Below are 57,179 nucleotides of genomic sequence, written 5' to 3' on the forward strand. Positions count from 1 at the left end.
TTTCTGTCCCCATCGTCTAGAGGCCTAGGACATCACCCTTTCACGGTGAGTACAGGGGTTCGAATCCCCTTGGGGACGCCAGACCGGCTGAATCAGCCAACAAAAAAGCCGCCTGGTAACAGTGCGGCTTTTTTGTTATGGGCCGCCATGTCACGTTTTTCTCTTCTCCTTTGAATATGCCATTAGCTACCGATCGCGCGCCATCCCTGGCCATTTTCTGCAAAGTCGTCGACAACTACGGCGATATCGGCATTTGCTGGCGCCTCGCGCGGCAGTTGAGCGGCGAGCACGGCGTGGCCGTCGCCCTGTGGGTCGACGATCTTGTCAGCTTTCAGCGCATTTGCCCCGCGATCGACGTGGCAGCCGAAGCGCAGCAGGTGTCCGGCGTCACGATACGCCACTGGCGCGGCCAGGATGGCGTGTTTGCGCCTGCCGATATCGCCGATATCGTCATCGAGTTCTTTGCCTGCGACATTCCGCCCGGCTATATCGCCGCCATGGCGCAGTGTTCGCCGCAGCCCGTGTGGCTGAACCTGGAAGGCTTGACGGCGGAAGAGTGGGTCGAGGGTTGCCATGCGCTGACGTCGCCGCGCCACGGCATGATCAAGCATTTCTTCTTCCCCGGCTTCACGGATAAAACGGGTGGCTTGCTGCGCGAAGCGGCGCTCGACGAGCGGCGGCTGGCGTTCCAGTCCGATGCCGCCGCCATGGCGGCATTCCTCGGGCAATTCGGCGTGACGGCGGCGGACATGCGCGCCTTGAAAGTGTCGCTGTTCTGCTATCCATCGGCTCCCGTCGCCGAGCTGTTTGCTGCCTGGCAGGCGGGCAGCGAGCCCATCACGTGCCTGGTGCCGGAAGGCGTCGCGTTCGATGCCGTTCAGGCGTTTATCGGCGACGATGCGGCGGTGCCCGGTGCGACGCGCACGCGCGGCGCGCTTACCGTGCGCGTGCTGCCTTTCGTGCCGCAGGACGATTACGACCGCCTGTTGTGGGCTTGCGACGTGAACCTGGTGCGCGGCGAGGACTCGTTCGTGCGCGCGCAATGGGCGGGCCAGCCCTTTCTCTGGCATATCTATTTGCAGGATGAAAACTTGCATCACGTGAAATTGCGCGCCTTCCTGCAACGCTATGCGGCGGATGCGGACGGCCCCATCGACAGCCTGGTGCAGGCGGCGCTGGCCTGGAATGGCGCCAGCGCGGACGCCTTGCCGTGGGCGCAGCTGTGGCCCGCATTGCAGGCCGATCTGCCGCGCATCCGGGCGCGCGCGCACGACTGGCAGCGGCAGATGCAGGCTAATGGCGATCTGGCAAGTAACCTGCTGGCGTTCGCTGGCGCGACGAGATAGGCGCTTGCCCAAAATTAAGGTAAAATGCCCGGTTATTTCTAACGTATTTTTAACCGATCAAACGCAAGCTTGCGGCGCTGATGGCGCACAGGCGGCAGATGGTCTTCATGCAACCCACTTTTTACGTACATTCCTATGAAACCCGCAAAAGAAATTCGTGTTGGCAATATCATCATGGTCGACAGCAAGCCAATGATCGTGTTGCGTTCTGATGTCAACGGTTCGAGCCGCACGGGCTTCACCTACAAATGGAAGATGAAAAATCTTCTGACGAACACCCCGATGGAAAACGTGTTCCGCGGCGACGACAAGTTCGACGTTGTTGTTCTGGATAAAAAGCCAGTGACGTATTCGTACTTCGCCGACCCGCTGTTCGTGTTCATGGACACCGAGTACAACCAGTACGAAATCGAAGAAGAAAACCTGGGCGAAGCGCTGAACTACCTGAAAGATGGCATGGAATGCGAAGCCATTTTCTACGACGGCAAAGCGATCTCCGTTGAACTGCCGACGACCATCGCCCGTCAAGTGGTGTACTCGGAGCCAGCGGTCAAGGGCAACACCTCGGGCAACGTCCTGAAAGAAGCCAAGATCGAAAACGCCATCGACGCGCACCGCCACACCGTGCAAGTGCCGCTGTTCGTGGCACAGGACGACGTCATCGAAATCGACACCCGCACCAACGAATACAAGCGTGTCGTACGCAACTGATTTGCTTCAGTGCCGGACCGCCAAGAAACGCTGCCTTCGGGCAGCGTTTTTTTTTGCTTGGAAAATAATTCCTTATCACAACTATTAGCTTGCAAGGACTGCTATGCTACGGCTAGCACATTATTGCGTTAGAAACATTGAGGTTTCCTGGAGATACGATGCAGCGCAGTCAGATGTTACGCAGTGGCGCGTCCCGGAGCGTGTCGCGCCCCGTACTGGCCCGTGCCACGGCGCCGGCCAGCCCCATGGCCCATCTGCTCGACGCCGGCGTCTTGCCGCAACAGCAGATGATGCAGGCAGGCAAACTCAGTTCCCATGCGCTGACGTCGCAATACCTGGCCCGCATCCGCTCCCTGTGCAGCATTGGCGCGCGCGCCTATCCCGGTATTGAAATCAACCCCGACGCCTTGAAAATTGCCCTGGAAATGGACCGCGAGCGGCAAGTGCGCAAGGTGCGCGGCCCCTTGCACGGCATCCCCATCGTCTTGCGCGACAATATCGCCACGGGCGACCGCATGAAGACGCGCACGCAGGCACCCCTGGCCATGCATGCCAGCTGCGATTCCTTCGTGGCGGCCCGCTTGCGCGCGGCCGGCGCCGTCATCATCGGCAAAAGCAATCTGCGCCAGTGGGCCGCCGTCAGCGTGCCGCATGCCAGTGCCAGCTGGGCCGGACTCACCATCCTGGCCGTTGACAGCGCGGCGGACGGCGCCATCGTCGCGCCGGCTTCAAACTGCGGCCTGGTCGCCATCAAGCCCACGGGCAGGGCCGCTGGCGGGCAGGGCGGCGAACCAGCCATTGCCGGACCGATGGCGCCCAGCGTGCGCGAGGCGGCCTGGCTGTTCGCGGCCTTGAGCGGCGAGCGCCTGGCCGATGGCGTGGTGTTGGACGCCGCCGGCTTGCACGGGCGCCACATCGGCGTGGCGCGCAGCCTGTTCGGCCTGTGTGCCGGCACCGATGCCGTGATTGGGCAGGCGCTGCTGGTGTTGCGCGAACAGGGCGCCGAACTGGTCGAGCTGCCGTGCGCCACCGGGCCTGGCGGCATCGACGCGCTGCTGCGCCTGCATGGACTCGATGCGCTGGTGGGCCCGACCTGCCACGGCGTAGCACAGCCGCAGTCCGACTTGCCGCATATCACGGTACCTGCCGGCGTGGTCGGGGGCTTGCCGGTTGGCTTGTCCTTCATCGGCCCTGCCCACGGCGACATGCCGCTCATCGCGATGGCGTATGCCTACGAGCAGGCGACTTTGCACCGGCGCACGCCCGCACTGCCATCGAGCATCACCCTGGCGCTGGGCCGACCATGACGATTCCTTTGTTTTCTATCGATAAACTATGCTTGCAACCTTGCTGCTGAGTGCGGCCGTGGCCGCCACCCCGACTCCTTTCGATGCCGAACAGCTGTCCGGCAGCTGGTCCGACAGCGTCAATACGAATAGTGTGTGCGAAGAAGCGCGCCACTTCACGCGCATGCAGCTGTCCGACGATCACCAGCGGCTGGCGATCTTCAACGACCGTACGTGGAAAAGCAAGCTGGGCGAAACCAACCGCTTTGCCGCGACGGTCGTGGCGGAAACGGAGCGCAGCCTGACGTTACGCTATGACAATGAAACCCGCCTCAATGCCGCCGGCAAGCTGGTGGAATGGCAATTGATCATCGTCGCGCCCGGCGTGTACCGCTGGCGCGAGACGGGCTGGCCGGAAGGCAAGGTCAACGGCGTGGTCGGCATCCGCTGTTCTCCCTGAGGCGCGCGCACAAGCATGCCATTCTGCTATGCTGCCCGCATTACACGATGCTTTTAGGAGATTGCATGTCCGTACGTTTGCTCTTGCCCCTGTTCCTGGGCGCCGCCGTGGCGCTGGCCGCCACGCCGGCGCAAGCGCGTACGCCCAAACTGTCGCTGATCGAGCAGGCGCAAAGTTGCGACGGCGGCGCTACCTGTCCGTATTTTCCCGACGTCTACAAGGCGGACTACGCCTTTCGCAAGGCTTTTAATGTCGGCTTGAAAAAGGCGGGCCTGAAGCGGCAGCGCTGGGTGCCCGATGGCGTGGCCAGCCCGCTCAAGCCGGTCGAGATCGACGGCAAGGCGCGCCTGCTGAGCAGCGTCTGCGAACCGCACAATTGCGGCCACCGCTATTCGATTTTGTACGACCCGGCCGCGCGCAGCATGACGGGCGTGTACATGGGCAGCGATGGCAAGGGCGGCGTGCGCACCGTCTACTTCGGCGAGCCCAGCATCGCGGAAGCCGAACTGCTGTACAAGAACTGATGCACGCGCCACTGCACATTTCCAGCGAGCGCGACGCACTGGACGTGCCCATGATCCACCGCTACCTGAGCGAGCAGTCGTACTGGAAGCGTGGCGTGGCGCTGGAAACCGTGCGCAAGGGGATCGCCAACGCCCTGTGTTTCGGCGGCTATGTGGATGGACAGCAAGTGGCATTCGCCAGGGTCATTACCGACTACACGGATTTTGCCTACCTGCGCGACGTGTTCGTTCTGCCTGCCTTCCAGGGCAGGGGATATGGCAAGCAGATGGTGGCCGCCGTGCTCGATGATGCGCGCTTGCGCGATGTCGCCTGGATGCTGGGCACCGACGATGCGCACGGCTTATATGCAAGCTTTGGGTTTGCGCCGCTGGAGGCGCCGCAAAAGTACATGCGCCGCCCGCGTCAGGAGGATTATCAAAAAAATAGTTAATTCCGCGATAACCATTAATATTGTTGCATGAGATTAATATTGCCTTGATAATGACAATATGTCATTATGCGCGCTCTGCTGCAGTTGCGCAGCCGTACTTTGCTGGTGTTTTGCCTTGCCATCGCCATACGGCGAGGGCGAGCTCAATGAGCGGTCTGACTGGTCGTCCCCTGGGTACGTTTTTTTGACAATGTAAAGGAATACATCATGAAACAATATGGCGCCGAATTTCTCGGCACGTTCTGGCTGGTACTGGGCGGTTGCGGCAGCGCCGTGCTGGCCGCCGCTTTTCCCGGCCTTGGCATCGGCTTTGTCGGCGTGGCGCTGGCGTTTGGCCTGACGGTGCTGACCATGGCTTACGCCATCGGGCACATCTCGGGTTGCCACCTGAATCCCGCCGTCTCGATCGGCCTGTGGGCCGGCGGCCGTTTCCCTGCCAACCAGTTGCTGCCATATATCATCGCGCAAGTGCTGGGCGCCATCGTGGCCGGCGGCGTGCTGTACGTGATCGCCAGCGGCCAGGCCGGTTTCGATGTCAGCAAGGGCTTTGCCTCGAACGGCTTCGGCGCCCATTCGCCGGGCGGCTATTCGATGCTGTCGGCGCTGGTCATTGAAATCGTGCTGACGATGTTCTTCCTGATCGTCATCCTGGGCGCCACCGACAAGCGCGCCCCGGCCGGCTTCGCCCCGCTGCCGATCGGCCTCGCGCTGACCCTGATCCATTTGATCAGCATCCCCGTCACCAACACTTCCGTCAACCCGGCCCGCAGCACGGGCGTGGCCCTGTACGTGGGCGACTGGGCGACGAGCCAGCTGTGGCTGTTCTGGCTGGCACCGATCATCGGCGCCTTGCTGGGTGCGCTGGCCTACCGCCTGATCGCCGGCGAGAAGGAATAAGCGTAGGTCGGCTTGGCCCGCAGGGCGCAAGCCGACATTGCTGGCAGACGATTTGACGAAAGCAGCCTGCGGGCTGCTTTTTTCGTTTACTCCGCAGCGCGCCACTCGCTCAGGTAGTGCTGCGGTGTGCGGCCCAGGATGCGGCGGAACATGGCGCTGAAGGCGCTGGGGCTGGCGTAGCCCAGCGCATAGGCGATGGCCGCCACGCCTTCGCCCCGGTCCAGGCGGCAGAAGGCCTCGGCCAGGTGCACTTGCTGCAGCCATTGGCGGTAGTGCAGACCGGTTTCCTTGGGAAATAAACGGATCAGGGTACGCGCGCTGGCGCCCGCATCCTGCGCCCAGTCCTCGATGCTGCGCCTGCTGCCGGGCGCGTCCATGATGGCCGAGCACACGGCCACCAGGCGGCGGTCGCGGGGCCACGGTATGGCGAGGGGCACGGTATCGGCCGCCGCCAGTTCCGACAGGATCAGGTGCGCCAGCCAGTCGCCGCGCCCCGCCAGCGCATATTCGACCGGTTCGGCCAGCAAGGCCAGGATCAGCTCGCGCAGCAGCCGGCTCACTTCCAGCACCTTGCAATCGTCGCCATATTGGGCCGCCACTTGCGCATCGATGTACACGGTGCGCATGCTCAGTTCGCTCAAGATGTGGACTTCATGCACGATGCCCACGGGGATCAGCAGGGCGCGCCGTGGCGGCAACATCCACACGCCATGCTCGGTGGACACGCGCATCACGCCTTCCGTCGCATACAGCAGTTGCGCCCGCACATGGCTGTGCGGGGCCGTATATTCGCCCGCCGCATATTGCCGGGACATGGCCGTCACGGGGCGCGGCACATGCTGGTAGTCGTGCGAGCTGGTGCTGCGGCTGAACGGCACGCCATCGGGATGGGTCTGGACGAGTGCTTGGGTGTACATGCTGGGGTTCACTTGGTTGTCACTTGGGCGACGATTATTGGAAGTTATCAGTTCAGTGACCATACTATACTGGCTTCTTTGCCGGGCCGCCCGCCGTGCCCGATTATTGCGGATGACACATGCACACAACTACAACTGCCCCAGCATTGGCCAAGTCCGTGCCGGCGGCTCCCTCGCTTCATAGTTCCCAACAACAATCCGGTCTGGCCATGCACATCCTGGGCGCCGTCGCCTTCGTGCATTTGCTCAATGACTTGATCCAGGCATTATTGCCGTCGATTTATCCGATGCTGAAAGCCGAGTTTTCACTCAGTTTTACCCAGGTCGGCCTCATTACCCTGACGTTCCAGTGCACGGCCTCGTTGCTGCAGCCCTGGATCGGCTTGTACACGGACCGCCGTCCGCTGCCATTCCTGCTGCCCGTCGGCATGTGCTTTACCCTGGCCGGCGTGCTGATGCTGTCCGTCGTCTCGACCTTCCCGACCCTGCTGATCGCCGCTGGCCTGATCGGCGTCGGCTCGTCGACCTTCCACCCGGAAGCGTCGCGCGTGGCGCGCATGGCGTCGGGCGGGCGCTATGGCTTTGCCCAGTCGCTGTTCCAGGTGGGCGGCAACGTCGGTTCCGCCCTGGGTCCGTTGCTGGCGGCCGCCGTCATCGTGAACCGCGGCCACGGCAATGTCGCCTGGTTCGGCCTGCTGGCCGTGCTGGCCATCGGCGTGCTGTACAAGGTCAGCCACTGGTACAGCGGCCACCTGGCCAGCTTCAAGCCGAAGACGGGCGGCCTTGGACCGAACCTGTCGCGCAACAAGGTAATGGGCGCGCTGGGCGTGCTGGCTCTGCTGGTGTTCTCGAAATACATCTACATGGCCAGCCTGTCGAGCTACTACACGTTCTACCTGATCGACAAGTTCCACCTGTCGCTCGGCGATGCCCAGTTGTACCTGTTCCTGTTCCTCGCCGCCGTGGCGGCCGGCACCTTCATGGGCGGCCCCATCGGCGACCGCATCGGCCGCAAGCGCGTGATCTGGATTTCCATCCTGGGCGCCGCGCCCTTTACCCTGCTGCTGCCCTACGTCGACCTGTTCTGGACGGCCGTGCTGACGGTGATCATCGGCTTCGTGATTTCATCCGCGTTTTCCGCCATCGTCGTCTTCGCGCAGGAACTGGTGCCGGGCAAGGTGGGCATGATCGCGGGGATATTCTTTGGCCTGATGTTCGGCGTGTCGGGCATCGCGGCCGCCGCCATGGGCCATCTGGCTGACGTGGCGGGCATCGCCTATGTGTACAAAATCTGCTCCTACCTGCCGCTGCTGGGCATATTGACGGTGCTGCTGCCGCATATCGAGCAGGCGAAAAAGTAAGCTGGCGTCGCGGGTGGGCTTGACGGCCCGCCCGCGCGCATGCGATATTGTCTCCATGATCTCCTCCATCCTCCATCCAGTCCTTGCACGCCGCGCCGCTGCTGCGCTGTGTCCGTGTACCTGGCTTCGCGAGGATGCGGCCCGGCGCCGTTAAACTTTTCATTCCTCATTCCGATGGCCACAGCGTTGAAAAACCTGTGGCCATTTTCTTTTTCCGCAACGCGCATGAAAGTCCCGCATGACACTACATTTGTACGACACGTATAGCCGCAGCCTGCGGCCCTTCGAAACCATCGCCCCGGGGCAGGCGGGCCTGTACGCCTGCGGTCCCACCGTCTACGATTACGCGCATATCGGCAACCTGCGCACCTATCTGTTCGTCGACGGCTTGCGCCGCGCGCTCGAATTCAACGGCTTGCAGGTGCGCCACGTGATGAACATCACGGACGTCGGCCATCTGACGTCGGATGCGGACAGCGGCGACGACAAGATCGCGGCGCGCAGCGCCCGCAGCGGCAAGTCGGCCTGGGATATCACCACTGAATTTACCCGCGCGTTCGAGGGCGATCTGCGCCAGCTCAATATCCTGCCGCCCACCGTCTGGTGCCGCGCCACGGACCACATCGCGGAGCAGATCGCCTTCATCCTCGACCTGGAAGCGAAGGGCTATACCTACCGCACGGATGACGGCATCTATTTCGACACGACGCGCCAGGACAGTTATGGCAAACTGGCGCGCCTGAACCGCGACGGCCTGCAGGCGGGCAAAAGGGTGGACCTGGGCGAGAAGCGCGACATCTGCGACTTCGCGCTGTGGAAGTTCAGCGGCGTGCCGGGACAGCGGCAAATGGAGTGGGACAGCCCGTGGGGCCTGGGTTTCCCCGGCTGGCACATCGAATGCTCGGCCATGGCGGAAAAGCACCTGGGGACATATTTCGACATCCATTGCGGCGGGGAAGACCACGTGGCCGTCCACCACAGCAACGAGATTGCGCAAACGGAAGCGCGCCATGGCACGCGCTTGGCCAACTTCTGGCTGCACGGCGCCTTCCTGAAAACACAGGATGCGAAGATGTCGAAATCGTCGGGCGATTTTTTACGCTTGCACAGCCTGGTGGAGCAGGGCGTCGATCCGCTGGCCTACCGCTACCTGTGCCTGGGCGCCCACTACCGCAGCAGCCTCAATTTCACGGAGGAAGCGCTGCGTGCCGCCGCCAGCGGTTTGGCGCGCCTGCGCGTCGCCGTGCATGGCCTCGGCGACGCGCAGGGTGAGGCCGATTCCGTGTGGCTGGCGCGCTTTGCGGCGCAGGTCAACGATGACCTGAACTATCCGCGCGCGCTGGCCGTGGCCTGGGAGCTGCTGAAAAGCGGGCTGCCGGACGCCGTCAAAAAGGCCACCATGGTCCGTTTCGATGCGGCCCTGGGGCTCGATCTGCTGGCCTGGCGGCCGGTGCAGGTGGAAGTGCCGCAGCCGGTGCAGGCGTGGATGGCGGAACGGGCCATCGCCCGCGCGCAGCGCCAGTGGGCCGAGGCGGACCGCCTGCGCGCACTGGCGCGTGCGGCCGGCTATGACATCGACGATACGCCGCAGGGGCAACAGGCGCGGCCTTTGTGAAGATGTCCGGCATAATGGCCGCCTGATTAAACTGGAGATGCCGTGAAGCGCCGTTTGCTGCTACTGAGTTGTTGCCTTGCCTTTTCTGCCGCGCAGGCGGCCAGCGAGTGTCCGGGCTTTCCCGCGCTGGCCACCTCCGGCGAGACGCTGCTGGCGCAAGTGCGCGCGCTGCCGCCCGTCGGCATCGACCGCGAACGGCAGGCGTGCGCGCCGGCGACCGTCATCGATTTCGCCTACAGCGGCGGGGTGCTGTGCAGTTTTGGCGCGGGCAAGGAAGCCGTGGAGGCGGCGACATCCGCCGTCACGCGCCTGGCCGAAGGCGGTGAACTGGTCGAATACCTGTATCTGTTCCCGTATGCGCCGGCCACGCATGCGCGATTGCTGGCGCTGCTGGCCGCGCGTTTCACGCCAGTGGACAAGGTAGCCTGGCCCGCCTTCCTGCAAGCCGCCAGGCCGGGCAAGGAAACCACGGCGCTGTTCACGCATGGTGGCTTTTATATTTCGCTAGGCAAGCCCACCGAAGGCGATCCTGCCGCATGGTATTCGAATGTGATCTTTGAAAAGAGGGACAAGCCCGCGCTGGGTGTGCGCAAGGTTTGCCGGGAAGGGCGCGATGGCTGAAGCGGATGCCTTTCCGGCGGCACTGGCCGGCACGGTGGCGCAGCTGTTGCCTGCGCTGGCAGATGGCCAGTTGCATGCGCCCGTTTGGTCATTTTCGGTATGCCAGGAAGGGGAAGCCTTGCGCATCCCCTCGCGCACATATTATGACAGCGAGCAGCTGCTGGCCTGTGCCCGGCTGCCCGGCGACGCAGGCGTGATCGCCCTGTGCCTGGGCGCGCGCCACCATGACGGCCATGTGCGCGAAGCGTGTGCAAGGCGGCTGCTGCTGCAGGAGCGGGCGTGGACGGTGCCGTTCGTTGTGCACCTGTGCGGCGAATACGTGCTGGAGATTGTCGAGGCAATTGGCGCGGCGCTGCCGGCCTGGAATACGCAGGCGCTGGCGCGCTACCTGCGGGAGAACCCCGCGTATGTGGACACGCTGGAGCGGCGCAGCATCAGCTACTGGAGCTGCTACTATCGCCGGCGTTACCCCGTGTGGGAGGACTATCCGGGACGCAGGACCATGGCGGCCCTGCGTGTCTTGCAGCAGCTTACGCCTCGATAAAGCGCATCTTGAAGCTGCGGCCCTTGATGTTGCCGAAGTCGCGGCCCAGGGAGTTACCGGCGTTGAGGCGCTTGAAGGCCGCTTCGGCCACCTTGCGGTCCAGCGCCACGTAGGTCATGAACTCGAACACGTTGATCTTGCCCACCTGCTCCTTGGTGAGGCCGGCGTCGCCCGTCAGCGCGCCCAGCAAGTCGCCCGGGCGCAGCTTGTCCTTCTTGCCGCCCATGATGCACAGGGTGACCATCGGCGCCGGCAGCGCCTCCATGCCGTCATCTTCCGCCAGTTCCTTCAGGTCGTGCCATTCGGCGGCGCTGTTCTGGTATTGCTCGATCAGCTTGACCCATTTTTTCTCGTTCGGCGCGCACAGCGACAGGGCCAGGCCCTTCTTGCTGCCGCGGCCCGTGCGGCCGATGCGGTGGATGTGCACTTCCGTGTCCTTCGACACATCGACGTTGATCACGGCGCCCAGGTCGGAAATATCGAGGCCGCGCGCGGCGACGTCGGTGGCCACCAGCACGGAGCAGCTGCGGTTGGCGAACAGCACGAGGATTTCATCGCGCTCGCGCTGTTCCAGCTCGCCGTACAGGGCCAGCGCGGAAAAGCCTTGCTGGCGCAGTTCGTCGGCCAGTTCGCGGCAATGCACCTTGGTGTTGCAGAAGGCCAGCGTGGATTCCGGCTTGAAGTGTTTCAACAGCTTGCCGACGGCGCCATTGCGCTCGTCAAAGCCGATCTCATAGAAGCGCTGCTCGATCTTGTCGTTGTCGTGCTGCGCCTCGACCGTTACTTCCAGCGGATTGACGAGGAAGGACGCCGTGGCGCGGCGGATGTCTTCCGGATACGTGGCCGAGAACAGCAAGGTCTGGCGGCGCACGGGGCAGGCGCTGACGATGCCGGCGATTTCTTCATAAAAACCCATGTCCGTCATGCGGTCCGCTTCATCGAGCACCAGGGTTTGCACGTGATTCAAATTGATGGTGCCGCGGCCCAGGTGGTCGCGCAAACGGCCCGGCGTGCCGACGACGATGTGGGCACCGTGTTCCAGCGAGGCGATTTGCGGGCGCATGGGCGCGCCGCCCGTCAGGGTCAGGATCTTGATGTTGCCGGCCGCGCGGGCCAGGCGGCGCAGCTCATTGGCCACCTGGTCTGCCAGTTCGCGCGTGGGACACAGCACCAGGCCCTGCACGGCAAACCAGGCCGGATTGAGCTTGTGCAGGATGCCGATGCCGAAGGCGGCCGTCTTGCCGCTGCCCGTTTTCGCCTGGGCGATCAGGTCGCGGCCATCGAGCACCGCCGGCAGGCTTTGCGCCTGGATGGTGGTCATCTCGTGGTAGCCGAGCGAGTCCAGGTTGGCCAAAAAGGCTGGCGTCAGCGGCAGGCTGGAAAAAGAAGTGGTAGTGGCAGTGGTGGTGTTCATAGGGGCGGGAACCGGTAAAAAGCGGGTGGATGGGCACAGTCTACAGGCTTACGCCCTTGTGCGGATGGTTGTGGAAGCCGGCGGCAAACGGCCGCCGGCACGGGGTTAATTATCGGGCGCCCAGATGGGCAAGCCGGTCAGATCGAGGCCGGCGTCGCGCGTCCAGACGGGCAGGCCCGTGGCGTCGGTCGGCTCCAGCAACTCAAGCTGCACCTGCTTCAGCGCCACCTTGCGCGCGCGCGTGCGGCGTTGCGGTTCCGGCGCCGGCTCTGGCGCCTCGTGCGCTGGCGGCGGGCCGAAACCGGGCAAGTCGATGGTGGCGTTGTCTTTTTTATCTCTCATTTCTGAACCTCTGGTCCCTGGCCGCGAAAACATGGCGCCGGGGAGCGGGCAAAAAGCTGTCCGCGATGTGAATACTCTGTACGCTTCGTCCACAAAACAAAAGCCCGGCTACTGGAGTCGGGCTCATTGTTGGAACAACCGTCAGGAATACCTGTCCTGCGGATTTAAGTGCGGCACGCAGTGTATCACAGGCGTGCCGCATTGTGGGTGGCTTAGCGGAAGCTCAGAGCGCCCGTCAGGTCGCCCGGCGGCAGCGCGCCGCGCGACGCAAAGGCGTCGTTGCGCACTTTCAGGCCTTCGAGCAGGGGCAGGTCGTGCAGGCGCGTGATCAGGCGCAGGATCGACGTCGTGTCATAAAAACTGTGGTCGACGGCGCCTTTCTTCGCGTACGGCGAGACGACGATGGCGGGAATGCGCGTGCCCGGGCCCCAGCGGTCGCCTTTCGGCGGCGCCACGTGGTCCCACCAGCCGCCGTTTTCGTCAAACGTGATCACGACGATCATGTCCTTCCACTGCGGCGATTCCTTCAAGTGCTGGATGACGTTGGCCACGTGCTGGTCGCCCGATTCGATGTCCGAATAGCCGGCGTGCAGGTTCAGATTGCCCTGCGGCTTGTAGAAGGTCACGGCCGGCAGCTTGCCCGCCACGGCGGCGGCGAGGAATTTGTTCGAGATCGGGCTGTCGCCCGTGCCGCCGTCGCGCAGGTGTTCGGCGCGCGCGGCCGTGCCAGGGGCGAACTGCTTGAAATAGTTCAGCGGCTGGTGGTGGAACTGGAAGTTCGGCTTGCTGCCGCCGCCCTTGTGGTCGAGCGCCGCTTGCCAGCCGCCGCCATACCACGCCCAGCTGACGCCCTTGCGCGACAGCAGGTCGCCGATGGTGTCATAGGTTTGCGGCGGCAGGGTGTTCGCGTCCGCCGGATCGGCATGCAGCGGGTCGCCGTCGAAGGCGGGGCGGATATAGCTCGGTTGATATGGCGGCGCCATGGTGTTGACGGCATAGCCGTCCGGCGTGATGGCGCCGTCGTTCACGTATTTGGGCTTGCCGTCGAGCGCCGAGGCGGGGCAGTCGGGCGAAATCGCCAGGCGCACGCCTTGCGGGCCGTCGGACAGCACGGCGATCTTTTTCTTTGCCGCCGTATCAGGCGCGTTGAAGTATTCGTTGGCGCGGCCCGTCACGAGGAACTGGTGGTTCATGTAGGAGCCGCCGAAGGCTGCCATGAAGAAGTTGTCGCACAGGGTGTACTGCTCGGCGATCTGCCACAGGTTCAGGTTTTTCGACGTTTCGCCGTAATGGCCCATCACCAGGCCGCCACTGTCGGCCCACGCGGCAAAGCCGTCGTTCTTGCCGCCGTTGATCTGCATCTGGTTGTTATAGAAGCGGTGCACGAGGTCGCGCGTGATGATGCTCTCGGGCAGGGGCTTGCCGGCCGCGTCGCTCAGTTTGTAGGGAGCGTTGGGCAGGCCGGAAATCTGGTCTTCCTTGATCAGGTAATCGGTGCCGCCGATATTTTGCTGGTTCGGCACGAGGCCGCCCCAGATCTTCGGCAGGGTGGCCAGCGGCTTGCCGTCGCGGTCCAGCTGCTGCGCCTGTTCCGCCGTGACGGCGGACAGGGGCGCGCTGGTGCCGGGGAAGTTGGCGAACAGGTTGTTGAAGCTGCGGTTTTCCAGGTAGATCACGACCACGTTCTTGACGTGCGCCTTGAGTTTCGCGTCGAGCGAACCCTTGGCGATGGTTTTTTTGGCGGGCGCGGCGTCGGCCAGCGCCGGCAGGCTGGCGGCCAGGCCGACTGCGGAAGCAGCCTGGAAAATGCGCCGGCGCGAGGGATTGGCGGGTTGGTCGGCCGGATCGGCTGGCAGGGCGGGGGCGAGGTCCTTCACACATTCTCCTTGGGTGTCTCTATGGGCACGGGCGTTGGCGGCAATGGCCGGCAACGCCCGTGAAGCGGGAAAATTGTATCACCGGCCCTGCGCCGGTGCGAAATACTAGAACTGGTAACGCACGCTCAGCGCCACCTTGCGCGCCGGACCATACATGCCCGAGTACCACCAGTCCGACACGGAAGCCGTGTACTGCTTGTCGAACAGGTTGGCCACGTTGACGGTGGCCGACAGCTTGTCGTTGACGTCGTAGCGCGCCATCAGGCTGGCCACCGAGTACGCCTTCTGTTCCCAGTGCAGGGTACTGTTGATCTGCCACGCCTCGATATCGGAATACACGCGGCTTTGCCAGTTCATGCCGCCGCCCACCGTCAGGCGATTGAGCTCGCCGGGCAGGCGGTAAGTGGTCCACAGCTTGACGAGATGGCGCGGGAAGGTGGTCTGGATCGCCTTGCCGGTATTGTTTTCCGTCTGGCTGTACGACCACGAGGCCGAGATGTTCCAGCTTGGCGTGATGGCGCCCGTCGCTTCCAGGTCGATGCCCTTGGTATCGGCGCCCTTGATGGTGCGGAACGCCGGATCGTTGGAGCCGGGCAGGGTATAGCCGGGATCCGATTCGGCCAGGTTTTTCTGGCGGATCAGATACAGCGCGGCGGACGTGTTCAGGCGGCCGTCGAACCAGCCGCTCTTGATGCCCGCTTCAAAGGTCTTGCCCTCGCGCGGCGCCAGCAGCTTGCCGTAGCGGTCTTGCGAGGCTTGCGGCTGGTAGATGGTGGAGTAGCTGGCGTAGGCGCTGTGCGTGCCATCGATGTCGAACACGAGGCCGCCGTACGGCGTGAAGACGTTGCTGTCCGATGCCGGGGACGCGCTATAAAATGGCACGGTGGGCGCGTCCGAGATGTAGTTTTCGCTGTAGCGCAGCACCTTTGCGCCGGCGATCAGTTTCAGGCGTTCGGACAGCGTAAAGCGGCTGGCCGCGTAGGCGCTGGCCTGGCGGCGCGTACTGTCGTAGGTGACGAAGGTGTCGCCAAACACGGGCGTTGCCGTGCGATTCCAGCGGTACAGGTTGACGGGCTGGCCCTGGATGTTCTTGTCGAAGCGGCCATCCGTCGTACTTTGAAATTCGTTGTAGTCCATGCCCAGCACCAGTTCGTGCTGGCGGCCGAATGCGCTGAACGGGCTGCGTACGTTGACGTCCACGCTGTTGACCTGCAACTGGTAATCGCGGTAGTCGGCGCTCATGCGCAGGCCATCTCCCGTGGCTTGGTCGGGAAAGGCGCTACTCACGTTCATGAACACGGAGCGCTCTTCCTGCGAGGACTGCACGCGGTTGGCCGAGATTTTCAGCTTCCAGTCGTTCGTCAGCGCGTGTTCCACGGTGACGAAGAGGTCGGTCGAATTGCTGCCGAAGCGGTTCGACTTGGCGGCCGGGCTGAAAGAGCGTGGCAGGTCCGTCATTGCGCCATTGCTGTAGAACAGGGGGAAGCCCAGGTAGGACAAGGATCCGTTCGAGCGCTTGCGCTGGTGCGTGACGCCGGCCGTCAGCTTCGTGTCGCGTGACAGGTCCGCCTCGACCACGCCATACACGACTTTTTTATCGTGGCTGTAGTTGTCGATGATGCTGTCGCCTTCCTCGTGCAGCGCGACGAGGCGGCCGCGCACGCTGCCTGCCTCGTTGAGCGGGCCGGCAATGTCGGCCATGCCGCGCCGTTCGTTACGGGAGGCCAGCTCGCCCTCGACGGACGCCTGAAACTGCGCCGTCGGTTTCTTGCGCACCATGTTGATGGCGCCCGAGGCGTCGCCCGCACCCGTCATCAGGCCCGAGGCGCCGCGTAGCACTTCGATGCGGTCGTACAGCGCCATGTCGGCCAGGCTTTGCGACGGTATCGCATTGAGGCCCAGGTTTTTCGAATGCGTGCTGACGCCATCGAGCTGGTAATTGGTGATCGCATAGCCGCGCGACGTAAAGCCGGAGCGCTCGCTGCCCAGCGAGAACAGGGTGATGCCCGGCGCTTGCGCCATCACTTGCGCGATGGTGTTCAAGCCCTGGTCCTGCATGCGCTGCTGCGTGATGACGCTGACCGACTGCGGCGTTTCCCTGACCGACAGGCCCAGCGGCGTTGCCGTGGCGATCGGCAGCGTGGAGACATACGCGCCCGAGCCTTCCGTCGCATCCTGCTGCGCCTTGACCGACACTTCCGGCATCATCGCCAGTGCTTCAGCAACCGCCGCCGCATCGGCCGGGCGCAGCACATAGCTGCCGTTGGCGCTGCGTTCGGCCTTCAGGCCCGTGCCGCGCAGTACGCCGTTCAGGGCGGCCAGCACCTCGTGGCGGCCGCTCAAGCCGGCCGACGTCTTGCCGCGCGTCTGTTCCGGCGTGAAGCTGAGGATGACGCGCGCCTGGCTGGCGACCTGGCGCAGCGCGGCCGACAGGTCGCCGGCCGGCACCTGGAAGTCGAGAGTGGCCGCGGCGGCGGCCGTGCTTTCCTGCGCCAGGGCTGGCGCCTGGACGTTCAGCAGCAGGGCCGAACCGAGGAAGACGAGCTGAATGGCATACGCCATGGGTTTGATGCGCGGCTTGGAATGAATGGCGGGAGACATGGTTACCTTGTGTTGTAGTCGTCAAAAGAACTTTCCGTACACAGGTCACGCGAGAATCGAAAGTGGGTACTTTTTTTTGCGCCGGCGTCAAAATATATTTTCAGCGCGGCTGGCGCGCCTCGACCTGTACCCAGTAGCGCGTGCGCAGGCGCACGTCCACGGGAAGGGAATCGGGCAGCGACAGCAGCACGGCGTCCAGGTCGGCCAGCGGGAAGACGCCGGAGATGCGCAGGCCGGCGACGGCATCGTCGCAGCCCAGCAAGCCGTGGCGGTAGCGGCTCAGCTCATGCAGGAAGTCGCGCAGCGGCATGGCGTCGGCCAGCAGCAAGCCCTGGCGCCAGGCCCAGACGTCGGGCGAGACGGCGTGCGCGGGCAGGGTGCCCTGTGCCGTCATGCCGCCGCCCTGGCCCGCGCGTATCACGGGGTTGGCGTCGCCATGGCGCGGCGTCAGCCGGACGGCGCCTTCCTCGACGGCGACCAGGGTGCTGCCATCGGCCTGGCGCACCGAGTAGCGCGTGCCCAGCGCCTGCGCCTGGCCTTGCGCCGTTTCGACGAGGAAAGGGCGGTAGGGCATGCCCGTTTCGCGGGCGGTGGCGATGAACACTTCGCCCCGCACCAGCTGCAACAGGCGCTGCGTGCCCGTGTAGCGGATGTTGACGGCGCTGCCGCTGTTCAGGTGCAGACGGCTGCCGTCGGGCAGGGTCAGCTCGCGGCGTTCGCCCACGCCGGTGGACAGGTCGGCCAGCGCGGCGCGGGCCATGTCGGGCGCGTATTCCGAGCGCGCGCCGAACCAGCCCGTGAGGCCGATGGCCGATACCCACGCCAGCAACTGCAGGCTGCGGCGGCGCGAGATGGTCGAGGCAGGGCGGGAGCGCTGTGTCAACGCCGTGCGGCTGGCCTGCGCATCGAGTTCGCGCAAGCCGCCGCTGGCGCTTTCGATGTGTTGCCATGCCCGCTCATGGTCGGGGTGCGCCTGGCGCCACTGCTGCCAGGCTGTTGTTTCCGCCGCCGTCGTTTCGCCGCTCATCAGGGTGGCCAGCCATTCGGCTGCCTGCATGGCGATGGCCAGGTCGATGGGCTGGCCCTGTGCGTAGACGGTGGTGCCGCGCATGTCAGGATGCGGCAAAATCGGGCACGGCAAAAAAACACAGCAGATTGGCCTTGCTCAGGTATTTTTTGACGGAATGCGTGGTGGTGCCCAGTTCGGCGGCGATCTCGGCGTAGGTCATGCCGTCCAGGTGGGCCAGCAGGAAGGCGGCCCTGGCCTTGGCGGACAGCTGGTCCAGCGCGCGGTCGACCAGCTGCAGCGATTCGAGCAGGATGGACATCGCTTCCGGCGACGGTGTGCTCGCCTGCGGCTGGTGCAGCAGGGCGTCGAGGTAGGCCCGTTCCAGCTCTTCGCGCCGGCAGTGGTTGGCCAGCAGGCGCTTGGCGATGGTGGCCAGGAAAGGGCGCGGCTGCGCGATCCCGGCACTGCTGCGCGCAACGAAGATCTTGATGAAGGTATCCTGCGCCAGGTCGCCGGCCAGCCCCGCATCGTGCAGGCGGCGCTTCAGCCAGTGCAGCAGCCACGAGTGGTGCTGGGCATACAGGGCCTGGAAATCGGATGGCGGGGAAGGGGCGGACAGCATGGCAGGTGGAATGCAGCTTAATCTAAATGAGAATTGTTCTCATTATAGCGCAGCGGCGCACGCCAGGCAATCAGGAAAACGTGGCGTTGCTGAAATGCGACTGCCCGCCCGGGCCGCGCGGCGCCGGATTTGCGCTGCCGCACGGCAGATGTAAAAGTTTCCTTGGCGCAAGCTTTCATGTGAGAAAATGCGGGCTGTCGATGTGGCGCGGAGCGGAGCGAAAAATGATGTGGATGGTTGGAGGTGCCCTGGTTCTCCTGGTCGCCCGATTTGTATGGCTGGCCTATTTTCACCGGGTCAACGCGATGTCGCGCCAGGCGGAATTGATGAACTGGCTCGACATCGGCCGGGTGTCGAACGCCGATGGCGGCAAGGATATTTTGCTGGCGAGAAACGAGCGCGGCGCCCGGATCGACTGGCGCACGGGCGAAGTCTGGCTGATGAACCCGAAGGTGGCCGAGCCGTTTGCCGATTTCCTCGCCGTCGAGCGCTGGCTGACCTTGCGCGACATGGCGCCTGTCGCCAAGCCGCCCGCAGCCGCGCCTGCGCCCGTGGAGCCGGAAGCGGAAGCGGCGCCTGAGCCCGGCCCCGTGCGCGATACCTTGCCGGCCTTCCAGCAAAAAGTCGATGCCTGCCTGGCCAAGGCCGAAGGCGGCCAGGAACTGCTGGAAACCAAACAGGCATTCGAGGCGGGCAGCGAGCCCTATCTCGAGGCGTCGACGGAACTGAGCAAGACGGCGCTGGAGCTTGAAGTGTCGCCGGCCATGGTGGCCACGTTTCATATCAGCGCCTTTGCCGCCCTGGCCGAAACGGCGGGCGCCGACAAGCTGGAAAGAGTAGCGGCCAGCCTGCACGCGGCGGCCAGGCAGATCAGGGCCAGCGTCGCCGTGTAAAAAGTGCCAGACCCGCAATGAAAAAACCGCTGATGCCCTTGCAGGTATCAGCGGTTTTTATGTATTGGTTGCGGGGACAGGATTTGAACCTGTGACCTTCGGGTTATGAGCCCGACGAGCTGCCAGACTGCTCCACCCCGCAGGCGAATTATAACCGAGTTTGTTGCATTGCGAAAGAGCGCATTGCAGGGGAGGGCAATGCGCTTGCACGAGGGGAGTGGACATACTGCGGCACAATGGAAAAAGCCGCCGATCCCTTTGCAGGAATCAGCGGCTTTTATAGATTGGTTGCGGGGACAGGATTTGAACCTGTGACCTTCGGGTTATGAGCCCGACGAGCTGCCAGACTGCTCCACCCCGCAGGCGAATTATAGCGGGGTTTGCTGCAATGCGCAATGGCCGGGTTTCAGACCCCCGATTACGCCGCCGCCAGGCGCCACAGCGAGGTGACTTCCTTCGAGCGGGCCGCATGCAGGCTGTCCGTGGCGTCCTGTGCGCGCGGGTGCGTCGGTTTCACGTCCAGGCGGTCGACGACCTTCAAGCCCGCTTGCGCTATCCACTCGAGCAATTGCGCGCGCGGGCGCAGGCCCAGGTGCTCGGCCAGGTCCGACAGAATCAGCCAGCCTTCGCCGGCTGGCTCCAGGTGGTCGGCCAGGCCGGCGAGGAAACCGCGCAGCATGCGGCTGTCCGGATCGTAGACGGCGTATTCGATCGGCGAGCTGGGGCGGGCCGGCAGCCAGGGCGGATTGCACACGACGAGCGGCGCGCGGCCGGTGGGGAACAGGTCGGCCTGCACCACCTCGACCTTGTCGATCACATCGAGGCGGGCCAGGTTTTCGCGCGCGCAGGACAGGGCACGCGGGTCCTGGTCGGTGGCGACGATGCGCTGCACGCCGCGTTGCGCCAGCACGGCGGCCAGCACGCCCGTGCCGGTGCCGATGTCGAAGGCCAGGCTGGCGCGCGCGGGCAGCGGCGCTTCCGCCACCAGGCCCACGTATTCGCCGCGGATCGGCGCGAACACGCCGTAATGCGGATGGATGCGCTGGCCCAGGGCCGGCAGTTCCACGCCCGTGCGGCGCCATTCGTGCGCGCCGATCAGGCCCAGCAGTTCGCGCAAGGAGGCGATAAACGGTTCTTCGCCGCGGCCATACGCTTCATTGCACGCCAGTTTCACGTCCGGCGCGCGGCGCAGCGGGATCGTGTAGTCGGCGTCGAAAGGCAGCAGCAGCATGGCCAGGGTGCGGGCGCGTTGCGACTGGGCCTGGCGGTGCAAATGGAAGGCTTCCGTGGCGGACGGTTCCGGCTTGGCCAGCTTGGCGGCCTTGGCCTTTTTGCTCGGTTTGTCGTTCTTGTGGTCGGCGCGCCGCGCCAGCGCCTGCAGCAGCTGGCGCGCGTTCTGGAAGTCGCCGCGCCACAGCATGGCCGTGCCTTCGCAGGCCAGGCGGTAAGCCTGGTCGGCCGTCGTGCGGTCATCGGCGATGACGACGCGCTTGGGCGGCGGCATGCCGCTTTCCGAGCGCCAGCGGGCCGCGTGTTCGGCGCCGTTTTCGCTCCAGTGGATCTGCGGATGAACGGTAGGTGAAGAGGTGTCGGACATGGGTTTCAATCGATAGAAGGGGGCGCGCGGCATGGTCGCCTGCGCAGGCCGTCTTCCATTATACGTTGCTGGCCGTGCCGTCTGTGCTGCCGGCGCTGTCCGTGCCATAGGCGAGCTCCAGCGCGCGGGCGCGCGCCTGCTCTTCCGGCGTGGCTGCCACGGTTTTCTTGCCGGTGTCGGCCACCGCGTCCGGCTGCACCAGCTTGAGCAAGCGCAGGCTCAGGCTGCCCGCCAGGTCGCCATCGTTGCCGCTGGCGCTGGTGCCGTCGGACAGGCCCTGATAGAGATTGCTTTGCAATTGCTGGCCCAGCAGCTTGAACAGATCGTGCAGATTGCCGCCGAAATGCGTGTCGGGCAACTGTTTGGAGGGCAGGGCGCCGTCATCGGATGCCGGGGCCTGCGGCGTTGCGCCCTGGGTTTGCTCGAGCATGCCCGCGCTGATGTTCGATTGATATTGCACTTCCACTTCGAAGTCGAAGGTCTGGCCGTCGGCCGTCGTGATCTTGCCCTTGCCGATGAAATGCGCGTTTTCATCGAGGCTGAAGGCGGCCGCGCGGCTGCTGCCATTGGCGCCCGCAACGCTGGTGCTGCCGCTGCTGAAGCTGGACCCGGCCTGCAGGTCGACGGAATCGAAGGAGATCTTGGCGCCATCGCCGAACATCTGGCGCGTCATGGTGGACAAAAAATCCTGCGCCACGTCGACGGTGGCGTTGCCCAGCGCATCGGTGCGTTGCGACAGTCCCTTTGCCGACAGGTCCAGGCCATTTTTCGACAGGGCCACCACGTCTTGCGCCGTGCGCTGCATCAGCGGCGAAGCCGCCAGCCCCGTGGCGCCGCTGCCCGTGCGGGACGGCTGCTGGCCAGCCAGCGTATTCGAGGCGGGTTGACGGCTGGCGAGGGCGGGAAGCTGGGACATGGTCGGTTCAAATGGGGAAGATATGCGAATTAACGGCAGTATCTCCCCATTCTTTAACCATCAGTGGTGGTGCGACCAGCTACCGTCCGCCGATTCCAGGTAGGACTTGACGGCATCGGCCTGGCCCGTGGCGTGACGCTTGAGTTCGCCGCATGCGCAAATGCCCTGATACGGCTGGATATGCGAGCAGGCGGAGACTTTTTGCAGGTAGACCTGCATGGATTTGTGACATTTGACGCACTTGAAGGTGAGGCTGCGGGCGGCTTTCATGGGGTTCCTTGAACTGTTGCGGGGCGCAGGCGGTCGCTGCGCGAAGGCGGCGATTTTAACGCACTCCGGCCATCGTTACACGTTGTTGCAACTGCGCCACGCTGAAGTCAACTGAATCCGGTCTATCACGTTGAGACACTACGGAGGCCATCTGGCATCCATTGAAGAGGTAGCACCATGGACAAGCAAGACAAGGAACAGCGCCAGCAACCTGGCAAGGAATTGGTCAGGAAGTGGCTGAAAGCGGAGCTGGAACAGCGCCGGCCCCCGCCCGACCCCGATCAGATCCGCCGCGAACTGGGCTGGGATATGCTCAGGCTGTGCCGGGAGCCGGCCAGCCGCTAGCGACCTAACGTACCGTCACCACGCTCTTGCCGCCGGAGCCGGGCTGCACGAGGATGCGGGTGGCGATGCGCTCCGTCATTTCCTGTACGTGCGAGATGACGCCCACCTTGCGGCCCATCGCTTGCAAGCCGTCGAGCGCATCCATGGCCACGCGCAGGGTTTCCGTGTCCAGGCTGCCGAAGCCTTCGTCGATGAACAGCGATTCCACGCGCACGCGGTTCGAGGACAGCGAGGCCAGGCCGAGCGCCAGCGCCAGCGAGACGAGGAACGATTCGCCGCCCGACAGCGAGTGCACGGAGCGCAGCTCGCCGCCCATGTCCTGGTCGCGCACCATCAGGCCCAGCGAGGGATTGTTCGGGTTGTCGATGCGTTCCAATTGGTAGCGGCGCGCCAGGTGCTGCAAATGCGCGTTGGCATAGCCGAGCAGCACTTCCAGGGTGAATTGCTGCGCGTAATTGCGGAATTTCTTGCCGTCGGCCGAGCCGATCAATTCATTCAGGCTGGCCCAGCGCCGCTCGATGACGGCTTGCGCCTCGATCTGCGCCAGCATCGCTTGCGCGCTGTGGCGCCTGGCGTCGTCCTGCGCGATGGCCAGGCGCAAGCGCGTCGCTTCCTCGTTGGCGGCCTGGCGTTCCAGCAGCAGGGCGTCCAGCGCCGCCTGCAGCGCGGCCACGTCCATTTCCAGCGCCTCGGGCGGCTGCTGTACGTGCGCGGCCAGCTGCCGCCTGCGTTCGGCCAGCACGGAAACGGCCGCCGTGTGGCGGTCGGCGATCACTTGCAGGGCGTCGCGTTCGGCGCGCATGGCGTCCGGCGCGATGGCCAGGCGCGCGCGCAGCTCGTCCGGCGTGGCGGGCGCGTGGGCGGGGTGTAGCTGCTGGAACTGGCGCAGCCAGTCGTGCAGGGCGGCCGTGGCGCCGTGTTCCTGTTCCCGCAAGGCGGCCAGGCGCTGCGCCAGCTGCGCGCACGCTTCGTCGACGCGCGCGCGCTCCTGGCTGGCCGACTGCGCCGCCGTCTGCTGCCGCGCCAGCAGCTCCCTCGTTGCCGTGATGGCGCCCGCCAGCGCGCGCTCGACTTCGGCCACGCCCTGGCCTTGCCATAGCGCGTTGCGCTGCGCCTGCAGTGCCGTCAACTGTTTGTCGGCGGCGGCAAAGGCGGCGTGGGCTTGCAGCGCCGCTTGCTGCGCCTTGCCGGCGGCCAGCAGCGCCGCTTCCAGTTGCGCGGCCAGGGTGGCCAGCGCGTGGCCGCGGTCGTCCTGGTCCGCCTGCTGTTTCAGCCATTGCCGGCTTTCCGATTCACGCGCGGCGCGGAAGTCGGCCGGGCCGGCGCGCCAGCTGTCTTTCCACCCTTCGGCGCCATCGGCGTCGGCAAATGCGCCATCGAGCTGCGCCAGCAGGGTATCGAGCGCGGCGCGCGCCAACTCGCCCTTGTCGGCATTGCCCGCTTGCTGCGCCTGCAGCTGGGCCAGCCGCGCTTGCGCATCGGCGACGGCGCCGGTGCAGCGCGCGTGGTCGCTGGACGCCAGTTCGTGCGCTGCCTGCGCCTGCTCGCGCCGCGCACCGGCCTGGCGCAGCGCCGTTTCCTGTTGCGCCAGCGCCTGCAAGCCGGCCGCATTGGCCGCCAGCTGCCGCGCGAACCAGTCCGCGCGCGCGTCTTCCGGTGGCAGCTGCAAGGTCTCCGCATGCGGCTGCCACTGTGCGTTCAAGCTGTCGATGACGGATGGCAGGGCCGCCAGTTCGGCATCCGTTTGCGCCTGTTCGCGCGCCGTCGCGGCCAGTGCCGCCTTGTGCGTGGCGAGCCGCTCCAGATTGCCGCGCGCTTGCGTGCGGCAAGCCAGCACGTCATCCTGCAAGCTGGCCAGCATCGCCTGCAAGGCGTGGTCGGCGTGGCTGTACGGGTGTTCCAGCGCGCCGCAGACGGGGCACGGGAGGTCGTCCTGCAAGTTGGCCCGCAGCTGCTCCACGCTGGCCGCGCATGCCGCTTCGGCACCTTTCAACGATTTTTCGGCCTGCGCCAGGCGCGCTTCCAGCAACGCTGTTTGCGCCGCTTCCGCCGCCAATGCCGTGCTTTCCGTTTGCGCGGCCTGCTCCAGCTGGGCCGCCTTCGCTTGCCAGTGCGCCAGCGCCTGCTGCTGGCGTGCCAGTTCGCTCCAGGTTTTTTCCGCGCTGCTCAAGATGCGCGCGTGCGCCTCCAGCTGGCCGCGCTGTTCCTGCAGCCCCTGGCCATCGATGGCTTGCATGGCCGCCAGCGCCTCGCGCCGTTCGGCATCGCGCAGCGCCAGCGCGGCAGCGGCCCCGGCCAGCGCCGCTTGCGCCGCCTGCGTTGTGTCAAGGGCCTGACTTACCTGCCGTGCCGATGCGGCGATGCTGGCGTCGGCCGCATCGGCTTGCGCGGCCGCTTGCCCGGCCTGGGCAAACAATTGATCCCACAATTGCCACGATTGCGCCAGCGCCTGCCACTGCTGGTGCGCTGCCAGCCACTGGCGGCCCGCTTCCTGTTCCGCCTGCGCGGCGTGTTGGCGCTGCTGCAGCGCCAGCAGCGCGGCGCGCGCCGCCTCGTTGGCCTGGTCGGCACCTTGCGCCGCTTGCCTTGCCTGCTCATGCGCGGGCAAGTGGGCTGCGATGCCGGCGTCGAGCGCCTTGGCCTGGTCGAGCAGGGGCGCCGCGTCGTGCTGCGCCGCTTCCTTCGCCAGCAAGTCCGCTGCGGCCAGCTGCGCGGCCTGCGCCAGTTGCGCTTCGCTGGCCACGGCCTGCGCCGCCTGCGCGCGCGATGCTTCCAAGGCCGCGCCCGTGCTGGCGATGTCGTTCGCCAGACGCGCCACGTCGTCGACGAGGGGCCGCGCCGGCTGCAGCAATTCCCACTGCGCCAGCGCCGCGCGGCGCTCTTCGGCGGCGGCCCGTTCGGCATCCGCGCTGTCCAAAGCTTGCTGCGCTGCCGTCACCTGGGTTTGCAGCTTGTGCGTCTCCTGATGCCAGCGCTGCTGCAGTTCCAGCACGGCCTTGCGCACGTCGATGTGTTGCAGGGCCGCTTCGGCCGCTACACCCAGCGCTGCCGTCTCGGCCCGTTCTTCCGGCGACAGGGGACGCTGGTCGGCCAGTTTTTCGCCCAGGCGTTCGAGGATTTGTTTTTCCTTTTTCGCCCGCTCGAAGGCGCGCATGGAAATGTCCGTATAGATGCTGCTGCCGGTCAGGGTTTCCAGCAATTCGCCCCGTTCATTGTCTTCCGTCTTGAGGAAGGTGGAAAACTCGTTTTGCGCCAGCAGTACGGCGCGCGTAAACTGGTCGAACGACAGGCCGATGCGCTTTTCGATCTCTTCCTTGACTTCCGTCTTGGTGCCGCCGATGGGCTGCAGCGCGGGCAGCTGGTGCAAGCTCATGGCGGTCGCCTGCAGCGCGCCTTCCGCCTTGGTGCGCGAGCGGCGCACGCTCCAGCGCGCGCGGTAGCTTGCGCCGTCGTTGCCGACAAAGTCCACTTGCGCGTAACCGTCCGGCGTGCCGCGGCGCAGCAGGGTGCGCGTATCCTGGGCGCTGACGGTTTCCTTGCCCACGTCGGGCAGCGCGCTACCCCGTCCCAGCACTTTCAGCAAACGGGGCGTGGCGTCGTACAGGGCCAGGCACAGGGCGTCGAGCAGGGTGCTCTTGCCCGCGCCCGTGGGGCCGCTGATGGCGAACAGGCCGGAAGACGCCAGCGGCTCCTGCTGGAAGTCGACTTCAAATTCGCCGGCCAGCGAAGCCAGGTTCTTGCCGCTGATGTTCAGTATTTTCATGGTTCTTCAGTTGCGTTCACGCGCCGGGCAGCAGCAGTTCGGCCAGGGCCGACAGTTGTTCGGGTGGTGCTTCCTTGCCGTATTTTTGCAGGTACAGGCGGCGGAAGATGTCATCGGGCTGCAGCTGGCCTAGCTGGTCGAGCGTCAGGTTCTCGGGCGCGCTGCCGCGCGCGGCGCTCGACGTTTCTATCTTCGCCAGACGCACGGGCTTGCCGTCGAGCGCCGCTTCGATGCGCGTGCGCAGGCCAGGTTCCGGCGCGTCGAGGCGCACGCGCACTTCCAGGAAGGGTTGCGCTTCCGCTGGCGCATCGGGCACGTCGAGAGCGGCCAGCTGCGCCAGCACTTCGTGGATGGGCGCCGGCGTGGCGGGCACGCGCAGCAGGGGCACGGCGCGCGGCACTTCGATGGCGCGCACGGACTGCAGCGCCTCGCCGTCGATGTCGAGGCACAGCACCTGGTGGCGGTAGTGTACTTCCGCGAACGACAGGGGAATCGGGCTGCCGCAGTAGCGGATGCGTTCCTGGCCACCCACGGCCTGCGCCTTGTGCAGATGGCCCAGTGCCGCATAGGCGATGGCGGCATCGAAAATCCCCGACGGCAGCATCTCCGTGCCGCCGATGACGATGCGGCGCTCGGAATCGTTCGACATTTCGCCGCCCACCATGTGGCAGTGGCCCATGGCAAGGATGGCTTGCCCGGGCTGGCGGCGCGCCAGCGCCAGGTCCGCCAGCTGGCGGTACAGCAGGGCGATGCCGCCCAGGTAGGCGTCCTGCGTGTCGCCGGCCGGCAGTTTCGGCACGTCGCCGGGACGCAGAAAGGGCACGGCCAGGCACCATGCCTGCACTTGCCCGTCGCTGCCGGCGAGCGGCAGCAGCAGGCGTTCCAGGTCGATATTGCCTGCCTCGTCGCGCAGCAGATGGCCGATCACGTGCGTGCCGTGCGCGGCCAGCAGGGGGCCGGGCGCTTCGAGGCGTCCGGCCGAATCGTGGTTGCCGGCGACGACGACCAGTTGCAGCGCAGGCAGGCGCGCGCGCGCCTGCTGCAGGAACACGTACAACTGCTTTTGCGAGGCGGCCGACGGGTTGGCGTTGTCGAACACGTCGCCGGCGACGAGCAGCACGTCGGCCTGTTCGGCCACGAGCGTGTCGAGCAGCCAGTCGAGGAAGCGCTGGTGCTCGTAGCCCCTTTCAAAATTGTGCAGGGTCTGGCCCAGATGCCAGTCGGAAGTGTGCAGCAGGCGCATGGTGTGGCAACGGTAGGGAGGACAGGCGCCAATATAGCAGGAATGACGGCATGCGCCAGGGGCTAAATCAAGCCGTCAATGCGCCAGCTCTGTATGTATTGCGCCCATCCTGCTTGGCCTTGTACAGCAGCACGTCGGCCCGCTGCAGCAGTGCGGCGGGCGAGATGTCTTCGTCGCGGTAGAAGGCCAGGCCGATGCTGGCGGAAATGCGCACGGTGATGCCGTCGAGTTCGAACGGCTGCCGCATGGCGGTGACGATTTTTTCCGCCAGCACGGCCGCGTCGTCTGGCCGGGTGATCTGTTCCATGATGATGGTGAATTCGTCGCCGCCCAGGCGGGCGATGATGTCGGTGGCGCGCATGGTGTGCGTCAGGCGCTGGGCGAAGGCGCGCAGCAGGGCGTCGCCCGTGCCGTGGCCGTGCGTGTCGTTGACGGGCTTGAAGCGGTCGATATCCATGTACATGACGGCCATCAGGTGCTGCTGCTGGCGGCTCGCGTGCATGGCGTCGCTGAGTTTTTGCTGGAAACCGGCGCGGTTCGACAGGCCCGTGAGCGCATCGACCTGGGCCAGCTTCAGCAGGCGCTGTTTCTCGCGCTTTTGCACGGTGATATCCTGGCGCATCACGTGAAAGCCCACCACCTGCAGCTTGTCTTCGCCGATCTGCGGGATGTAGATCACTTCCATGCAGCGCTCGATGCCTTCCTTGTCGTCCTCTTCCTCGAAGCTGAGGGTTTCGCCGGCCAGCACTCTTTCGATATACGGCGCCACCGTGCGGTAGCGCGCCTCGCCCACTGTCTCGCGCACGCGCTTGCCCAGTGCATGGCGGCCCGTCAGGCCGAATTCGCGTTCATAGGCGATGTTCAGGAAGCGGTAGACCTGGTCGGCGTCGATGTAGGCGATCATGGCCGGCAAGGTGTCGGCGATGGTGCGCAGGCGCGCTTCGCTTTCCAGCAGCGCCACTTCCGATTCGCGCAAGGTGGTGATGTCGTCCAGGGTCCCCACGTAGCCTTCGATCTTGCCGTCGATGAGGATGGGGGCAATTTTGACGGAGACCCATACCAGCCTGCCGTCGCGCTGCAGGTAGCGCAGGGTGGACTGGAACGGCGCATGGCTGCGCGTGAGCTGTTCCAGCGCCACGTGCATCAGCGGATAGTCGTCCGGGTGCAGGGCGCTGGTCCAGCCGGCGCCCAGGGCGGCCGCGCGCGGCAGGCCCGTGATCGATTCGAAGGTGCGGTTGACGTAGGTGCAGCGGCGCTGGCGGTCCAGGCGCACCAGTCCCAGTGGCGAGGCATCGTTGACGGCGGCCAGCTCGGCCTGTTTCTGGCGCAGTTCCAGCTCCTGCTGGCGGCGCTGCGAGATATCCTCGGCGATGCACAGGATATGTTCGATCTGCTGGCGTTCGTCGAACACGGGCACGGAGACGGCGCGCAGGTAGCGCAGGCTGCCGTCCGCCAGGCGCAGCGGCTTTTCCGTATGGTCGATGACGCCATGCTCGGCCAGGATGGCGCGGTCGTCCTCGGCGTCGTGCAGGCCGAAGTCGGGCGGGAAGGCCTGGCAATCGGTCTTGCCGATGACGTCGGCGGCCAGGTGGCCGGTGATGTCCTCGGCCGCCTTGTTCCACACTTCCATCTGGCCGAAGTTTTCCGGGCGCGCGCTTTTCACGTAGACGAGCACGGGCAGATGGTCGATCAGCGACTGCAGGAAGCTGCGGTTGTCCTGCAGCGCCAGTTCGTCGTGCTTGCGCGCGCTGATGTCGCGCGAGGTGACGGCCACGCCGTCGGTGATCGGCACCACCTGGTGGCGCAGCCAGCGCGTGGCGCCCGAGGCCAGGGTCAGCTCGAATTCATCTTCCAGCGGCTGGCGCGTTTCCATCACCAGCACGAAGCGCTGGAAGAAACGCTCGCCGCGCAGCAGCGGCATGTGCTGCAGCACGCGCTGGCCCAGCAGTTCGGAGCGCGGCTTGCCCAGCATGTCGGCGGCCCGCTCGTTGATGTCGGCGAAAATGAAGTCTTCCACCGGTTTGCCCGGGGCGGGGCGCCAGGCTTTCAGCAGCAGCACCGAGTCGAGGCTGCCGTGGTGCGCCGCGCGCAGCAGCGCCTGCGTTTCCGTCGCCTGGCGGATGCTGCGGCGCAGGCGCGCGCTCTGGCGCATCAGCAGGGTCGTAAAGCCGGCAATGAGCACGCTGGCGGCGAGCAGCGCGCCCACATACAACAGGCGGCGGTGTTCGAAGCGGGCCAGGGCGGCGGCGCGGCTCACGCCCACCACCGCCAGCAGCGGATAGCGCGGCAGCTCGCGGTAGCTGTAGATGCGCGGCGTCGCGTCGACGGGCGGCTCGATCAGCAGTTCCTCGGCGGCGTGCTGCGGCGGACCCGGCATGCGGAAGTCGATGCGGTCGCTGAGGATCAGTTGCTCGCCGATGCGCCCCGCCGTCAGGCCGCTGTCGCGCGCCACCAGCATCAGCGCGCCCTGTTCATCGAGGTTCAGGCGGTCGTAGTCGTCGACAAAATACGTGGGGTCGACGTGGATGACGATGGCGCCGGCGAAGCGGCCGCGCGCATCGTTCAGGCGGCGCGCCAGGCGGATGGTCCAGCGCTTGCCCTCCGCGTCGAGCATCGGCGTATCGACCAGGACCGTGTCGGACGCATTGGCGGCCAGCGACTTGAAAAATGCCTGCGTGGCCAGGTTTTCCGGCAGATAGGCATGGGCGCTGTCGATGACGTTGCCCTGCGCGTCGACGAGGGCGATCGGCAGCTCCAGCTTCGATGGCAGCACGCTGTCGAGCAAGCCCTGGCGGCGCGTGAATTCATTGAGGCGCAGGCTGCCGCCCGTTTCCTCGTATTTGAGCTTGAACAGCTGCGTGGCGTGGTCCGTCTGGCGCAGGGTGAAACCGGTATGGTCGGCCAGGGTGCGCGCCAGCGACTGGCTGACGGCGACGGCGTCGCGCACGGCATTGGCGCGCTCCTGGCCCACCTGATAGTAGACGGCTGCCCACAGCGCCAGCAGCAGGATGAGCGCGGACAGGGGCACCAGACTGATGCGGTACAGGCGGCGGGCAAGGCGTTGCAGGGGTCTCGTTATCGCTATCACGGGCGCTTGCAGGCTGGATTCATGGAAAAAGGGAGGGGCGGCGTGGCGCGCATGATAGCCGAAATCGGCTGCCTTGCGCATAAGCCCGTCGCCGCCACGCCCATCGTCTGTTCGCGGTCTGTCGCTGGGCTTATTTTGCGTTAAATCAAGTAATTGTGGTGCCGCGCACGCTAAAAAAAGCACGCCGGCGGCGACAGGGGCGGGCGGCGTGGCAGAAAAAGTACAATTGCGCCCCCATCCTCATTAAAATGGATGCTTCTACCTCCCATATCGAAAGTTGTCATGCAGAGTAAAAAGCCCGATGCGGCACGGTTGGACAAGATCGTGGCCGAAGCGCGCCGCGCCGCCGACCAGCGCGAGAGCGGCTACCGCGAGCGTTCGCTGAAGATGTATCCGTGGGTGTGCGGCCGCTGCATGCGCGAATTTACGCGCGCCAACGTGCAGCAGCTGACGGTGCATCACCGCGACCATAACCACGACAACAATCCGCCCGATGGCAGCAACTGGGAACTGCTGTGCCTGTATTGCCACGATAATGAGCACTCGCGCTACCTGGAAGCGGACCGTGGCGCCGGCCTGCTGTCGGCCGAGGTGGCGCCGGCCACGCACAATCCGTTTGCCGCGCTGGCGGGCCTGATCAAGAAAAAGGACTGAGCGGGCCGCGCCGCTTTCCCATGCGCATCTTGCTGACCGAAGACGACCCGCAGCTGGGCCGCGCCACGCAGATCGGCCTGGAGCAGGGCGGCTACGCCGTCGACTGGGTCACGAGCGCCGAACACGCGCACACGGCCGTGCGCCTGCACGACTATGGCTGCATCCTGCTCGACCTGGGCTTGCCCGGGCAGGACGGCATGCAGGCGTTGGGCGTGCTGCGCGATAACGGCTACAGCGGCGCCGTACTGGTCGTCACGGCGCGCGACACGGTGGGCGAGCGCATCGCCGGGCTCGACGCGGGCGCCGACGACTTCATCGTGAAACCGTTCGACCTCGACGAGCTGGCCGCGCGCATCCGCAGCGCCTGCCGCCGCGCCGCCGGCCGCCTGCGCGAAAACCTCGTGCACGGCGACCTGGTGCTCGATATCGCGGACCGGCAGGTGACGCAAGGGGGCTTGCCCGTGATGCTGACGGTGAAGGAATTTCGCATCCTGCAACTGCTGCTGGAACACGGCGGCCGCGTGCTGAGCCGGGAACAGCTGGAGAAAAACCTGTACAGCTGGGGAGGCGAGGTGGAAAGCAATGCCGTGCAAGTGCATATCCATCACCTGCGCAAGAAGCTGGGGCGGGACTTGATACGTACCGTGCATGCGATCGGTTATTGCATCGACAAGCCGAAAGCGGCCTGACGAAAAAAAGGCGGCCCGCAGGCCGCCCCCTTGATCAGAAATCGACGGTGGCTGACAGCCACAGACGGCGTCCGTCCAGGCTGTTGACATAGCGGTTGGCGTAGGTCAATGCCGGCGCGCGGTACGGCTGGTAGTCGATGAAGTCCTTGTTGAGCAGGTTGTACACGGCCGCGTTCAGGGTGACGCGCTTGTTCAGCTGGTAGCTGCTGCCCAGGTGCAGCATGGTGTAGCCCTTGTAGTCGCCCAGCGCGGCCTTGGCGGCGCGCGTGGAAGCCGAGGTGCCCGGATCGCGGAAGCGCTCGCTGCGGTATTCGGCGCGCAGCCAGCCATTCCAGTCGCGCGAGATATCCCACGACAGGCGTGCATTGACGGCGTGCTTGGGCGTGTCGCTCAGGGGCTTGCCCGCGTTGCTGCCACTCTTCTGTTCGCTTTCCGTGTAGGTGTAGTTGGCGCTGGCCGACAAGGTCTTGCCCAGCGGGAAGCGCGTGTTCAGCTCGACGCCGCGTGTGACGGCCTCATCCACGTTGACCGACTGGCCAAACGCATCGACGTTGGGCCAGTTGCCGAAGCTGACGCAGCCGGGACGGTTCGGCGACGGGCGGTAGTCGCAGTTGACGAGGCCCGTGCCCGTCGTGATCTTGTCCTTGAATGCGTTGTTGAACACGGTGCCGCTGGCGGTCCAGCCGGCCAGGTTGTCGAAGTAGGCGCCGATTTCCGTGGTCGTGCTCGTTTCCGGCTTCAAGTCCGGGCTGCCGACGAGAGGGATCGTGCCCTGGCCGCCAAAACCGTTGATGCCGGGCGACAGTTGTTCCACGCGCGGCGTCTTGTAGCCCTTGCTGACGCCGCCCTTGACGGTCCAGCTCGGCGTCGCGTTCCACACGGCATACGCGCGGGGGCTGGTCTGGCCGCCGAAGATGCTGTGATCGTCATAGCGGGCGCCGAAGGTCAGCGCGACGTTCTCCAGCACTTGCCATTCGTCTTCCACGAACAGGGCTTTTTGCGTGAACTCGAATGTCTTTGGCGCCACGCCATCCGTCATTTCCGCCTTCCACCATTGCGCGCCGACGGTCGCCATGTGCTTGCCTAATGGCATGACCAGCTTGGTGTCGAACACCTGGCTTTCCACTTCCAGCGTGCGCGCGCTGCCGGCCACGGCGCCGGGCGTGCCTGGCGGAATCGTGCGGCCCAGGGTTTCCGTCTTGTTCACCATGTAGCTGCTGTCGAGGGTGCCGAAGCCGAAGCGGCCCGTGTGCGACAGGGTCCACTGGTCGCGCTTGTATTTCTGTTCCGGGCCGTAGCCGCCTTGCACAGTCTTGGTGCCGAGCTGGCCCTTCGAATTATCGTAGGTCTGGCGGCCTGCGTCGGCGTCGAGGATGACGGTGTGGTAGCGGTTTGGCGTAAAGGCCAGGCGCGCGCCGAAGTTTTCAATGTCCGCACGCACGGGGTTGGCGCCCATGCTGGCGGTCGTATTCCCGCCGGCCGCATTCGGGTAGCGGATATTGGCCGCGTCGCGGCGCTGCTTGCTGCCGCGCAGGGACAGGCCCAGCAGGTCGGTAGCGATGGGGCCACTCAGGTAGAAACGGCCGGCCTTGACGTCGCCGAAGTCCGATTCCTGCTGCGCGGTGTAGTCGGCCGAGACGGAGCCCATCCACTGCTTGCCCACCTTGCGCGTGATGATGTTGATGACGCCGCCCATGGCGTCCGAGCCGTACAGGGTCGACATGGGGCCGCGGATGATTTCGATGCGCTCGATGGCGGCCAGCGGCAGCATGAAGCTCGTCTGCGTGCCGCCGAAGCCGTTCGGCGTGACGTTGCCGGCCGCGTTCTGGCGGCGACCGTCGATCAGTACCAGCGTGTAGTCGCTGGGCATGCCGCGGATGCTGATGTTCATGCCGCCCGTCTTGTCGCCCGCCGCGCCCACGTCGATGCCTTCCACGCTTTCCAGCGCCTGCGTCAGGTTGCCGAAGCGCTCCTTCGACAGCTCTTCGCGCGTCAGCACCGTGATCGAGGCGGGCGCCTGCTTGATGTCCTGCTCGAAACCGGCGGCGGAAACGACCACTTCGGGCATGCTGGCAGGCGCGCCCGTCTGGGCGTGCGCGGGCAGGCAGGACAGGGCGGCCAAGGCCAGGGCCAGGGTGGTGGGGCGCGGCAGGCGCGCGCGGCGGGTACTGTTGGACATGCAAACTCCTGGGGGTTAATTAGTTATTGGTCTGTATTACCGATGTAATGGGAATCATGAAAGCAATAAGAATCATTTACAATTGCGGTCATGGCTATCCACAAAATATGTCGCTCCGGATCTTGCGCAGAAGTTCTTAAGAGATTCTTAACGGCTGGCGGCGGCGTGAAAACCTGGTCCTTGCGGCGTACCTTGCTGGCCGTGCTGCTGGGCCTGACTCTGTCCCTGTGGGTGGGCAGCGCCGCCATCGTGTACGTGGAAGCGCGCCGCGAAAGCCAGGAATTGTTCGACCAGTCGCTGACCGAAACGGGCCATCTGCTGCTGTCGCTGGTGGAAAAGGATGCGCGCGAACACGGCTTGACGGGGCCCATCGACCTGCCCCTGCGCGGCCAGCCGAATCCCCACCAGTATTTGCTGTTCAAGGTGCGCGACGCGCAGCAGCGCGTCCTGTACCGCAATGACGCGGCGTCCGACATCGCCCTGTCGCGCAGCGCGCCGGACGGCCTGTCCTGGACCAGCATCGGCGGCCAGCGCTGGCGGTTGTTTTCGCTGTGGGACCCGCAGCGCACTTTGCAACTGCTGGTGGCCGAGCCGACCAGCCACCGCGACGACATCAGCCGCGGCTTCTTTTACCGCATCGCGCTGTTTGGCCTGCTGCTGGTGGCGCTGGCCACGATTGCCATCTGGTGGAGCATCCACCGCGTGTTTCGCGTGCTGCAGGCGTGCGCCGATGAAGTGTCGGCGCGCACGCCCGATGAACTGGCCGACGTCAGGCTCGCGGGCGCGCCCGCCGAGCTGCATCCGCTGCTGCTGGAAATAAACCGCCTGTTCGGCAGGGTGCGGCAAAGCCGCGACAACGAGCAGCGCTTCACGGCCGATGCGGCGCACGAATTGCGCACGCCGCTGGCCGCCATCAAGACCAATCTGCAAGTGCTGCAGCGGGCCCGCAGCGCGGACGAACGCGAGGAATTCATCGCCGCCCTGGGCGCCAGCGTGGAGCGCGCCACGCGCCTCGTCAACCAGTTGCTGGCGCTGGCGCGGCTCGATCCGCAGTCGCAAGCGGAGACGGCGCTGGCGCCGGGCGACCTGACGCACCTGCTGGCGCAGCAGGGCGCGCAATGGCAGGCGCTGGCCGCGCCGTACGGGCTGTCGCTGAGCGTGAACATGGCGCCGGCGCCGTGCGCGCTGCACGCGGACAGCCTGCAGCTGCTGCTGCGCAACCTGGTCGACAATGCCCTGCGCTACACGCCGGCACCGGGCTTTGTGGCCGTCAGCTGCGGCGTGGAGAATGGGCGCAGCTGCCTGCGCGTGGCCGATACGGGACCGGGCATCGCTCAGGAATGGCACGAGCGCGCGTTCGAGCGCTTCGTGCGCCTGGGTGGCGGGCAGTTGCCGGGCAGCGGCCTGGGACTGTCCATCGTGCGCCGCATCGCCGAGCGGCATGGGGCGCACATCGTGCTTGGCACGGGCTTGCAGGGCAGGGGGCTGGCGGTGACGCTCGTGTTTCCCGCGCCTGGCGTGGCCAACGGCTGCGCGATCCGATAGCGATAAAACGCACAAGACGGATGCGGAATGCGGTATCTTTCTGTTATGCACAGCCCACACCAGCACACGCCTCCCGACATCCCTTCCTTATCCCTGGCCGCCGCGCGCGCCTTGCACCTGGCCGCGCAGGGCCTGCTGCAGGCGCGCCGCAAGAAAGCCGTGAAGGCCGACGTGCTGGCCGCCATCCGCCAGATGGGCGTGCTGCAGATCGACACCATCCACGTGGTGGCGCGCAGCCCGTATCTGGTGTTGTGGAGCCGGCTGGGCGACTATCCGCAGCCATGGCTCGAGCAATTGCTGGCCGAGGGTGCGCTGTTCGAATACTGGGCGCATGAAGCGTGCTTCGTGCCCATCGAAGACTATGGCTTGTACCGCCACCGCATGCTGGACCCGGCCGCCATGGGCTGGAAGTATTCCGTCAAATGGATGTCCGAGCAGGGCGACGCCGTCGCTTCCGTGCTCGAACATATCCGCGCCAACGGCGCTGCGCGCTCGGCCGATTTCGAGCGCACGGATGGCAAGGCAGGCGGCTGGTGGAGCTGGAAGCCGGAAAAGCGCTCGCTCGAAGTACTGTTCACGTCGGGCGTGCTGATGATCGCCAAGCGCCATCAGTTCCAGCGTTATTACGACCTGGCCGAACGTGTTTTGCCGGGCTGGCACGACGGCTTGCTGCCGACCGAAGAACAGGTGCGCCGGCGCCTGCTGCTGGCCAGCGTGAAGGCGCTGGGCCTGGCGCGGGCCAGCTGGATCAGTGACTACTTCCGCACGAAACAGCCACGCGCCAGCCTGACGCATGATTTGCAGGCGCTGGCGGATGAGGGCGCGCTGCTGCGCTGTACGGTCGACGGCTGGATGGACGCCGTGTACGTGCATGCCGGGCATGGGGAGTTGCTGCGCGACGCGGCTGCCGGCAAGCTGGCGCCCACCCTGACGACGATTTTATCTCCGTTCGACCCCGTCGTCTGGGACCGGCGCCGCGCGCTGGAATTGTTCGGCTTCGACTACCGGCTCGAGTGCTATACGCCCGCTGAAAAACGCCGCTATGGCTATTTCAGCTTGCCGATCTTGCGGCGCGGCGCGCTCGTGGGGCGGATGGACGCCAAGGCGCACCGCGCGCAGGGGCGCTTCGAGATCAAGTCGCTGGCGCTGGAGGACGGCGTGCGCGTCAGCCCCCGCCTGGTGCAGGACGTGGCCGGCGCCGTGCGGCGCCTGGCGCTGTGGCATGCCTGCCCGCAGGTCGAGATAGCCCAGGCGCAGCCGGCCGCTTTTGGCGCGCTGCTGGCCGAGGCGCTGCAAGACGGCGATGCCGCCGCAAGGCGGGCCGCATGATGCTGCCGCCGGCTCCCTCCCATCTGCTCGGCGCGGACGGCCAGCCATGTTTTGGCCGCTACACGGGCCAGCTGGACGCCTTCGACTGGGCCGCGCTGGCGCCGCCGCACGCGCGCGGCGCCTTGTGGCGGCTGTTCCACCACAAGCGCTGGCATTACGTGGCCCTGTCGACACCGGCCGTATTTTGCGGCGTGGCCATCGTCGACCTGGGCTGGACCAGCACGGCGTTCGCGTATGCCTTCGACCGCCACAAGGGCAAGATCGTGGCGACCTTTTCGCAGGATGGCATCCCTGGCCTGTGCGCGTCGGTGGCGCCGCATGCGGGCGCGAGCAGCCGTTTCCGTTTTTTGTCGCACAAGATCAGCATCGAGGCGCAGCCGCAGCAGCGCTGCCGTCTGCGGCTCGATTGCGGCCATTTCGGCATCGATGCGGAATGGGGCCCGCCCGTGGCGCCCACCTTGCTGGCCATCGGCCCCGTGGGCGAGGGCGGCAGCGTGCATGCGACGCAAAAGTCGGGCGGCTTGCCCTTGTGGGGCACCGTGCGCTGCGGCGCCGTCGGCTACAGTCTGGACGACGGCGTGGCCAGCTTCGATTATTCGAACGGGCTGCTGGCGCGCGAGACGGAATGGCGCTGGGCTTCGGCGCACGGCCTGGACCTGGGTTTCAACCTGCAGGCCGGCTATTTCGGCGCGCATGAAAATGCGCTGTGGCTCGATGGCCAGCTGTATCCGCTGGGCCGCGCGCATTTCGATTTCAATCCCGACAATCCGCTGGCGCCGTGGCATGTGTGGACGGACGACGATTTGCTCGACCTGCACTTCAAGCCGGAAGGCGCGCGGCGCGAAGACAAGAACCTGTGGATCGCCGCCAGCCGCTACATCCAGCCCATCGGCACGTTCAGCGGCTGGGTGCGCACCAGCGCGGAGTCTCCCAAGCGCATCGTGGCGCAGCTGGCGGGCGTGACGGAAAGCCACCGCTCGCGCTGGTGAGCATGCTTTTTCGCGAAACACATCGCAAGGTCAAATTTATTTGCCTGCGCATCCTTTACACTGGCGCACAGTCGCTCCGGCAAACCATGAGGCCAGAACATGAGTATCCGTAATCTCGACAAGCTGTTCAAGCCGGCCTCGGTGGCCCTGATCGGCGCCACGGCGCGCGAGCGCAAGCTGGGCGCCATCGCCCTGTACAACCTGCTGGGCGGCGGCTACCAAGGGGAAATCTGGCCCGTCAATCCCAAGTACGACGAGCTGATGGGCCTGAAATGCTACCGCAAGCTGGCGCACCTGCCCAAGGCGCCGGACCTGGCCATCATCTGCACGCCGCCCGCCACCATCACGGCCCTGATCCGCGAACTGGGCGCGCTGGGCACGCGCGCGGCCATCGTCATGACGTCGGGCCTCGATCCCGTGCGCGAGCAGTCGCTGCGCCTGGCCATGCTGAAGGCGGCCAAGCCGCATTTGCTGCGCATTCTGGGGCCCAACAGCATGGGGCTGCTGGTGCCGAAACTGGGCTTGAACGCCAGCTTCGCCCATGTCGGCGCGACGAGCGGCAAGATCGCCTTCGTGTCGCAATCGGGCGCGCTCGTGTCGGGCGTGCTTGACTGGGCCAACGCGCACGGCGTGGGCTTTTCCAAGTTCATTTCGCTGGGCGCCAGCTACGACATCGATTTTGGCGACCTGCTCGACTACCTGGCCGGCGACATCGACACGGCCGCCATCCTGCTGTACATGGAAGACATCCAGGCCGCGCGCAAATTCATGTCGGCCGCGCGGGCGGCCGCGCGCAGCAAACCCGTCATCGTCCTGAAAGCGGGGCGCGAGGCGGAAGGCGCGGCCATGGCGGCCTGGCACACGGGCGCGCTGGCCGGTTCCGACGCCGTGTACGACGCCGCCATCCGCCGCGCCGGCATGCTGCGCGTGTATTCGGCCGAAGAGCTGTTCGACGCCGTGGAAACCTTGACGCATATCCGCTCGCAGCGCGGCGAGCGCCTGGCGATCCTGTGCAACGGCGGCGGCCTGGGCGTGATGGCGACCGACGCGCTGGTGGGCAGCGGCGGCAAGCTGGCCGAGCTGTCGCCCGATACCGTGATCGCGCTGGAAAAGGCGCTGCCACGCGGCTGGTCGCACGACAACCCCGTCGGCTTGCCCGGCGACGCGGCCGTGCAGCGCTATGCCGACGCCATCAAGCCGCTGCTCGACGAGCCGCAGGCGGACGCCTTGCTGCTGCTGCACGCGCCCACGGCCATGGTCTCGTCGATCGACATCGCCGAAGCCGTCACGCCGCTGATCAAGGCCACCTCGCGCACGGTGCTGTCATGCCTGCTGGGCGGTACCACGGTGGCGCCCGCGCGCCAGGTCTTCAACCGGGCCGGCATTCCCACCTACGACACGCCGGAAAAGGCCGTGCATGGCTTCATGCAGATCGTGCAGTACCGGCGCAACCAGGAAACCCTGATGCAGGTGCCGGCGCAGCTGCCCATGTCGGCCACGCCGCGCCGCGCGCGCGTGCGCGAAATCGTCGCCGCCGCGCTGGCGGCCGGCCAGACGGTGCTCGGCGAATGCCGCTCGAAAGAGATTCTGGCCGCCTACGGCATTCCCGTCGCCACCACGCGCATGGCGGCCGACGTGGAAGAGGCGCTGGCCGTGGCGGCCGACATCGGCTATCCAGTCGCGCTGAAGATCCATTCGCCCGACATCGCCCACAAATCCGACGTGGGCGGCGTGGCGCTCGACCTCGATACGCCCGACATCCTGCGCACGGCTGCCGCCGCCATGGAGAAGCGCGTGCGCCGCATGCGCCCCGACGCGCTGATCGACGGCTTCACGGTGCAGCAGATGGCGCGCCGGCCGCAATCGCATGAACTGATCGTCGGCGTCACGACGGACGCCGCGTTTGGTCCCGTCATATTGGTGGGGCAGGGCGGCATCGCCGTGGAAGTGACGGCCGATCACGCCATCGGCCTGCCGCCGCTGAACATGGTGCTGGCGCGCGACATGCTGGCGCGCACGCGCGTGTCGAAACTGCTGGCCGGCTACCGCAACCAGCCGCCGGCCGACATCGACGCCATCTGCTACACCTTGATCCAGGTGGCCGAACTGGTGGCCGATATCGGCGAACTGGCCGAACTCGACATCAACCCGCTGGTGGCCGACGCCGATGGCGTGATCGCCCTCGACGCGCGCATCCGCCTGCAGCCCGGGCAAAAGAGCGACCGCCTGGCCATCCGCCCGTATCCGCAGGAGCTGGAAGAGCAGGTGACGTGGATGGACCAAGCCATCCTGCTGCGCCCCATCCGTCCCGAGGACGCACCACAGCACATGGAGCTGTTCCACGCGCTGGACCCGGACGACGTGCGCCTGCGCTTTTTCACCTCCATGCGCGAGCTGCCCGTGTCGCAGCTGGCGCGCCTGACGCAGATCGACTACGACCGCGCCATGGCTTTTATTGCCACCCACACGGGCCCGGACGGCAAGCCGGAAACCCTGGGCGTGGTGCGCGCCGTGGCCGACCCGGACAATATCCACGCCGATTTCGCCATCGCCGTGCGCTCGGCCCTGAAGGGCAAGGGGCTGGGCCACATCCTGTTCGAGAAGCTCGTCGACTATTTCCGCAGCCGGGGCACGGAAGCGCTGGTGGGCGAGGCCATGGCGCGCAACAAGGGCATGCAGCGGCTCGTGAAAAGTTTTGGCGGCGAAGTCACGCCATCGGAAGAGCCCGGCGTCGTCAACCTGCATATCGGCCTGCGCGCGCCGTAAAAGAAAGCGCGCCTGGCCCGCCGCGGGTTTGTGCAGGATCAAGCCGGCCCCTGTCGGTAGTCTTTACACTTTCACTTCCAGGATGATATATCCGGCACGCTTTGGGAGTGAGTGCATGCTTACGGCAACATATATATTGGTGTCTCTGTCGGTGGAACAGTCCAGCATCCGCATGAGCCTGCTGGCCTTTCAGAAGTACATGCACGTGCAGCTGCGCCAGCAAAGCAGGCTGAGCCTGACGCAACTGCAGTATGCGGGCGACTGGCTGAACCGGCTGTACCAGGGCGGTTACTGGCGCAAGGTGGAGATGTATCTGATCCCGGCCATCCGCCAGGCCACGTCGCATGCGGACGGTTTGCTCAATGAGCTCAACGGCTTGAACCACGCGGCGCTGGAAAGCATCAATGTCGTGCAGCAGCGCGCGGGCGCCGTCCTCGACCATTCCGAATTGCAGGCCGAGCAGCTGTGCGCGGCCATTGACGCCTTTTGCGGGGCCTTGCTGCAACGCCTGGAAAAAGAAGAGCGCGAGCTGTTCGCGCTGGCGCGCAAGGTCATCGTGGGCGAAGCGTGGTTTGCCATCGCCTACCAGTTCCTCGCCCACGATGCGCGCGCGCAGGAAGCGCGCCGTGGCAAGGCGCAGGTGCTGCCCTTTGTTTTGCCGGCAGCCGGCGGCGCCGCAACGGCGGCGGATGCCGCAGAGTCCGCGTCTCGCGTGCCGCCACAGCCGCTGCGTGCGCAGGCTTGAACGGGTAGCGAGCGCACACCACGCCTGGCGGCATGTGCCTGGGCTGTGATGGCGGCTGGCACCGCTTCATAGGGAAAAGATACAGGGAAAGATTCGCTTTATCCATTTGATAACTTGTTCAGTCCTGTCCGATGCAATACCCCGGGCTTTGTTATGATGGTGGTTTTGATCCACGCGAAACCCGTCATGTTCGAATTTCTCTTCAAGCGTTCTGCCAGCAAGACTGCCGCTCCCGATCCTGTCGTGGCAGAACAGGCCGCCGCCTCGGCGCAGAGCGCATCGCGCCGCGCCGAACAGGTTGCGCGTGCCCATGCCGTGGCCGGTGACGAAACCGCCGCTGCCGATTTCATCATGTCCAGCGAATTTGCCGATGCCCGTCTGATCGCGGCCGAACACGTCCATGCCTTGCCCCTGCTGGAAAAAGTCCACCACGCCATGCGCAATACGGACCGTCGCGTGGCCAAGCTGATGCAGGGCCGCATCGACCTGATCCGTCACCAGGCCGCCGAGACGCAACGTGCCCAGGCCAGCATCGACACGGCCCAGCGCCTGTTGAACGATGAAAAACTGAGCCCGAACCAAGTAGCCGAGCTGGACCGCCAATGGCAAGTCATCAAGGCCACGCCCGAGCTGGCGACGGCGTTTGCCGCCGCGCGCGCCGCGCTGGCCGCCCGCCTGGAAGCGCAAGTGAAGCTGCAGCGCGCCGTGATCGACGCCGTTGCCGCCGCGCGCGCCTTGGCTGCCAGCGGCCAGTCCGCCGGCGAGCTGGCGCAGGCGCTGGCCCGCCTGGATGCGGAACATGCGCAGCATGCGCAATCGCCCGAGCGTGCTTCCTTGCCGAAACACCTGGAAACGGATTTCACGCAGGCGCGCGAGCACGCGCAGTCCGCCTTGCAAGCGCTGCAGCAGCACCAGGCCGTGTTCGACGCACGCCAGGCCGCGCTGGCAGAATGGCAGGCACAGGATGCTGCCAGCCTCGACGTGGATGTCTTGAAACGCGCCTGGCAAGCCCTGCCGCGACTGCCCGAGTCGCCCTTGTCGGACAGCCTGCAACAGCAATTCGCGGCCCTGCTGGCCAGCGCCCCTGCGCCCGTGCACGCGGCGCCAGAGGCCGCGGCGGCCCATGCCGAGCCTGTATCTATACCTGTATTGCGCAAGCCGCGCCAGGAACACGCGCCCGTGTCGAAGCAAGCGACGGAGCAATTCTTCAAGGTGCTCGACGCCATGGAAGCGGCACTGCAGGATGGCTTGCTGCACGTCGCTTCCGAGCACGACAAGACTTTGCGCGATACCAAACACGGCCGTTTGACGCCGGCGCAAGCGGACCGCCTGGCCCACGTGCGCGGCGAATTCAAGCGCCTGGCCGACTGGGCGCGCTGGGGCGGCAACGTGTCGCGCGAGGAACTGGTCAAGGCGGGCGAGGAATTGCCGGCGCTGGAACTCCCAATGGCCGAACTGGCCAAGAAAGTGGGCAGCCTGCGCGAGCGCTGGAAGTCGCTCGACACCCTGTCCGGCCCCGCGCCCAAGTCGCTGTGGGAACGTTTCGACGCGGCCTGCAGCGTGGCGTATGCGCCGGCGGCCCTGCATTTCAAGCAACTGGCCGAAGAGCGCCACGGCAATGCGGCCAAGGCCCAGGAATTGATCGCGGAAACGGCGGCCCTGGCGGCCGAAGAAAGTACCGACTGGAAACATGTTGCTTCCGCCTCGCAGCGCTTGCGCCAGGCATGGACGCGCCTGGGCACCATCGACCGCAAGGAAAAGAAACGCCTGGACGCGGAATTTGGCGCCGCGCTGGACGCCCTGTCGAAGCCGCTGGAAACGCAGCGCCAGATCGAGACGGCGCGCCGCGAACAATTGATCGTCGAAGTGGGCTTGCTGAAACCATCGGAGCGCAACACGGTCGACATGCTCAAAGCCTTGCAGGATAAGTGGCAGGAACTGGCGAAAGCCCTGCCGCTCGAGCGCCGCGCCGAACAGGCGCTGTGGCAGCGTTTCCGCGCCGCCTGCGACGATATCTTCGCCAGGCGCAAGGAAACAGCCCACGCTGCCGACCACGAGCGCCGCGAAAACCTGCATGCGCGCGAAGCGCTGTGCGCCGCGCTGGAAACGGCCGTCGTGCCCGAGGGCGACGACAGGGCCCGCACCGCCTTCATCCATCACTTGCTGCGCGACACGCGCGCCGCCTGGAACGCCACGGGTCCCGTGCCGCGCGCCAGCGAAGCGAAGATCGAACAGCGCTACCAGGCGGCCGTCGCTGGCGTGCAAGCGCAGGCGGACGCCATCGCCGAACGGGCAGGCGCGGCCCAGGCCAACGCCTTGCGCGACAAGCTGCGCCTGGTGCAATCGCTGGAAGCGGCACTGGCTGATGGTGGTGCCGGCGCCGACGCGCAGGCGTGGAGCGAGCGCTGGAGCGCCTTGCCGCCGCTCGACGCCCAATACGAACGCAGCCTGCAGCAGCGCTTTGCCGCAGCCCAAGGCGCGCTGGGCGAGGGCAGCGCCGCCTACGTCCAGCAATTGCAGGCCAACCAGGAGCGCTTGCTCCATGAAGTCTTGCGCCTGGAAATCGTCGCCGGCGTCGACAGCGGCACCGAATTTGCCCGCGACCGCTTGAAAATGCAGGTGGAAGTGCTGCAATCGTCGCTGAAATCTGGCCAGAAGCCGCTCACGCAAGCGTCGCAGCTGATGCAGCTGTGCGCGATCGCCGCCGCCACCGATGCGCGCACGGCCAGCCGCATCGAAACCTTGCTGCGCCGCATAGGAGGCAACGCCAAATGAGTACCACCGTCCGCGTCCAGCAAGCTGATTTTGACTTGAGTCAAGAAATCGCACAATTGCGTGCAGGCAACCCCAAGGTGGGCGCCGTCGTCGGCTTCGTCGGCACGGTGCGCGACATGAACGAAGGACTGGACGTGGCGGCCATGGAGCTCGAGCACTATCCGGGCATGACGGAAAAGTCCATCGAAACCATCGTCGAACAGGCACGGGGCCGCTGGCCCCTGTCCGGCGCGCTGGTGATCCACCGTGTAGGGCCCCTGCTGCCGCAGGAGCAGATCGTGCTGGTGGCGGTCTCGTCCGCCCACCGGGGCGAGGCCTTCGCGGCCTGCGAATTCATCATCGACTACCTGAAGACGGAAGCGCCATTCTGGAAGAAGGAAGATACGCCGGAAGGCGCGCGCTGGGTCGATGCGCGCGACAGCGACGAGACGGCACTGGACAAGTGGGCGGCAAAAGCAAGCGCCATTTGAATCGTACGGGCCCCGCACCGTAGCTTTTGCCCAAATGCATCGGTTTTCTGCTTTGTGTATGCTTGAAAAGTACTGCCTCACCCCAATTTGGTTAACAACTAATTAACCGGGAGCGCTTTTCATGCGACAAGACAAACTCACTACCAAATTACAGGAAGCCCTGGCCGATGCGCAAAGCTTGGCCGTGGGCAACGACAACCCCTATATCGAACCAGTCCATTTGCTGACGGCTCTGTTGAACCAGGACGACGGCGGCGCCCGCTCGCTGTTGCAGCGGGCTGGCGTCAACGTGGGCGGCCTGTCCAAGGCCCTGGGCGCGTCGATCGAACGCTTGCCCAAGGTGTCTGGCACGGGCGGCGACGTGCAGGTCAGCCGCGAATTCGTGGCCTTGCTGAACCTGGCCGACAAGGAATCGCAAAAGGCGGGCGACCAGTTCGTCTCCAGCGAAATGGTCTTGCTGGCCATGACGGACGACAAGTCCGACTGCGGCAAGCTGGCGCGCGAAAACGGCCTGACCCGCAAGGCATTGGAAGCGGCCATCGACGCCGTGCGCGGCGGCAACAAGGTCGACTCGCAAGAGGCCGAAGGCCAGCGCGAAGCCCTGAAAAAATACACCTTGGACCTGACGGAGCGGGCGCGCAAGGGCAAGCTCGACCCTGTGATCGGCCGCGACGATGAAATCCGCCGCACCATCCAGATCCTGCAGCGCCGCAGCAAGAACAATCCCGTGCTGATCGGCGAACCGGGCGTGGGCAAGACGGCCATCGTCGAAGGCCTGGCCCAGCGCATCGTCAATGGCGAAGTACCCGAGTCCCTGAAAGGCAAGCGCGTACTGTCGCTGGACATGGCCGCCTTGCTGGCCGGCGCGAAATTCCGCGGCGAATTCGAGGAGCGCCTGAAATCCGTGCTCAAGGAACTGGCCATGGATGAAGGGCAGACCATCGTTTTCATCGACGAGATGCACACCATGGTGGGCGCGGGCAAGGCCGAAGGCGCGATGGACGCGGGCAATATGCTCAAACCTGCGCTGGCGCGCGGCGAACTCCATTGCGTGGGCGCCACCACGCTTGACGAGTACCGCAAGTACATCGAGAAGGATGCGGCGCTGGAACGACGCTTCCAGAAAGTGCTCGTCGACGAGCCGACCGTGGAGGCGACGATCGCCATCCTGCGCGGCTTGCAGGATAAATACGCGCTGCACCACAAGGTGGAGATCACGGACGCGGCCATCATCGCGGCCGCCGAGCTGTCGCACCGCTACATCACGGACCGTTTCTTGCCCGACAAGGCAATCGACCTGATCGACGAAGCGGCGGCGAAGATCAAGATCGAGATCGATTCGAAGCCGGAAGTGATGGACAAGCTGGAACGCCGCCTGATCCAGCTGAAGATCGAGCGCGAAGCCGTCAAGAAGGAAAAGGACGAAGCATCGTTGCGCCGTCTGGGCCTGATCGAGGAAGAGATCGTCAAGCTGCAGCGCGAATACAATGACTTCGAGGAAATCCTGAAGGCGGAAAAAGCCGTGGTGCAAGGCAGCACGCACATCAAGGAAGAGATCGAGAACGTCAAGCTGCAGATGGAGCAGGCCACGCGCGAGAGCAACTGGCAGAAAGTGTCGGAGCTGCAGTATGGCAAGCTGCCGCAGCTGGAAGCCCAACTCAAGCAGGCCGACAGCGGCATCCCGAAACTCGACCCTGACCAGCCGAAGCTGCTGCGCACGGAAGTGGGCGCCGAGGAAATCGCCGAAGTGGTGTCGCGCGCGACGGGCATACCCGTGTCGCGCATGATGCAGGGTGAGCGCGACAAGCTGCTGCACATCGAAGAGAAGCTGCATGAGCGCGTCGTGGGCCAGGATGAGGCGATCACGGCCGTGGCGGACGCCATCCGCCGCTCGCGCGCCGGCTTGAGCGATCCGAACCGTCCGTACGGTTCCTTCATGTTCCTGGGGCCGACGGGTGTCGGCAAGACGGAATTGAGCAAGGCGCTGGCGACCTTCCTGTTCGATACGGAAGAATCGATGATACGCATCGACATGAGCGAGTTCATGGAGAAGCATTCGGTCGCCCGTCTGATCGGCGCGCCGCCAGGCTACGTGGGCTACGACGAGGGCGGTTACCTGACGGAAGCCGTGCGCCGCAAGCCCTACAGCGTGATTTTGCTGGACGAAGTGGAAAAGGCGCATGCCGACGTCTTCAACGTGCTGCTGCAGGTGCTCGACGACGGACGCATGACGGACGGCCAGGGCCGCACGGTGGACTTCAAGAATACCGTCATCATCATGACCTCGAACCTGGGTTCGCATAAAATCCAGGCCATGGAAAGCGATGATCCCGGCGTCGTGAAGCTGGCCGTGATGGCCGAGGTACGCTCGCACTTCCGTCCCGAGTTCGTCAACCGCATCGACGAAATCGTCGTGTTCCACGGCCTCGACGAGAAAAACATCGGCGCGATCGCGAAGATCCAGCTCAAAATTCTCGAAGAACGCCTGGCGCGCATGGACATGCAGCTGAGCTTGACGGACGCGGCCCTGCAGCAAATCGCCGAAGCGGGCTACGACCCGGTGTATGGCGCCCGTCCTTTGAAGCGGGCGATCCAGCAGCAGATCGAAAATCCGCTGTCGAAGCTGATCCTGGAAGGCAGGTTCGGCCCGAAAGACGAGATCCGCATCGACGCCCAGAACGGCAACCTGGTGTTTACGGGCGCGCAGGTGGGGCTGGATAAGGTGTAATTCGTGCCCCCAACGGCGAAAGGCTGGGGTCGGACCCTCAGGGTCCGACCCCGGTCTTCGCTTTTGGGTTGAATCTTAGCAAGGGCGCAATCGGGCTAGACCTGATCGCGCCCTTCTTGCTATCATCGGCACTATTTTCTGACTAATTCCGGAGGCGGTACGATGGCAAACACATGGCAAGCAGGGCGGCGCATTGGAGTGGGACTGGCCTTGGCGGCGGCCGTACTGGCCTTGCCTGCGCACGCTCAGGCCCAGGAAGAGAAAGTCCTGAACATCTATAACTGGTCGGACTATATCGGCGACGATACGATCAAGAATTTTGAGAAGGAAACGGGCATCAAGGTACGCTACGACGTTTTCGACAATAACGAAATCCTCAATGCGAAACTGGTGGCGGGCAAGTCCGGTTACGATATCGTCGTGCCGACGGCCCAGTGGGCGCGGCTGCAGATCGATGCGGGCCTGCTGCGCAAGCTCGACAAGAGCAAGCTGACGAACCTGGGCAACCTGGACCAGAACCTGCAGGCCAAGCTGGCGAAGATCGACCCGAACAACGATTACCTGGTCGACTGGCTGTGGGGCTACACGACGGTGGGCATCAACGTCAACAAGGTCAAGGCCGCGCTGGGCGGCATGCCCATGCCCGACAATGCCTGGGACCTGATCTTCGACCCGAAATATGCGGCCAAGCTGAAATCGTGCGGCGTGTCCTTCCTCGACTCGCCGTCGGAAGTGCTGCCAGCCGCCCTGCAATACCTGGGCAAGCCCGCGTACTCGAAAGCGGCCGCCGACTACCAGGAAGCGGGCAAGGTGCTGCAGGCGATCCGTCCCTACGTAACCTTGTTCAGTTCGTCAGGCTACATCAATGACATGGCCAACGGCTCCGTCTGCGTGGCGCTGGGCTGGTCGGGCGACATCAATATCGCGCGCCAGCGCGCCATCGATGCGAAGAACGGCAACGTGATCCAGGTGCTGGTGCCGAAGACGGCCGCCCTGATGTTCGACACCATGGCGATTCCCGCCGACGCGCCGCACCCGAACAATGCGCACCTGTTCATCAACTATATCCTGCGTCCGCAAGTGCATGCCAGCCTGAGCAACAAGGTGTTCTACGCGAATCCGAATCCGGCCAGCATCAAGTATGTCCGCAAGGACATCGGCGAGAACAAGGCCATCTTCCTGTCGGACGCCGACAAGCAGCGCATGGCCGCGCCGGAAGCGACCACGGCCGATATCCGCCGCTTGATGACGCGCATCTATACGAAGTTCAAAACGGGAGTGTAAGACGGGAGTGTAAAAACGAGGATGGCGCGAGGGACGGGCCTGTTGGGCCGTCGCTGGCGCCATGCGATAGTGCCGAGGTGAGCGCTACTCGTGATAGCGGTCCATCAGCTTATGGTGGCTGCCGCGCATTTCTTCGACCAGTTCAAAGGCGACAAAGCCGATGATGGCGGCGAAGATGGCGATGAAGAGAAAAACGAGGAAGGTGATTAACATGGTCTTTCAGCCGCCGTTGGACGGCCGTCCGCTGGGTTGCTCAATGTGCCAGAGCAGCGCTCCAACACGTAGTTGATGCAATTAAACTCTAGCAGATCGGCAGCGCTTTACAAGGCTGCTGAGTTCTGAACGCCACCAGTATTTGTCCCAGCGCACTTTTTGCGTATTTCAATCCGGGGTCTGTCACTGCGTGATCGGAATGCGTCCCATTGGGACGCATTCCCCCGGCGGGTCTGACCCCGTGGCCTATTTCACGACCAGATCATGCGCCATCACGGCTTTCAGATAAACGCTGATCGGGTCGCCCGGCTCGCGCTGCGAGAACCACCACGCGCTGGCCTTGCGCATTTCCCATTCCTGTTCCTCGCCCGTCAGCAGCAGGGCGGCCGCCTGGCCCAGGGTGGGCTGGTGGCCGACGATGAGCACGGTTTCCTTGCCGCCGGGCCAGTTGGCCGCCTTCAGGATGTCCTCCGCCTCCGCGCCGGGTGCCAGTTCCGGCATCAGCTTGAACTTGCGCCCCAGCGCTTCCGCCGTTTGCAGGGTGCGCAGGGCGGGGCTGACGAGGATACGGCAATTTTCCGGTAGTTGCGAGGCCAGCCATTCCCCCATGCGGCGCGCCTGTTTCTGGCCTTTGACGGTCAGGGCGCGTTCGAGGTCGGGAACGCCCGGCTCGGCTTCTGCGTGTCGCCACAAGATGAGATCCATGCTGTACTCCTCTGTGTAGAATTGCCTATTCGCCGACCTCCGCGCCCGGCGTGCCCAGTGTGTGCATCAGGTATTGCTGGGCGCTGAACGGCGTTTGCTTGCCGCGCGGCTTGCGGCGCGCGTAATGGCCCGTCGGCTCCAGTTCCCATGCATTTGTATTATCCTTCAAATACGGATTCAGGCCTTCGGCGATCACGCGCCGTTTCAGCGCCCGGTCAAGTACGGGGAAAGCCACTTCCACCCTGCGGAACAGGTTGCGGCTCATCCAGTCGGCGCTGGCCAGGTAGACATCGTGCGCCAGGTCGTTGCGGAAGTAATAGATGCGGCTGTGTTCAAGGAAACGGCCGATCACGGAGCGCACCTTGATGTTTTCCGACAGGCCAGGCACGCCCGGTTTCAGGGTACAGGCGCCGCGCACGATCAGGTCGATCTTCACGCCATCGGTCGAGGCCGCATACAGGGCGCGGATCACGGATTCATCGACCAGTGCGTTGACTTTCACGATGATGCGCCCGCGCCGGCCCGCACGGGCGATCTTCGCCTCGTTGCGGATTGCCTTGATGATCTCGCTTTGCAGGCCGAACGGCGCCAGCCACAGATGGTTCAGGTTGTGCGGTTTGGTCAGGCTGGTCAGGTGGATGAAGACTTCATTGACTTCCACGGCCAGGTCCTGGTTCGCCGTCAGCAAGCCGAAGTCCGTGTACAGCTTGGTCGTCGTCGGGTGATAGTTGCCGGTGCCCAAGTGGGCATAGAAGCGCAGCGCGCCTTCTTCGCGGCGGATGACGAGCGCCACCTTGGCATGGGTCTTCAGTCCCACGACGCCGTACACGACCTGTGCGCCCGCCTGTTCCAGCTTGTCGGCCCAGTTGATATTGGCTTCCTCGTCGAAACGCGCCATCAATTCCACGATGACGGTCACTTCCTTGCCCATCTTCGCGGCCGTGATCAGCGACTCCATCAGGTCCGAGTTCATGCCCGTGCGGTAAATCGTCTGCTTGATGGCGACGACGGACGGGTCATAGGCGGCGCTGCGGATGAAGTCGATCACCGTCTGGAACGACTGGTACGGGTGGTGCAGCAAGATGTCGTGCTTGCCCAGCGCGGCAAAGATATCGTTGCCGATGGCTTTATGGGCGAGGCCGGGGAAGAACGGCGGGAAGCGCAGCTCCGGTTGCTTCACGTGGTCGATCATTTCCGACAGGCGCACCAGATTGACGGGGCCGTTGACACGGTACAGCCGGCTTTGATCCAGGCTGAACTGGTCGAGCAGGAACTGCGACAGTTCTGGCGGGCAATTGCGCGCCACTTCCAAGCGTACGGAAGTGCCGAACTGGCGGCCCACGAGCTCGCCTTTCAGGGCCTGGCGCAGATTCTTGACCTCATCCTCGTCGACCCACAGGTCGCTGTCGCGCGTGACGCGGAATTGCGAATAGGCGATCACCTCGCGCCCGGCGAACAGGTCCGAGATGTGCGCATGGATGACGGACGACAATAAACAGAAGGACACGCCATCGCCGGAGATCTCGTCCGGCAGCTTGATGACGCGCGGCAAGACGCGGGGCGCCTTGACGATGGCGATGGCCGTGCCGCGGCCGAACGCATCCTTGCCGCTCAGCGAGACGATGAAATTGAGACTTTTATTGACCACCTGCGGGAACGGGTGGGCCGGGTCGAGGCCAATGGGCGTCAGCAGGGGCCGCACTTCGCGGTCGAAATACTGCTTGACCCAGGCGCGCTGCGCCTCGTTGCGGTCGCTGTCGCGCAGCAAATGCACGCCCGCTTCGCGCAGGGCCGGCAAGACTTCGCTATTTAATATCTCGTACTGGCGTTCCACCAGCGCATGGCATTCCTTGCCGATGCGCTCTAGGTTGGCCGCCAGGGCAGGGTGGCCGGCCAAGGTGCCGCCGATGCTGCCCGCCGCCAGCAGGCTGGCCACGCGCACTTCGAAGAACTCATCCATATTGCTGCTGACGATGCACAGGTAGCGCAGGCGCTCGAGCAGCGGAATGTTCGGGTCTTCCGCCTGGGCCATCACGCGCCGGTTGAAAGTCAGTTGCGACAGCTCGCGGTCAAGCAGGATGCCCGATTTGGTCACTTCCGTGTGCAGTTCAGGTTTCATATTCTTTTGTCTTTGCAGATAGTTAATTCTAGCCGTATTTCATCATGTATGACGCGTTGTGAGTGTAATCATGAAATATGACGTAAGCGTGACATAAGCTGTCATAAAGCGTCGCCGGCCCTGTCATTTTTCGGGCCGAAAATGGCAGTTCTCGGGGCGTAGGCAATTATTTCAGGATTTTTTGATCATGTCATAAAGCTGTCATATTCGCTTGCTAGACTGCGCAGCATTCAACCGGGACTTTGAGCCCCTAACAACCCTGAGGACTTGATATGCAAATGAAGCAAATGTTCAAATTTATCGTCGTGGGTGCTTCGGCAGCGATGGCATTTTCTTCCGCTTCCGTCATGGCGGCAGATATGACAGGTGCTGGCGCAACCTTCCCGTACCCGATCTACGCCAAATGGGCCGAGACGTACAAAGCCAACACGGGCAACGGCCTGAACTACCAGTCCGTCGGTTCCGGCGCTGGCATCAAGCAAATCAAGGCCAAGACTGTTGAATTCGGCGCCTCGGACATGCCTTTGAAGGCGGAAGAGCTGGAAGAAGCGGGCCTGATGCAATTCCCGGCCATCATGGGCGGCGTGGTCACCATCGTCAACCTGGACGGCGTAGCCCCAGGCCAGCTGAAAATGACGGGTAAAGTCGTCGGCGACATCTACCTGGGCAAGATCACCAAGTGGAGCGCGCCTGAAATCGCCGCGCTGAACAGTGGCGTCAAGCTGCCGGACACGGAAATCACCGTGGTGCACCGCGCCGACGGTTCGGGCACGTCCTTCCTGTTCACCGACTTCCTGTCGAAAACCAATCCGGAATTCAAATCGAAAATCGGCGCTGGCTCGGCTGTGAAATGGGCCGTGGGCGTGGGCGGCAAGGGTAACGAAGGCGTCGCCGCCAACGTACAGCGTATCAAGGGTTCGATCGGCTACGTCGAGTGGGCTTACGCCAAGAAAAACAAGATGTCGCACACCCAGCTGCAAAACAAGGACGGCAACTTCCTGCAGCCTGACGACGAAAACTTCAAGGCAGCAGCCGCTTCGGCACCTTGGACGCAAACCCCAGGCTTCGGCGTGGTCCTGACCGACCAGGCTGGCAAGAACAGCTGGCCGATCACGGGCGTGTCCTTCATCCTGATGCACAAAGTCCAGGCTGACGCCGCCAAGGCAAAAGAAGTGCTGAAATTCTTCGACTGGGCCTACAAAAACGGTGGCGCCGCTGCCGTGGAACTGGACTACGTGCCTATGCCGGCATCGGTCGTGAAACTGGTGCAAGAGTCGTGGAAAGCCAACCTGAAAGACGCATCGGGCAAAGCCATCTATTAATTCGATAGCTTGACCATGTAAGTACCTGACATCCTTGGCCCGCCAGCAGCACGGCGGGGCAGGGAGTTAGCCAGGACCGCCCGCAAGCCCTTGCGGACGGTCCTGGCTAAAGAAGCAACCATAAAACAAGAGTTAACAACAGCAGTACCGGCAGTACCACCCACATCTGGCACAATATGAGCGCACAATCTACCTCCTCCACGATCCCCATGCCAGGCGGCACCATGACCGATTCCATCAGTCACGCGCAAATGCTTTCCACCATGCGCAAGCAGCGCATCCAGGATTTCATGTTCCACAAGGTGACGATGCTGTTCGCCCTGTCGGTGCTGATCGTCCTGGTCGGCATCATCATTTCGCTGATCATGGAATCGATACCGGCCTTCAAGACCTTCGGCCTGCATTTCATCGTTTCGGCCGAGTGGGACCCCGTCAATGACCAGTACGGCGCCCTGATCCCCATCATCGGCACTCTGGTGACGTCCGTCATCGCCTTGCTGATCGCCTTCCCCGTCAGCTTCGGCATCGCCCTGTTCCTCACGGAAATCTGCCCGGCCTGGCTGCGCCGCCCGCTGGGCACGGCTGTCGAGCTGCTGGCCGGCGTGCCATCGATCATCTACGGCATCTGGGGCCTGTTCGTGTTTGCGCCCCTGTTTGCCGACCACGTCCAGCCTCTGCTGAAGGCGACTCTCGGCAACGTGCCCGTCATCGGCCAGCTGTTCAGCGGCCCCATGATGGGCATCGGTCTGCTGACGGCCGGCCTGGTGCTGGCCATCATGATCATCCCCTTCATCGCTTCCGTGATGCGCGACGTGTTCGAGATCGTCCCTGCCGTGCTGAAGGAATCCGCATACGGCCTGGGCTGCACGCGCTGGGAAGTGGTGCGCAAGATCGTCTTGCCATACACCAAGACCGGCGTCGTCGGCGGTGTCATGCTGGGCCTGGGTCGCGCGCTGGGCGAGACCATGGCCGTGACCTTCGTCATCGGCAATGCGAATAAACTGTCGTGGTCGCTGTTTGCCGCCGGTAACAGCATCACTTCGCTGCTGGCGAACGAATTTGGCGAAGCGCAATCGGCGCTGCACGTGTCCTCGCTGTTCTCGCTGGCCCTGATCCTGTTCGTCATCACCTTTATCGTCTTATCCGCCGCCAAGCTGATGCTGGCTGGCATGTCCCGCAAGGAAGGCACGAAATGAGCCAAGTAAGCACTCTCGACGTTCCGGCCAAGCCGGCCATGAACCCCGTCTACCGCAAGCGCCTGCTGATGCACCGCGTCGGCATCGCCCTGTCGGTGGCCGCCATGGCCCTGGGCCTGGCCGTGCTCGTGTGGATTCTGTTCACCCTGGTGATCAAGGGTTTCGGCGCCTTGTCCGTCGACCTGTTCACGCAAACGACGCCGGCGCCCGGCAGCGAAGGCGGCGGCTTGATCAATGCCATCGTCGGCAGCGCCCTGATGGTGGCCCTGGCCACCGTCGTCAGCACGCCGATCGGCATTTTGGCCGGCATCTACCTGGCCGAATACGGCGAAGAAAACAAGCTGGCGCAAGTGACGCGTTTTGTGACGGACATCATGCTGTCGGCGCCATCGATCGTCATCGGCCTGTTCGTGTATGCGCTGTACGTGGCGCATGTCAAACACTTCTCCGGTTACGCCGGCGCCATCGCGCTGTCCCTGATCGCCGTGCCCGTGGTCGTACGCACGACGGACAACATGCTGCGCCTGGTGCCGAACAGCCTGCTGGAAGCCGCGTTCGCCCTCGGCGCGCCGCGCTGGAAGGTTGCCACCCTGGTGCGCTTGCGCGCCGTCAAGGCTGGCGTCATCACCGGCGTCCTGCTGGCATTGGCCCGCATCGCCGGCGAAACGGCGCCGCTGCTGTTCACGGCCCTGAATAACCAGTTCCAAAGCTTCAACATGAATGCACCGATGGCCAACTTGCCGTCCGTCATCGCATCGTTTGCGATGAGCCCGTACGACAACTGGCGCTCGCTGGCCTGGGGCGGCGCACTGCTGATCACCTTCAGCGTACTGGCCCTGAATATCCTGTCGCGCACCGTGTTCAGCCAAAAAGTCCCTAATTAAACAGATACCGAGCGAAGCGAACCCCTATGAATACGCAAATGAATCCAGCCCAAGACTTGGCACCAAAGAAAAAAACCATCGAGATTTCGGGCCTGAACTTTTTTTACGGCAAAACGCAAAGCTTGCATAACGTCAACCTGGACATCCACGAAAAGAAAGTCACGGCCTTCATCGGCCCGTCCGGTTGCGGCAAGTCGACCCTGCTGCGCACCCTGAACCGCATGTACGACCTGTACCCGGGCCAGCGCGCGGAAGGCTCGATCCTGTACCGCGGCCGCAACGTGCTCGACGCGGACCAGGACGTCAACATGCTGCGCGCCAAGGTCGGCATGGTGTTCCAGAAGCCGACACCGTTCCCCATGTCCGTCTACGACAACATCGCCTTCGGCGTGCGTCTGTATGAAGACCTGTCGAAGGGCGAAATGGACGAGCGCGTCGAGTGGGCCCTGAAAAAGGCCGCGCTGTGGGGTGAGGTCAAGGACAAGCTGAGCAAGAGCGGCCTGTCGCTGTCGGGCGGCCAGCAGCAGCGTTTGTGCATCGCGCGCGGCGTGGCCGTCAAGCCTGACGTCCTGCTGCTCGATGAGCCGACCTCGGCGCTGGACCCGATCTCCACGTCGAAAGTGGAAGAGCTGATCAGCGAACTGAAACAGGATTACACGATCGCCATCGTGACGCACAATATGCAGCAGGCGGCGCGCTGCTCCGACTACACGGCCTATATGTATTTGGGCGAGCTGGTGGAATTCGGCGAAACGGACCAGATCTTCATGAATCCGGCCCGCAAGGAAACGCAGGATTACATCACGGGCCGCTTCGGCTGATCCGTCCCGCATAGCTACTACAAGACAACTGAATACGGAGAGACAGCATGATAGGCGAACATTCATCCAAGCAATACGACAACGAACTCGAAGCGATCCGCTCGAAAGTGCTGCTCATGGGCGGCATCGTTGAAACCCAGTTCCTCGACGCGATGACCTGCTTCCGCATCGGCAATGCCGAGCGCGCGGACCGCGTGATGCGCGAAGACGACGTCGTCAACCAGCTCGAAGTGTCGCTCGACGACGCGTGCAGCCACCTGATCGTGCGCCGCCAGCCGGCCGCCAACGATCTGCGCACCATCATGGCCACCATCAAGGTGATTACCGACCTCGAGCGCGTCGGCGACGAGGCGACGAAAATCGCCCGCGTGGCAAAGAACCTGCACAAGCGTGGCAACGGCGTCGTCAACCATTACGAGATGGTGCGCGGCATCGCCAACACGGCCACCGACATGCTGCACGACGCCCTGGACGCGTTCGCGCGCAACGATGGCAAGCAAGCCTTACAATTAATTGCACAAGATGCCATCATCGACCACGAGTTTCGGTCTATCATGCGCAACTTGATCACCTTTATGATGGAAGACCCGCGCACGATTTCGGCGGCGCTCGACACCCTGTGGGTGGCCAAGGCCATCGAACGGATCGGCGACCATGCGAAAAACATCGCCGAATACGTGATTTACGTGGTTGAAGGCAAGGACATCCGCCACACCAAGGTGGCTGCTCCCGCCATTTCCGAGGAGCTCCCTGAGTAAGCTTTATGGCATCTGATAAAACCACGGTATTGATTGTTGAAGATGAGCCGGCCATCGTTGAACTGGTGACCTATTCGCTGCGCGAATCCGGCTGGAATTGCTGTTCCGTACAAAACGTTGCCGATGCCTGGGAATTCATCCAGCACCGCACGCCGCACCTGATCCTGCTGGACTGGATGTTGCCGGATCAAACAGGCTTGCGCCTGCTGTCGCGCATCCGCGCCGACCGCAATTTCGCCGCCATCCCCGTCATCATGCTCACCGCCAAGAGCATGGAAGAAGACAAGCTAGCTGGCTTGAACAGCGGGGCCGACG

General features: G+C 64.6%; 47 protein-coding genes and 3 tRNA genes (1 of these 50 cut by a window edge). 31 read left to right on the top strand and 19 right to left on the bottom strand.

Annotated features, from left to right (window positions below; genetic code table 11):
• Positions 1-5 precede the first annotated feature (5 nt).
• From BLU39_RS09770 to aqpZ, 8 genes are all read left to right on the top strand, one after another.
• Positions 6-81, top strand: a tRNA-Glu gene (locus tag BLU39_RS09770).
• A gap of 95 nt (positions 82-176) precedes the next feature.
• Positions 177-1,346, top strand: coding sequence for an elongation factor P maturation arginine rhamnosyltransferase EarP (gene earP, locus BLU39_RS09775; protein ID WP_092712400.1), 1,170 nt, complete (start codon positions 177-179; stop codon positions 1,344-1,346).
• Positions 1,347-1,481: 135 nt separating this feature from the next.
• Positions 1,482-2,057 (top strand): elongation factor P, encoded by a 576-nt coding sequence (locus tag BLU39_RS09780; RefSeq protein WP_034758247.1) that lies wholly within the window; start codon positions 1,482-1,484, stop codon positions 2,055-2,057.
• Between the two features lie 158 nt (positions 2,058-2,215).
• Entirely contained in the window at positions 2,216-3,364 is a 1,149-nt protein-coding gene (locus tag BLU39_RS09785; RefSeq protein WP_100426914.1) for an amidase family protein, read from the top strand.
• Between the two features lie 28 nt (positions 3,365-3,392).
• On the top strand, positions 3,393-3,803 hold the full coding sequence (locus BLU39_RS09790) for a hypothetical protein (RefSeq protein ID WP_139143284.1): 411 nt from the start codon (positions 3,393-3,395) through the stop codon (positions 3,801-3,803).
• A gap of 65 nt (positions 3,804-3,868) precedes the next feature.
• Positions 3,869-4,327, top strand: coding sequence for an Ivy family c-type lysozyme inhibitor (locus BLU39_RS09795; protein ID WP_157808695.1), 459 nt, complete (start codon positions 3,869-3,871; stop codon positions 4,325-4,327).
• Positions 4,327-4,758, top strand: coding sequence for a GNAT family N-acetyltransferase (locus BLU39_RS09800; RefSeq protein ID WP_092712405.1), 432 nt, complete (start codon positions 4,327-4,329; stop codon positions 4,756-4,758). The genes BLU39_RS09795 and BLU39_RS09800 overlap by 1 nt, the downstream gene beginning before the upstream one ends.
• Before the next feature lie 207 nt (positions 4,759-4,965).
• Positions 4,966-5,655 carry an aquaporin Z gene (aqpZ, locus tag BLU39_RS09805; RefSeq protein ID WP_058048505.1) on the top strand — a complete coding sequence of 230 codons (690 nt, stop codon included), beginning with the start codon at positions 4,966-4,968 and terminating at the stop codon, positions 5,653-5,655.
• Between the two features lie 86 nt (positions 5,656-5,741).
• Here aqpZ and BLU39_RS09810 read toward each other — a convergent pair whose 3' ends face one another.
• Positions 5,742-6,572: an AraC family transcriptional regulator gene (locus BLU39_RS09810; protein WP_092712407.1), complete on the bottom strand. Its 831-nt coding sequence runs from the start codon at positions 6,570-6,572 to the stop codon at positions 5,742-5,744.
• Between the two features lie 209 nt (positions 6,573-6,781).
• Here BLU39_RS09810 and BLU39_RS09815 point away from each other — a divergent pair, with 209 nt between their 5' ends.
• From BLU39_RS09815 to BLU39_RS09830, 4 genes are all read left to right on the top strand, one after another.
• Positions 6,782-7,933 carry an MFS transporter gene (locus tag BLU39_RS09815; RefSeq protein WP_217635064.1) on the top strand — a complete coding sequence of 384 codons (1,152 nt, stop codon included), beginning with the start codon at positions 6,782-6,784 and terminating at the stop codon, positions 7,931-7,933.
• Between the two features lie 238 nt (positions 7,934-8,171).
• A complete protein-coding gene (cysS, locus tag BLU39_RS09820; protein ID WP_092712412.1) occupies positions 8,172-9,548 on the top strand; it encodes a cysteine--tRNA ligase in 1,377 nt (458 codons plus the stop codon).
• 42 nt (positions 9,549-9,590) lie between these two features.
• Positions 9,591-10,169 carry a hypothetical protein gene (locus BLU39_RS09825; protein WP_092712414.1) on the top strand — a complete coding sequence of 193 codons (579 nt, stop codon included), beginning with the start codon at positions 9,591-9,593 and terminating at the stop codon, positions 10,167-10,169.
• Positions 10,162-10,713 (top strand): hypothetical protein, encoded by a 552-nt coding sequence (locus BLU39_RS09830; RefSeq protein ID WP_092712416.1) that lies wholly within the window; start codon positions 10,162-10,164, stop codon positions 10,711-10,713. The genes BLU39_RS09825 and BLU39_RS09830 overlap by 8 nt, the downstream gene beginning before the upstream one ends.
• Here BLU39_RS09830 and dbpA read toward each other — a convergent pair.
• The 6 genes from dbpA to BLU39_RS09860 all read right to left on the bottom strand — a co-directional run bounded on the left by dbpA (position 10,700) and on the right by BLU39_RS09860 (position 18,578).
• The gene (gene dbpA, locus BLU39_RS09835; RefSeq protein WP_092712418.1) at positions 10,700-12,127 is read right to left on the bottom strand and encodes an ATP-dependent RNA helicase DbpA; all 1,428 of its coding nucleotides are present in this window, start codon (positions 12,125-12,127) and stop codon (positions 10,700-10,702) included. The genes BLU39_RS09830 and dbpA overlap by 14 nt on opposite strands.
• Positions 12,128-12,232: 105 nt before the next feature.
• Positions 12,233-12,469 carry a hypothetical protein gene (locus BLU39_RS09840; RefSeq protein ID WP_034758223.1) on the bottom strand — a complete coding sequence of 79 codons (237 nt, stop codon included), beginning with the start codon at positions 12,467-12,469 and terminating at the stop codon, positions 12,233-12,235.
• Positions 12,470-12,681: 212 nt separating this feature from the next.
• Entirely contained in the window at positions 12,682-14,346 is a 1,665-nt protein-coding gene (locus BLU39_RS09845) for an acid phosphatase (RefSeq protein ID WP_092712420.1), read from the bottom strand.
• Between the two features lie 105 nt (positions 14,347-14,451).
• Positions 14,452-16,947, bottom strand: a complete 2,496-nt coding sequence (locus tag BLU39_RS09850; protein WP_092712422.1) for a TonB-dependent siderophore receptor — start codon at positions 16,945-16,947, stop codon at positions 14,452-14,454.
• Positions 16,948-17,047: 100 nt separating this feature from the next.
• A complete protein-coding gene (locus tag BLU39_RS09855) occupies positions 17,048-18,058 on the bottom strand; it encodes a FecR domain-containing protein (RefSeq protein ID WP_092712424.1) in 1,011 nt (336 codons plus the stop codon).
• A gap of 1 nt (position 18,059) precedes the next feature.
• The gene (locus BLU39_RS09860) at positions 18,060-18,578 is read right to left on the bottom strand and encodes a sigma-70 family RNA polymerase sigma factor (RefSeq protein ID WP_092712426.1); all 519 of its coding nucleotides are present in this window, start codon (positions 18,576-18,578) and stop codon (positions 18,060-18,062) included.
• Between the two features lie 224 nt (positions 18,579-18,802).
• Here BLU39_RS09860 and BLU39_RS09865 point away from each other — a divergent pair, with 224 nt between their 5' ends.
• Positions 18,803-19,471, top strand: a complete 669-nt coding sequence (locus BLU39_RS09865; protein WP_139178219.1) for a hypothetical protein — start codon at positions 18,803-18,805, stop codon at positions 19,469-19,471.
• Between the two features lie 65 nt (positions 19,472-19,536).
• On the opposite strand, the gene BLU39_RS09870 is transcribed toward BLU39_RS09865, so the two are convergent.
• The 5 genes from BLU39_RS09870 to BLU39_RS09890 all read right to left on the bottom strand — a co-directional run bounded on the left by BLU39_RS09870 (position 19,537) and on the right by BLU39_RS09890 (position 22,254).
• Positions 19,537-19,613: transfer RNA gene (locus BLU39_RS09870), tRNA-Met, on the bottom strand.
• Positions 19,614-19,756: 143 nt separating this feature from the next.
• A tRNA-Met gene (locus BLU39_RS09875) sits at positions 19,757-19,833 on the bottom strand.
• A 56-nt stretch (positions 19,834-19,889) separates the two neighbouring features.
• The gene (locus tag BLU39_RS09880) at positions 19,890-21,068 is read right to left on the bottom strand and encodes a methyltransferase (protein ID WP_139178221.1); all 1,179 of its coding nucleotides are present in this window, start codon (positions 21,066-21,068) and stop codon (positions 19,890-19,892) included.
• A gap of 58 nt (positions 21,069-21,126) precedes the next feature.
• On the bottom strand, positions 21,127-21,984 hold the full coding sequence (locus BLU39_RS09885) for a hypothetical protein (RefSeq protein ID WP_092712432.1): 858 nt from the start codon (positions 21,982-21,984) through the stop codon (positions 21,127-21,129).
• Positions 21,985-22,044: 60 nt separating this feature from the next.
• A complete protein-coding gene (locus BLU39_RS09890; RefSeq protein WP_034755039.1) occupies positions 22,045-22,254 on the bottom strand; it encodes a hypothetical protein in 210 nt (69 codons plus the stop codon).
• Between the two features lie 177 nt (positions 22,255-22,431).
• Here BLU39_RS09890 and BLU39_RS28570 point away from each other — a divergent pair, with 177 nt between their 5' ends.
• Positions 22,432-22,599 carry a hypothetical protein gene (locus tag BLU39_RS28570; protein WP_175539255.1) on the top strand — a complete coding sequence of 56 codons (168 nt, stop codon included), beginning with the start codon at positions 22,432-22,434 and terminating at the stop codon, positions 22,597-22,599.
• 4 nt (positions 22,600-22,603) lie between these two features.
• On the opposite strand, the gene BLU39_RS09895 is transcribed toward BLU39_RS28570, so the two are convergent.
• From BLU39_RS09895 to BLU39_RS09905, 3 genes are all read right to left on the bottom strand, one after another.
• Positions 22,604-26,362, bottom strand: a complete 3,759-nt coding sequence (locus BLU39_RS09895; RefSeq protein WP_092712434.1) for an AAA family ATPase — start codon at positions 26,360-26,362, stop codon at positions 22,604-22,606.
• A gap of 16 nt (positions 26,363-26,378) precedes the next feature.
• On the bottom strand, positions 26,379-27,605 hold the full coding sequence (locus BLU39_RS09900) for an exonuclease SbcCD subunit D C-terminal domain-containing protein (protein ID WP_092712436.1): 1,227 nt from the start codon (positions 27,603-27,605) through the stop codon (positions 26,379-26,381).
• Between the two features lie 67 nt (positions 27,606-27,672).
• A complete protein-coding gene (locus BLU39_RS09905) occupies positions 27,673-30,774 on the bottom strand; it encodes a PAS domain-containing protein (RefSeq protein WP_232731032.1) in 3,102 nt (1,033 codons plus the stop codon).
• Between the two features lie 201 nt (positions 30,775-30,975).
• On the opposite strand from BLU39_RS09905, the gene BLU39_RS09910 reads away from it, so the two are divergent.
• Both BLU39_RS09910 and BLU39_RS09915 read left to right on the top strand, forming a co-directional pair.
• Positions 30,976-31,347 carry a YajD family HNH nuclease gene (locus tag BLU39_RS09910; protein ID WP_034755042.1) on the top strand — a complete coding sequence of 124 codons (372 nt, stop codon included), beginning with the start codon at positions 30,976-30,978 and terminating at the stop codon, positions 31,345-31,347.
• Between the two features lie 20 nt (positions 31,348-31,367).
• Positions 31,368-32,036 carry a response regulator gene (locus BLU39_RS09915; RefSeq protein ID WP_092712438.1) on the top strand — a complete coding sequence of 223 codons (669 nt, stop codon included), beginning with the start codon at positions 31,368-31,370 and terminating at the stop codon, positions 32,034-32,036.
• Between the two features lie 34 nt (positions 32,037-32,070).
• Here BLU39_RS09915 and BLU39_RS09920 read toward each other — a convergent pair whose 3' ends face one another.
• Positions 32,071-34,215, bottom strand: coding sequence for a TonB-dependent receptor domain-containing protein (locus tag BLU39_RS09920; RefSeq protein ID WP_092712440.1), 2,145 nt, complete (start codon positions 34,213-34,215; stop codon positions 32,071-32,073).
• 165 nt (positions 34,216-34,380) lie between these two features.
• On the opposite strand from BLU39_RS09920, the gene BLU39_RS29165 reads away from it, so the two are divergent.
• From BLU39_RS29165 to BLU39_RS09965, 9 genes are all read left to right on the top strand, one after another.
• Positions 34,381-35,760, top strand: coding sequence for a sensor histidine kinase (locus tag BLU39_RS29165; RefSeq protein WP_269799987.1), 1,380 nt, complete (start codon positions 34,381-34,383; stop codon positions 35,758-35,760).
• Positions 35,761-35,805: 45 nt separating this feature from the next.
• Complete coding sequence (locus tag BLU39_RS09930; RefSeq protein ID WP_092712444.1) at positions 35,806-37,089, top strand: winged helix-turn-helix domain-containing protein; 1,284 nt, start codon at positions 35,806-35,808, stop codon at positions 37,087-37,089.
• The gene (locus BLU39_RS09935) at positions 37,086-38,078 is read left to right on the top strand and encodes a DUF2804 domain-containing protein (RefSeq protein WP_092712446.1); all 993 of its coding nucleotides are present in this window, start codon (positions 37,086-37,088) and stop codon (positions 38,076-38,078) included. The genes BLU39_RS09930 and BLU39_RS09935 overlap by 4 nt, the downstream gene beginning before the upstream one ends.
• Positions 38,079-38,177: 99 nt before the next feature.
• Positions 38,178-40,844 carry a bifunctional acetate--CoA ligase family protein/GNAT family N-acetyltransferase gene (locus BLU39_RS09940; protein ID WP_175539256.1) on the top strand — a complete coding sequence of 889 codons (2,667 nt, stop codon included), beginning with the start codon at positions 38,178-38,180 and terminating at the stop codon, positions 40,842-40,844.
• 115 nt (positions 40,845-40,959) lie between these two features.
• On the top strand, positions 40,960-41,589 hold the full coding sequence (locus BLU39_RS09945; RefSeq protein ID WP_139178222.1) for a hemerythrin domain-containing protein: 630 nt from the start codon (positions 40,960-40,962) through the stop codon (positions 41,587-41,589).
• Positions 41,590-41,775: 186 nt separating this feature from the next.
• On the top strand, positions 41,776-44,364 hold the full coding sequence (locus BLU39_RS09950) for a DUF349 domain-containing protein (RefSeq protein WP_092713001.1): 2,589 nt from the start codon (positions 41,776-41,778) through the stop codon (positions 44,362-44,364).
• A complete protein-coding gene (moaE, locus tag BLU39_RS09955; protein ID WP_034755053.1) occupies positions 44,361-44,834 on the top strand; it encodes a molybdopterin synthase catalytic subunit MoaE in 474 nt (157 codons plus the stop codon). Before BLU39_RS09950 ends, moaE begins: the two co-directional genes overlap by 4 nt.
• 121 nt (positions 44,835-44,955) lie before the next feature.
• Positions 44,956-47,562, top strand: coding sequence for an ATP-dependent chaperone ClpB (gene clpB, locus BLU39_RS09960; protein ID WP_092712451.1), 2,607 nt, complete (start codon positions 44,956-44,958; stop codon positions 47,560-47,562).
• A gap of 162 nt (positions 47,563-47,724) precedes the next feature.
• Positions 47,725-48,846, top strand: coding sequence for a polyamine ABC transporter substrate-binding protein (locus BLU39_RS09965; RefSeq protein WP_092712453.1), 1,122 nt, complete (start codon positions 47,725-47,727; stop codon positions 48,844-48,846).
• 84 nt (positions 48,847-48,930) lie between these two features.
• Here the strand turns inward: BLU39_RS09965 and BLU39_RS29170 are convergent, their stop codons facing one another.
• The 3 genes from BLU39_RS29170 to ppk1 all read right to left on the bottom strand — a co-directional run bounded on the left by BLU39_RS29170 (position 48,931) and on the right by ppk1 (position 51,883).
• Positions 48,931-49,059: a hypothetical protein gene (locus tag BLU39_RS29170; RefSeq protein WP_256267160.1), complete on the bottom strand. Its 129-nt coding sequence runs from the start codon at positions 49,057-49,059 to the stop codon at positions 48,931-48,933.
• 246 nt (positions 49,060-49,305) lie between these two features.
• Entirely contained in the window at positions 49,306-49,764 is a 459-nt protein-coding gene (sixA, locus tag BLU39_RS09970; RefSeq protein ID WP_035817346.1) for a phosphohistidine phosphatase SixA, read from the bottom strand.
• Between the two features lie 25 nt (positions 49,765-49,789).
• On the bottom strand, positions 49,790-51,883 hold the full coding sequence (ppk1, locus tag BLU39_RS09975; RefSeq protein ID WP_092712455.1) for a polyphosphate kinase 1: 2,094 nt from the start codon (positions 51,881-51,883) through the stop codon (positions 49,790-49,792).
• A gap of 272 nt (positions 51,884-52,155) precedes the next feature.
• Here ppk1 and pstS point away from each other — a divergent pair, with 272 nt between their 5' ends.
• The 6 genes from pstS to BLU39_RS10005 all read left to right on the top strand — a co-directional run.
• The gene (pstS, locus tag BLU39_RS09980; protein WP_092712457.1) at positions 52,156-53,205 is read left to right on the top strand and encodes a phosphate ABC transporter substrate-binding protein PstS; all 1,050 of its coding nucleotides are present in this window, start codon (positions 52,156-52,158) and stop codon (positions 53,203-53,205) included.
• Positions 53,206-53,429: 224 nt separating this feature from the next.
• Positions 53,430-54,401, top strand: coding sequence for a phosphate ABC transporter permease subunit PstC (gene pstC, locus BLU39_RS09985; RefSeq protein ID WP_232731033.1), 972 nt, complete (start codon positions 53,430-53,432; stop codon positions 54,399-54,401).
• Positions 54,398-55,285 carry a phosphate ABC transporter permease PstA gene (pstA, locus tag BLU39_RS09990; RefSeq protein WP_092712462.1) on the top strand — a complete coding sequence of 296 codons (888 nt, stop codon included), beginning with the start codon at positions 54,398-54,400 and terminating at the stop codon, positions 55,283-55,285. The genes pstC and pstA overlap by 4 nt, the downstream gene beginning before the upstream one ends.
• A gap of 26 nt (positions 55,286-55,311) precedes the next feature.
• Positions 55,312-56,106 (top strand): phosphate ABC transporter ATP-binding protein PstB, encoded by a 795-nt coding sequence (gene pstB / locus BLU39_RS09995; RefSeq protein WP_029496304.1) that lies wholly within the window; start codon positions 55,312-55,314, stop codon positions 56,104-56,106.
• Positions 56,107-56,153: 47 nt separating this feature from the next.
• Positions 56,154-56,864 (top strand): phosphate signaling complex protein PhoU, encoded by a 711-nt coding sequence (gene phoU, locus BLU39_RS10000; protein ID WP_034755071.1) that lies wholly within the window; start codon positions 56,154-56,156, stop codon positions 56,862-56,864.
• Positions 56,865-56,869: 5 nt separating this feature from the next.
• Positions 56,870-57,179: the 5' end (the start) of a response regulator gene (locus tag BLU39_RS10005; RefSeq protein ID WP_034755074.1), read on the top strand. It continues 380 nt past the right edge of the window; the window shows 310 of its 690 coding nt (coding positions 1-310); its start codon is at positions 56,870-56,872; the stop codon falls past the right edge of the window.

Origin of the sequence: Janthinobacterium sp. OK676 (assembly GCF_900103595.1) — a bacterium.
Classification (GTDB): Bacteria; Pseudomonadota; Gammaproteobacteria; order Burkholderiales; family Burkholderiaceae_D; genus Janthinobacterium.

Bases quoted from the DNA above. Each gene is read 5' to 3' on its own strand.
- aqpZ (WP_058048505.1), top strand. From the start codon at position 4,966: ATGAAACAATATGGCGCCGAATTTCTCGGCACGTTCTGGCTGGTACTG.
- BLU39_RS09850 (WP_092712422.1), bottom strand. From the start codon at position 16,947: ATGTCTCCCGCCATTCATTCCAAGCCGCGCATCAAACCCATGGCGTAT.
- ppk1 (WP_092712455.1), bottom strand. From the start codon at position 51,883: ATGAAACCTGAACTGCACACGGAAGTGACCAAATCGGGCATCCTGCTT.
- BLU39_RS09915 (WP_092712438.1), top strand. From the start codon at position 31,368: ATGCGCATCTTGCTGACCGAAGACGACCCGCAGCTGGGCCGCGCCACG.
- pstS (WP_092712457.1), top strand. From the start codon at position 52,156: ATGCAAATGAAGCAAATGTTCAAATTTATCGTCGTGGGTGCTTCGGCA.
- BLU39_RS09910 (WP_034755042.1), top strand. From the start codon at position 30,976: ATGCAGAGTAAAAAGCCCGATGCGGCACGGTTGGACAAGATCGTGGCC.
- BLU39_RS28570 (WP_175539255.1), top strand. From the start codon at position 22,432: ATGGACAAGCAAGACAAGGAACAGCGCCAGCAACCTGGCAAGGAATTG.
- pstA (WP_092712462.1), top strand. From the start codon at position 54,398: ATGAGCCAAGTAAGCACTCTCGACGTTCCGGCCAAGCCGGCCATGAAC.
- BLU39_RS09895 (WP_092712434.1), bottom strand. From the start codon at position 26,362: ATGAAAATACTGAACATCAGCGGCAAGAACCTGGCTTCGCTGGCCGGC.
- BLU39_RS09810 (WP_092712407.1), bottom strand. From the start codon at position 6,572: ATGTACACCCAAGCACTCGTCCAGACCCATCCCGATGGCGTGCCGTTC.
- moaE (WP_034755053.1), top strand. From the start codon at position 44,361: ATGAGTACCACCGTCCGCGTCCAGCAAGCTGATTTTGACTTGAGTCAA.
- phoU (WP_034755071.1), top strand. From the start codon at position 56,154: ATGATAGGCGAACATTCATCCAAGCAATACGACAACGAACTCGAAGCG.
- cysS (WP_092712412.1), top strand. From the start codon at position 8,172: ATGACACTACATTTGTACGACACGTATAGCCGCAGCCTGCGGCCCTTC.
- BLU39_RS09945 (WP_139178222.1), top strand. From the start codon at position 40,960: ATGCTTACGGCAACATATATATTGGTGTCTCTGTCGGTGGAACAGTCC.
- BLU39_RS09780 (WP_034758247.1), top strand. From the start codon at position 1,482: ATGAAACCCGCAAAAGAAATTCGTGTTGGCAATATCATCATGGTCGAC.
- clpB (WP_092712451.1), top strand. From the start codon at position 44,956: ATGCGACAAGACAAACTCACTACCAAATTACAGGAAGCCCTGGCCGAT.
- pstC (WP_232731033.1), top strand. From the start codon at position 53,430: ATGACCGATTCCATCAGTCACGCGCAAATGCTTTCCACCATGCGCAAG.
- BLU39_RS09840 (WP_034758223.1), bottom strand. From the start codon at position 12,469: ATGAGAGATAAAAAAGACAACGCCACCATCGACTTGCCCGGTTTCGGC.
- BLU39_RS09855 (WP_092712424.1), bottom strand. From the start codon at position 18,058: ATGCGCGGCACCACCGTCTACGCACAGGGCCAGCCCATCGACCTGGCC.
- sixA (WP_035817346.1), bottom strand. From the start codon at position 49,764: ATGGATCTCATCTTGTGGCGACACGCAGAAGCCGAGCCGGGCGTTCCC.
- BLU39_RS09790 (WP_139143284.1), top strand. From the start codon at position 3,393: ATGCTTGCAACCTTGCTGCTGAGTGCGGCCGTGGCCGCCACCCCGACT.
- BLU39_RS09920 (WP_092712440.1), bottom strand. From the start codon at position 34,215: ATGTCCAACAGTACCCGCCGCGCGCGCCTGCCGCGCCCCACCACCCTG.
- BLU39_RS09930 (WP_092712444.1), top strand. From the start codon at position 35,806: ATGCACAGCCCACACCAGCACACGCCTCCCGACATCCCTTCCTTATCC.
- BLU39_RS09830 (WP_092712416.1), top strand. From the start codon at position 10,162: ATGGCTGAAGCGGATGCCTTTCCGGCGGCACTGGCCGGCACGGTGGCG.
- BLU39_RS09815 (WP_217635064.1), top strand. From the start codon at position 6,782: ATGCACATCCTGGGCGCCGTCGCCTTCGTGCATTTGCTCAATGACTTG.
- BLU39_RS09890 (WP_034755039.1), bottom strand. From the start codon at position 22,254: ATGAAAGCCGCCCGCAGCCTCACCTTCAAGTGCGTCAAATGTCACAAA.
- BLU39_RS09940 (WP_175539256.1), top strand. From the start codon at position 38,178: ATGAGTATCCGTAATCTCGACAAGCTGTTCAAGCCGGCCTCGGTGGCC.
- BLU39_RS09795 (WP_157808695.1), top strand. From the start codon at position 3,869: ATGTCCGTACGTTTGCTCTTGCCCCTGTTCCTGGGCGCCGCCGTGGCG.
- BLU39_RS09900 (WP_092712436.1), bottom strand. From the start codon at position 27,605: ATGCGCCTGCTGCACACTTCCGACTGGCATCTGGGCCAGACCCTGCAC.
- dbpA (WP_092712418.1), bottom strand. From the start codon at position 12,127: ATGAACACCACCACTGCCACTACCACTTCTTTTTCCAGCCTGCCGCTG.
- BLU39_RS09935 (WP_092712446.1), top strand. From the start codon at position 37,086: ATGATGCTGCCGCCGGCTCCCTCCCATCTGCTCGGCGCGGACGGCCAG.
- earP (WP_092712400.1), top strand. From the start codon at position 177: ATGCCATTAGCTACCGATCGCGCGCCATCCCTGGCCATTTTCTGCAAA.
- BLU39_RS09880 (WP_139178221.1), bottom strand. From the start codon at position 21,068: ATGTCCGACACCTCTTCACCTACCGTTCATCCGCAGATCCACTGGAGC.
- BLU39_RS09885 (WP_092712432.1), bottom strand. From the start codon at position 21,984: ATGTCCCAGCTTCCCGCCCTCGCCAGCCGTCAACCCGCCTCGAATACG.
- BLU39_RS09800 (WP_092712405.1), top strand. From the start codon at position 4,327: ATGCACGCGCCACTGCACATTTCCAGCGAGCGCGACGCACTGGACGTG.
- BLU39_RS29170 (WP_256267160.1), bottom strand. From the start codon at position 49,059: ATGTTAATCACCTTCCTCGTTTTTCTCTTCATCGCCATCTTCGCCGCC.
- BLU39_RS09860 (WP_092712426.1), bottom strand. From the start codon at position 18,578: ATGCTGTCCGCCCCTTCCCCGCCATCCGATTTCCAGGCCCTGTATGCC.
- BLU39_RS09865 (WP_139178219.1), top strand. From the start codon at position 18,803: ATGATGTGGATGGTTGGAGGTGCCCTGGTTCTCCTGGTCGCCCGATTT.
- BLU39_RS09785 (WP_100426914.1), top strand. From the start codon at position 2,216: ATGCAGCGCAGTCAGATGTTACGCAGTGGCGCGTCCCGGAGCGTGTCG.
- BLU39_RS09950 (WP_092713001.1), top strand. From the start codon at position 41,776: ATGTTCGAATTTCTCTTCAAGCGTTCTGCCAGCAAGACTGCCGCTCCC.
- pstB (WP_029496304.1), top strand. From the start codon at position 55,312: ATGAATACGCAAATGAATCCAGCCCAAGACTTGGCACCAAAGAAAAAA.
- BLU39_RS09965 (WP_092712453.1), top strand. From the start codon at position 47,725: ATGGCAAACACATGGCAAGCAGGGCGGCGCATTGGAGTGGGACTGGCC.
- BLU39_RS09905 (WP_232731032.1), bottom strand. From the start codon at position 30,774: ATGCGCAAGGCAGCCGATTTCGGCTATCATGCGCGCCACGCCGCCCCT.